The following is a 56598-nucleotide window of genomic DNA, read 5'->3' on the forward strand; positions in this document are numbered from 1 at the left end:
CGACACCACCAGTCCGGCAGCGCGGGCCGCGGCGATGGCTTCGGCGCACGCCTCGGCGGCCGAAGCACTGACGGCGGCCGAGATCCCCGACCAGTGGAACCACGCGGCATCACGGAAAATCGGTGCCCAGTCGATCATACCCGGGCGCAGCAGGTCGTACGACGACCCGGCCCGGTCGTAGACCACGTGCGACGAACGCATCGCCGCGGCCTCCTCCATGTAGTAGAGTCCGATCCGGTTGCCGCAGCGCAGCACATGTCCGGTCTCCACGCCGTAACTGCGCAGGTCGTCGAGGCACGCCTCGGCGATGCGGTTGTCGGGCAGGCAGGTGACGAATTCGCACCGCAGTCCGTAGTTGGCCAGGGCCACGGCAACGTTGGCTTCGCTGCCTCCGTAGCTGGCCTGGAAGAGTTTCGTCTGGTTGAAACGCAGTCTGGAGGGCGGTGTGAGCCGCAGCATGATCTCCCCGAAGGTGACGATCTTTTTCTTCGTATCCATGGTTTCTGGGTCGCTAAACAGAACAAAGATAGTAAAAAAAGGAACCGATCGTTCCGGTTCCGCTATTTTTCGAGGGCTTTTTCGGGCGCTTCCCCGTTTGTCGGAATGCTTGGCGGCGCGGAATGAAAATACCCCCGACACGTTGCCGTGTCAGGGGCTTTCTTTTGTTTCCGGGAGTCCCGTTCGGGGACCTCCGCGGCGTATATCCGGACCTATTTGCGGACAGTGACCGTCAGCGGCCGGGTGGCGGCAGCCTGGGCGGCCGTGATCTCCTCGACCCATTCGCCCATATTCTCCACGCCGCCCTGGCTCCAGCCCGAACCGGCATAGTAGGTAAGCGTCTCGCCGGACTTCACGCTCTTGACCGCTACGGCGTGTCCCAGCGTGTCGGCGATCATTTCGCCGCCCGGGAGGATCACCCCGAGGTAGATGTCTCCGTCGCGGACGGGATCCTTCGTATCCGAAGTCGCCTCGCACATGCCCATCCAGTCGTCACCGTTCATGACCCGTTTCACGTCGTGGCGCACGAAGCCTGCGGCGATGGGCAGTTCGGTGAAGTCACCCTCGTAGAGGTTGTCCATGCGGTTGAAGCGCTGGTTGGCATCGAGCGAGATGGTCTTCACGAGCGACACCTGCGTGCCGTTTACGTCGAACGGGGCGTAGGTCAACTCGACGGTCGTGCGGATCGGGCCGTTGTCGAGCGTGCGGGCCGTAGCGTAGTTGTGGTCCATGTACCAGAACTTGCCGTCGACGAAGGGCACCGAAGCGCCCGAACCGAGCGTCACGCCCACCTTGTAGCAGTCCATGCCGTCGCCGTAGTTGTGGTGGTAGTCACCCTTGGCATACCACTCGTCGATGACGAGTTTCTCGGTGCACTTCACCCAGACGTCGATACCCGGCGTGACGAGCTTCTCGGGCGAGGTCTCCAGGGCCGGGCCGTAGAGGCGGTAGGCTACCTTGTTGTTCTCCCAGGCGTAGTCGTCGTAGCGTTCGGGAACCTGGCGTCCGAATGCCTCGGCGGGGTAGGCCTCGCGCGTGCCGGTGACGATCTGGAAGTGTTTGGTTTCGTTGGCGTCGGCGTCGGTCTGGAAGATCAGCGCCTGGGGTTCGGCCTCGCCGCGGTAGAGGACCTGCGAGGGGACCTGCTCCTTGTCGTCGTTGAGCACGACGACGTTCTCGGGCGTCACGCCCTGGAGTGCCGAAACCTCGGACCAGGCGATTTCGACAGTCTCGTCGTCGCGGTCGAGCTGCGTGGGGTTGGCGACTTCGACTTTCAAAGCCGGAGTGCAGGAGGCTGCCAGAATGGCGGCAAATCCTAAGAGTGTGTTTTTCATCATACGGAAACTGAAGTTTTTTCGATGTTTGGTTTGGCAAATTTACGATTTTTCCGTATATTGGTCAACCAGAATGGCAAATATTCTATTTAATTTGGTGATTTTTCGTAGTATCTCTCGCGGAAAGTTACTAATTTTACATGGTGAAAAGGGACGATTTTCTGGCAGATCGTTCCGATTCCATGAATGTTGGCCTAAATTTAAAACGATACAATGAAAGCGTTCAACGACGAGAATTTCCTGTTGCAGACCGAGACTGCGCAGCGTCTTTACCACGAACATGCGGCCAAGCAGCCGATTATCGATTACCATTGCCATCTGATTCCGGAGTACGTGGCTTCGAACCACCGCTTCGAGAACCTTTCGAAGATCTGGCTTGAAGGCGACCACTACAAGTGGCGTGCGATGCGCACGAACGGCGTGGAGGAGCGTTACTGCACGGGCAAGGATACGACCGACTGGGAGAAGTTCGAGAAGTGGGCCGCGACGGTGCCCTATACGATGCGCAACCCGCTCTACCACTGGACGCACCTGGAACTGAAGACGGCCTTCGGGGTGACGAAGCTTCTCAATCCGTCGACGGCGCGTGAGATCTACGACCACTGTACGGCACTCTTGCAGCAGCCCGAGTATTATGCCCGGGGCCTGATGCAGCACTACAACGTCGAGGTGGTCTGCACGACGGACGACCCGGTCGATTCGCTCGAACACCACATCAAGGTGCGCGAGGACGGCTTTGCGGTGAAGATGCTCCCGACGTGGCGTCCCGACAAGGCGATGGCTGTCGAATCGGCCGCCGATTTTAGGGCCTACATCGAAAGACTCTCCGAGGTTTCGGGGGTCTCGATCTCGAAATTCGCCGACGTGATCGACGCCCTGCGCGTGCGGCACAGGTTCTTCGAGTCGGTGGGCTGCCGCCTCTCGGACCACGGCATCGAGGAGTTCTACGCCGAGGATTACACGCAGCCGGAGATCGACGCCATCTTTAATAAGGTGTACGGCGGGCATGAGCTCACGGCGGAGGAGATCCGCAAGTACAAGACCGCGATGATGGTCGAGTTTGCCGTCATGGACCACGAAACGGGCTGGACGCAGCAGTTCCACTACGGTGCCATCCGCAACAACAACTCGCGGATGTTCGCGCAGCTGGGCCCCGATACGGGCTTCGACTCGATCGGGGACTTCACGGTGGGCAAGGCGATGTCGAAATTCTTCGACCTGCTCGACCGCGAGGACAAGCTCACCCGCACGATCATCTACAACCTTAATCCGCGCGACAACGAGCTCGTCGCCACGATGCTCGGGAACTTCCAGGACGGCCGCTACGGCGCCGGGAAGATCCAGTTCGGTTCGGGGTGGTGGTTCCTCGATCAGAAGGACGGCATGGAGAAGCAGATGAACGCCCTCTCGACACTGGGTCTGCTGAGCCGCTTCGTGGGGATGCTGACCGACTCGCGCTCGTTCCTCTCGTACCCGCGCCACGAGTATTTCCGCCGTACGCTGTGCAACCTCGTGGGCAACGACATCGAGCAGGGGCTGCTGCCCGCCTCGGAGATCGACTTCATCGGTCGCGAAATCATCGAGGGGATCTGCTACCGCAATGCGAAAAATTTCTTCAAATTCTAACCAATCCATAGGATAACAACATGAAAATCGTAACTTTAGGAGAAATCATGCTGCGTCTTTCGACGCCGGGGAACACCCGTTTCGTACAATCCGATTCGTTCGACGTCGTGTACGGCGGCGGCGAGGCCAATGTGGCCGTCTCGTGCGCCAACTACGGCCACGATGCCTACTTCGTGACGAAACTCCCGAAGCATGAGATCGGACAGTCGGCCGTGAATGCCCTGCGCAAGTACGGCGTGAAGACCGACTTTATCGCCCGCGGCGGAGACCGTGTCGGTATCTACTACCTGGAGACCGGTGCTTCGATGCGTCCTTCGAAGGTGATCTATGACCGCGCCCATTCGGCTATTGCCGAGGCCGACCCGCAGGATTTTGATTTCGATGCCATTATGGAGGGTGCCGACTGGTTCCACTGGTCGGGCATCACGCCGGCGATTTCGGACAAGGCTGCCGAGCTGACGAAGCTGGCCTGCGAGGCAGCAAAGCGTCACGGCGTCACGGTGTCGGTGGACTTGAACTTCCGCAAGAAGCTCTGGACCAAGGAGAAGGCCCAGTCGATCATGAAGCCGCTGATGCAGTATGTCGACGTCTGCATCGGTAACGAGGAGGACGCCGAATTGTGCCTGGGCTTCAAGCCCGACGCCGATGTCGAGGGGGGTGAGACCAATGCCGAGGGATACAAGGGCATCTTCCGCCAGATGGCCGCAGAGTTCGGGTTCAAGTATGTGATCTCGACGCTGCGCGAGTCCTTCTCGGCGACGCACAACGGCTGGAAAGCCATGATCTACAACGGCAAGGAGTTCTACGAGTCGAAGCGTTACGACATCAACCCGATCATCGACCGCGTGGGAGGCGGCGACTCCTTCTCGGGCGGCATCATCCACGGTCTGCTGACGAAGCCGACGCAGGGCGAGGCCCTGGAATTCGCCGTGGCAGCTTCGGCCCTGAAGCACACAATCAACGGCGACTTCAACCTCGTTTCTGCCGAGGAGGTCGAGTCGTTGGCCGGCGGCAACGCCAGCGGCCGCGTACAGCGCTGATTGGACAGGTAATTAAAATGCAATAAGAAAATGGCACGTTTTTCAAAAATGCAAGTCATGGAGGCCATCGGCAAAACCGGTATGGTCCCCGTATTCTACCATTCGGACGCTGAAATCGCCAAGCAGGTCGTGAAGGCCTGCTATGATGGCGGTGTGCGGGCGTTCGAGTTTACGAACCGCGGCGACTTCGCCTCGGAGGTCTTCATCGAGGTGATCAAGTTCGCCGCGAAGGAGTGCCCGGAGCTGGTGCTGGGCGTGGGTACGATCGTCGATGCCCCGACGGCCGCGATGTACATCCAGTACGGCGCGAACTTCGTCGTGGGGCCCTATCTGAACCCCGAGGTGGCCAAGGTCTGCAACCGCCACCTGGTGCCCTATACGCCGGGCTGCGGTTCTGTGACGGAGATCGGCGAGGCCCAGGAGCTGGGTTGTGACCTGACGAAGGTCTTCCCGGCGGGCAACGTCGGCGGACCGTCGTTCGTCAAGAACGTCAAGGCTCCGCTGCCGTGGTCGAACATCATGGCCACGGGCGCCGTGGAACCCACCGAGGAGAACCTCACGGCGTGGTTCAAGGCCGGCGTCTACTGCGTGGGCATGGGCTCGCAGCTCTTCCCCAAAGAGGTGATTGCGGCGAAGGACTGGAAGGCCGTTACGGAAAAATGCCGCTTTGCACTGGATGTCATTGCCGGTGTGAAAAACAAGTAAGTAATCTCATCGACCTAAACCTTTTCACATGACAAATACCTCATCAACTTCAACCAAACTGATGACCAACTGGCGTTGGTGGATGTGCGTGCTGCTCTTCGTGGCCACGACGGTGAACTACCTGGACCGTCAGGTTCTGTCGCTGACCTGGAAGGACTTCATCGCTCCCGAATTCCACTGGACCGACGCCGATTACGGTACCATTACCGCCGTTTTCTCGCTCGTGTATGCCCTCTGTATGCTCTTCGCCGGACGTTTCATCGACTGGATGGGCACCAAGAAGGGTTACTTGTGGGCCATCGGCGTATGGTCGGCCGGCGCCTGCCTCCATGCGGCCTGCGGCTGGGCCACGATGCACATCGAGGGCTTCGAGTCGGTCAAGGCCATGACCTCCGTGGAGGCCGGAACGGCTGTGGCGTTCGCCATCGCTTCGACGAGTGTCTGGCTGTTCCTCGCCGCGCGCTGCATCCTTGCGCTGGGTGAGGCGGGCAACTTCCCCGCAGCCATCAAGGTGACCGCCGAGTACTTCCCGAAGAAGGACCGCGCCTTCGCTACGTCGATCTTCAACGCCGGAGCGTCGGTGGGAGCGCTGGTGGCTCCGGCGTCGATTCCGCTGCTGGCCCAGTATTTCAAGGACCAGGGCATCGGCGGCGGCTGGGAGATGGCCTTCCTGATCATTGGAGCGCTGGGCTTCCTCTGGATGGGATTCTGGGTCTTCATGTATGAGAAACCCGAGAAGTCGAAGCACGTGAACGAGGCCGAGCTGGCCTACATCCATCAGGATGACGCCGAGATGCCGGCCGCCGAGGTCAAGGCGCAGGAGGAGAAACCCGAAAAGGTCATTCCGTTCTGGCGCTGCTTCACCTACCGGCAGACCTGGTCGTTCATCACCGGCAAGTTCTTCACCGACGGCGTGTGGTGGTTCTACCTCTTCTGGGCTCCGGCCTACTTCTCGGACCAGTACGGCTACTCGTCCAGTTCGGGAATGGGTATTGCGCTGATCTTCACGCTCTATGCCATCGTGACGGTGCTGTCGATCTTCGGCGGTTACCTTCCGAAGCTCTTCGTCGACCGCAAGGGCATGAATCCCTATGCGGGCCGTATGCTGGCGATGCTGATCTTCGCGTTCCTGCCGCTGCCCGCGCTCTTCGCTCAGGGTGCCGGAACCTACTCGGTATGGTGGCCCGCGATCATCATCGGTCTGGCCGGCGCCGGACACCAGGCGTGGTCGGCGAACCTCTTCTCGACGATCGGCGACATGTTCCCCAAATCGGCCATCGCAACCATCACGGGCATCGGCGGCATGGCCGGCGGTGTGGGCTCGTTCCTGATCAACAAGGGAGCCGGAGCGCTCTTCACCCACTCGGAGCAGATGGGCGAGGCCTTCCGCTTCATGGGCTTCGACGGTAAGGAGGCCGGCTACATGATCATCTTCTGCATCTGCGCCGTGGCCTATCTGGTGGCGTGGTCGATCATGAAGGCGCTGGTTCCGAAGTACAAGCCTATCGTTATCGAATAATTTTTCCCGAGTCCGGACCGACGGCGGGAACCACATGCCGCCGTCGGCCCCTTCCGGGCTCAAATTCCTGAAAAACATGTTGAAAGAATTGAACAGGTCGACCGTCGCAACGGTTGACCGCCCCGTTCGTATCCTGCAGTTCGGCGAGGGCAACTTCCTGCGGGCCTTCGTGGACTGGCAGATCGACATCGCCAACGAGAAGGGCGTCATGAATTCGGGCGTGGCCATCTGCCAGCCCATTATCGATCCCGAACACAAGGTGCTGGGGATGATCGACCTGCTGCACAGGCAGGACAACCTCTACCACGTCTACCTGGAGGGCATCGAGAACCGTCAGCCGAAGAAGGACGTGCGGCTGGTGAAGAGCGTGATGGATTCGTTCAACCCCTATGTCGACTACGAGAAGTACGAGCAATACTTCCTCTCGCCGGATCTGAAGATCACGATCTCGAACACCACCGAGGCGGGGATCCGCTACGAGGAGGGCGACGATCTGGAGGCGCGTCCGCCGAAGTCCTACCCTGCGAAGATGACGGCGCTGCTGTACAAGCGCTTCAAGCACTTCCAGGGCGACCCGACGAAGGGCCTCTGCATCATCTGCTGCGAGCTGATCGAGAACAACGGCTCGACGCTGCACGAGTATGTGATCCGCCACGCGATGTACAACGGCCTGGGGGCCGACTTCATCGACTGGGTGGAGCGCAACTGCCACTTCTGCGACACGCTGGTCGACCGCATCGTGCCGGGCTTCCCGCGCGACACGATCGACGAGATCAAGGAGGAGTTGGGCTATGACGACAACCTCGTGGTAAAGGCCGAGTTGTACCACCTGTGGGCGATCGGCGGCGAGGGCTACAGGGAGGTGATGAAGGAGCTGCCGCTGGACAAGGCGGGCCTGCACGTGATCTTCATGCCGTCGATCAAGCAGTTCCGCGACAAGAAAGTCCGCATCCTGAACGGTTCGCACACGGGCATGGTGCCCATTGCCCTGCAGATGGGCTGCGAGACGGTGATGGACGCCTTCAACACCCCGGCCATCGAGCGTTTCATCAACGAGATGGTCGCCGAGGAGGTGATCCCGATGATTGAGGAGGACCAGGAGGAGCTGAAACAGTTCGCCGCGGGGATCCTCGAACGCTTCTACAACCCCTACATCAAGCACATGCTGCGTTCGATCTCGCTGAACTCGCTCTCGAAGTGGGAGGCGCGCAACTATCCGACCGTGAAGGACAACTGGTTCAAGGCCGGAAAGCTAGCCGCACGCGAGTGCTTTACCTTTGCGGCGCTGATGTCGCTGTACGGCCCGAAGAGCGGTTTCGAGCCCGACGACACGAAGGAGTTTGTCGACTACATCCGCACGAACTGGAATTCGGAGGACCTCGTGGGTACGGTCTCGAAGATCGTGCGCGAGAGCGGCATCTTCACGGTGGATTTCTCGGAGGTCCCGGGCTTCGTGGAGGCCGTTGCGGGCTATGTGGGTGACATCGAGGCGCTGGGCATGAAAGGGGCGCTGGACAAATTTTTGACGAAATAGCATTTTTCCCGAAAAGGTGGAGCGGACGGGCCGGAAGCCGGATGACGGAGGGCCCGGCTCCGCTTTTTTCAGACCAGAGGAGTTTATGAAACGATTCTTGAAAATCAATGCCGCGGATAATGTGGCCGTGGCGCTGGCCGATCTGGCTGCGGGCGAGCGTGTGGAGATCGACGGCGGGGTGGTGGCGTTGCGTGAGGCGGTGGCCCGGGGACACAAGTTCGCCTTGAGGGACCTCACCGAAGGAGAAAACGTCATCAAGTACGGCTATCCGATCGGGCATGTCACCTGCAACGTGGCGGCCGGGACGTGGATCCATTCGCACAACCTGAAAACCAACCTGCACGACGACCTCACCTACACCTATACGCCGCGGGCCTGTCCGCTCGACATTCCGAAGCGTGACGTCACGGTGCAGGGTTACCTGCGCCGCGACGGGCGGATGGGCATCCGCAACGAACTGTGGATCGTGCCGTCGGTGGGGTGCGTCAACGGACAGGCGCAGGCCATTGCCGAGCGGGTGCGCCGCGAGTGCGACTGCTCGCATCTGGACGACGTGCGCGTCTACACCCATAACTACGGCTGTTCGCAGCTGGGCGACGACCACGCCAACACGCGGCGGGCGCTGGCCGCACTGGTCCGGCATCCGAATGCGGGTGCGGTGCTGGTGCTGGGGCTCGGGTGCGAGAACAACCAGGTTGCGGCCCTCAAGGAGGAGATCGGCACATGGGACGACGAGCGCGTGAAGTTCCTGATCGCCCAGGAGGTCGAGGACGAAATCCAGACGGGTTTCGAGATCTGCCGCGGGCTGGTTGAGAAGACGCGCGAGGACCGTCGCCAGCCGCTGCCGCTCTCGTATCTGAAGGTGGGGCTGAAGTGCGGCGGTTCGGACGGCTTCTCGGGCATCACGGCCAACCCGCTGGTGGGTTTGTTCTCCGACTGGCTGGTGGCGCAGGGCGGTACGACCGTGCTGACGGAAGTCCCGGAGATGTTCGGCGCCGAGACAATCCTGATGGACCGCGCCACGGATCGCGGGATCTTCGACCGCACGGTGCACCTGATCAACGATTTCAAGGGCTATTTCCGCAAGTACGGTCAGCCGATCTACGAGAATCCCTCGCCGGGGAACAAGAAGGGCGGCATCACGACCCTCGAGGAGAAGTCGCTGGGCTGCGTGCAGAAGGGCGGATCGCAGCCCGTGGTCGATGTGCTGGGCTATGCGCAGCCGATCGTGAAGCCGGGTCTGAATCTCCTGCAGGCCCCGGGCAACGACCTGGTGGCCGCTTCGGCGCTGGCCCTGTCGGGGTGCCAGCTGGTGTTGTTCACCACGGGGCGCGGCACGCCCTTCGGGTCGTTCGTCCCGACGATGAAGATCGCCACCAACACGCCGCTGTCGCAGTTCAAGGCCAACTGGATCGACTTCAACGCCGGGACGCTCGTCGAGGACGAAGAGCCGCACGCCGTGCTGGAGCGGCTGATCGGGAAGATTCTCGCGACGGCCGACGGCGAACACCTCAAGCACGAGCGCACGGGCTTTAAGGAGATTGCCATCTTCAAGTCGGGCGTGACGTTGTAAGAGACCGGAATTCGGGACCGGCCGTTATCGGGCCCTTCCCGGTTGTTGCCTGCCGCCTGCGGTGTCGTTTGCAGGCCGCCCCCCCCAACCCCCTCCTCGGAGGGGGCTTGCGGTTTTGGACAGAAGGTGTGAAACAAGACAGATGCGTAATATGAAATTGCTGACTCTTTTTGTTTTTTGTTCTCTTTTCGCGGTCCGGGCCTTTGCCGGAGAGCCCGTCTATACGGTCGACTGCAACGGCGGGGGTGACTTCCGCACCGTGCAGGAGTGCTTCGACGCCCTGCCCTCGAAACCCGATGGCTGGCGCACCGTCCGCATCCTGCCCGGTACGTACCGCGAAAAGGTGACGTTGGATGTCTACAAGGATCGCGTGCGGATCGTCGGCGCGGGCGGGGCCGAACAGGTCCGCATCGTCTGGGATGACCACACGGGGAAGGTCGTCGACGGCCATGAGATGACGACCTACGACACCTGGACGATGTCGTTGCAGGCCGACGATGTGGTGCTGGAAGGCGTCACCGTCGAGAACGATGCCGGGCGTGTCGGGCAGGCCGTGGCGCTCGAAACCCGCGGCGACCGCATCTGGATCGACGGCTGCCGTTTGGTCGGCGATCAGGACACCTTCTTCACGAAGGGGTATGTCTCGCGCATCTACGTCACGGATTCCTGGATCGAGGGGACGACCGATTTCATCTTCGGGCCTTCGATCGTCCTCTTCGACCGCTGCCGGATCCACGCCAAGGCCGACAGTTTTCTGACCGCCGCGTCGACTACCGAGCGAAACCTGTACGGCTATGTTTTCCGGGATTGCCGGGTAACGGCCGATCCGGCAGTGACGCGGCTCTATCTGGGGCGTCCCTGGAAATCGACCGCCCGGACGGTCTGGATCCGCTGCGATCTGCCGGCGGCGATCCGCCCCGAAGGGTGGCGCGACTGGCACGATTCGGCCCGCAAGGGCGATGTCTATTACGCCGAGTATGGCTGTACGGGGCCGGGGGCCGACCGCTCGGGGCGTGTGGCCTGGTCGCGGGAGTTGACCTGCGACGAAGCTGCGGCCTATACGCCGGAGCAGATCTTCGCCCGGAAGACCGGCTCGGAGGCGTTCCGCAATGACTGGCTCCCTGTGGCGCCGTTTTCGGAGAAGGGCCGTGGTGCCAGGGTTCAGCAATGACTGTTGGCCGGAGATGCCGGAAAAAGGGCCGGTCCTTCCGAACTGCGGGGGACCGGTCGTTTGTGTCCGGGAGGCAGGCGTCTACGCCTTTTCGCGGATGGTCCGCAGGCCGCGGGTCATGACGTATTGCAGGACGCCCCGCAGGAGCATGTACAAGGTAAAGGCCAGCCAGAGGGCGTTGTTGCCGATCCACGGCCGCAGGGCGTAGAAGATGGCGAAATAGGCGGCCGTGGCTCCGAACATCGAGTTGCGCATGACGCGCGTCTCGGTGGCGCCGACCATGATGCCGTCCATGATGAAGGGCATGGCCGAGGCGATGGGGATCAGGATGATCCAGACGATATAGTGCCCGGCCAACTCGACGATCTGCGCGGCGTTCGGCGCCGAGTGGTCGACGAAGAGCCCTACCAGGTCGCGCCACCACACGAGGTAGATCCCTACGAACACTACCGATACGAGTGTGCCCCAGAGCAGGCAGCGGTGCAGGCAGGCGCCGAGCGACACCCGGTCGCGGGCCCCGATGAAGCGTCCGGTGAGGGCCTCGGCGGCGTAGGCGAAGCCGTCGTTCATGTAGGAGAAGAGCGTGAAGAGCTCCAGCAGCAGGGCGTTCACGGCGAGCAGCGTGTGGTCCTCCATGCGGGCCGAGGCGCCGGTGAAGAAGGTATAGACGGCCACGATGCAGAGCGTGCGCAGGATGATGTCGCGGTTGATCACGAAGAAGCGCCGCAGGGGCTGCAGGTCCAGGACCTCCGACCAGCGGATCGAGGTCAGCAGCGACCGGTACTTTACGACGAGCAGCAGCGTGGCCAGCCCCACGCCGCACCATTGTGCCACGACCGAGGCCCAGGCGATGCCGACGATCCCGAGGTCGAGCCCGAAGGCGAAGGCGAGGCTGCACGTGAGGTGGATCAGGTTGACCGTGACGGCCGTGATCATCGGGAAGAGGGCGTTCTGCATGCCGGTGAACCAGCCGTTGAAACCGAAGAGGAGGATGCCGGCCGGCACAGCCCAGATGCGGGTGTAGAAGTATTCGCGGGTCATCTCACCGCCGTTCATGGCCCAGAGAGCCAGTTCGCCCAGCGGGTACTGGAGCAGGAGCATCACACAGCCCATGACCCCCGCTACGGACAGGGCCCGGGCCAGCATGTTGGTGCATTCGCGGTAGTTCCCGGCGCCGAAGGCCTGGGCCGTGAGGCCGCTGGTCCCCATGCGCACGAAGGAGCAGTTCCAGTAGATGAAGTTGAAGATCGACACGCCGATGGCCAGGGCGCCGATCGTCGCGGCGGAGTCCTCGCCCCAGTGTCCGGCGATGGCTGTCGAGACGATGCCCATGAGCGGGACGGTGATGTTCGAGACGATGTTCGGGAGCGCCAGGCGCAGTATTTCGCGGTTCATTCGCTGCATAACGGGTGCAAAGATAAGGCAAAAGCGGCGAATTTTCGGTCCGCGGCGGCTTTTTCTCGATTTCGGGCACACAATGTGCTGGAATCCGGAAAAATGGATTACCTTTGCCGCGCAAATTCATCTTATAGAAGATACGAACATGAAAGATTCGAAAAACGACTCGACCCCGGTGCTTGAACGCTTCGCACGCGACAAGCGCAAACGCACCGTGATCGCTACGGCGGAGCGTGTCGAGCGTCGCCCGCGTTTGCAGCGTGACGCTGCCGATTCGGAGCAACCGTCCCATCCGTACCGTCCCGAACACCGGGCATCGTACAATCCGCACTTCACGGCCGACAACCGGCCGCGTTTCGACCGCTCCCGCCAGGAGGACGAGGAGCGCCCGCGCCGTGCGTTCGGCGACCGTGAAAATCGCTACGGCGAGGAGCGCCCGCAGCGCAATAACGGCGAGCGCGAATATCGATACGGCCGTTACGGCGATGAAGAGCGCCCGCAGCGAGCGTATGGCGATCGTCCGCGTCGTGACAGCGGCGAGCGTTCGCAGCGGAGCGCTTCAACCCACGGCCCGAAACCCGCCTGCGGTGAAAAACGAACCGGGAAATTCGATGACCGCAAGGGCCTGAAGGGCGGCAAGTTCGCCACAAAGGGCGCCGAGGGCCGCACCTTCGACAAACGTTCCCGCAAGGGTGCCGACAAGCCGGTCTCCTATCCGAAATACGATCCGGCGGTGCAGACCGGAGAGATGCGTCTGAACCGTTTTATCGCCCAGTCGGGTATCTGCTCGCGGCGCGAGGCCGACGACTTCATCACGGCGGGTGTGGTAACGGTCAACGGCAAGGTCGTGACCGAACTCGGCACGAAGGTCCTCCCGACCGACGAGGTGCGTTTCAATGGCGAGCCCGTTCACGGCGAGAAGAAGGTCTACCTGGTGCTGAACAAGCCCAAAGGGTATGTCACGTCGCTCGACGACCCGCACGCCGGGAAGACGGTGATGGAACTGGTCAAAGGGGCCTGTACGGAGCGTATTTACCCCGTAGGGCGACTGGACAAGAACAGCCTCGGGCTGCTGCTCTTCACCAACGACGGCGACCTGACCAAGCAGCTCACGCACCCCTCCTACCGGAAGAAGAAGATCTACCAGGTGACGCTCGACAAGCCGCTGACGCGGGCCGACATGGACCGCATTGCCGAGGGCATTACGCTCGAAGACGGCGAAATCTTTGCCGACGAGATCTCCTACGTCAAGGAGAACAAGCAGGAGGTCGGCATCGAGATCCACTCGGGCCGCAACCGCATCGTGCGCCGCATCTTCGAGTTCCTGGGCTACACCGTCACGAAACTCGACCGCGTTTACTACGCCGGACTGACGAAGAAGAACCTCAAGCGCGGGGCGTGGCGTTTCCTCACCCGCGAGGAGGTCGAGCGCCTCAAGTCCGGACTCTACGAGTAGGGTGGGGCGCCGGGACTGAACCGGGGAGGCTGGACAGGAAAGCTGAACAGGAAAGCTGGCAGGGAGGCTGGACAGGGGGCTTCCCTGGTGGCGGAATGACGCCTTCCCGTCGTCCGGAATAACGAAGGTAATGATGCCAAAAGTGGTTGGTGGTATAAAATGTAACCGACATAATATTTGGTAGTTATAAGGATAAAATAGAGATTAGTAGAAACGGGTTTCTACTAATCTCTATTTTTATGTCAAAAAAACGAAAAATACGCTGTCCTCATTGTGGCTTTTTAGAGACAATAAAATGGGGTACTCGTAGCGGTTGCAGCCGCTATTATTGTAAGAATTGTGGCAGCTATTTTACGGATCGTCGAGACTGGATTTCCGATAAAAACAAGTTTATATGGTTCGCGCGTTGGGTTCGCGGTAAACAGCGTATTTGTGACCTTGCGAGTGAGAGCGGATACAGCGAACGCACCCTAAAAAGATACTTCTATCGGCTCTTGCCCCAGTGCCCTTTATGGCAGATACAGCGACGCGAGAAGGTAAATCTTCTGATCGACGGCACCTACTTCTCAAATAAGATTTGTCTGGTTGTATATCGGGATCACAACATCAAGATGACCCTCCTCTATCGCATAACCAGGAGTGAAACGCTGCGGGATTTGAAAGCAGACCTAACGGCTATACGCGATGTCGGCATTCAAATTGAGAGTGTCACCTGTGATGGATCTCCCAATATCATAAAAGCGGTGCGGGAAGTGTGTCCGGAGGCGATCTTGCAGCGTTGTACGGTACATGTAGCGCGAGAGATAGAGACGTGGATTACACGCAAACCACAGACCGTAGCGGCACAGGAACTCCTCGAACTGGTGCACTTGTTAAATGGAGTACAAACACATGATGAGGCACAGTTATGGATACGGGCTTTTATTGACTGGTATCGGCGACACGAACCATTTATCAATGAAAAAACCGTAGATGAGCTGTCGGGAAGATGGTGGTTTACGCATAAGATGCTGCATCGAAGTGTCTCGCATATCAAGCGTGCCATACCCGATCTGTTTTCATACACGCGATACCCTAATGTACCTAAATCTTCAAATTCTATTGAGTCGTTCTTCGGTCACTTGAAGGATAATTTAAGAATCCATCGTGGACTCTCGGAACAACATTTTAAGGACTTTGTAAAGTGGTATCTTTTCCTGAACAGCAATGATGGAATTATTAAGAAACGCAAATGACCAGAATCGTACAATTCTGGTCATTTGATCCAATACGACACCAACCACTTTTGGCATCATTACCATAACGAAAAACCCGATACGGATTTCCGTATCGGGTTTTTCGTGTGTTCGGCAGACCGGCAGATCCGGGTCTGGCATTCGGCAGGGCTACTCGACCTTGAGGGCCCGTTCGATGGCCAGCAGCATGTAGCGGTAGTGGTTTTTCATGCGCTCCGAGGCACCGGTCCGGAGTGCCTGCCGGTAGCTTTGCTGCATCTTGAGCAGCAGCTCGTAGTGGTTGTAATCCGTCGATGGCTGGACCCGGAAGGCAATCGACCGCATGGGCCGCACCCCTTCGATCTCCTCCGGACTGCGCCCCGACAACGTGCGTTGCAGGTGCGATTCGCGGATAAGCCGGGCCTTGTCGAGCACCGGACCGAACTCCGGGGCGAATCCCGAAGCGGAGGCGGGTTCGGAAGCCGGATCGGGTGTCGCGGAGGCCGGGCCGGAGACCGGATCGGAAGCCGGATCGGCGAATGCCGCCACCCGTTTGCGGGTCTGCTCCAGCACTCCGGCCTTCCGGATGACGTCGATCAGCAGGCGCCGCTGCATGGCGAGGTTCGCCTCGGTGGATTCCCGTCCCGCGGTCACGTCCCGCAGGATATAGTCGTACAACTCCTGCATCGCTTCGCGCTGCGTGTAGGGATCCTCCGATTTCGAGGCGCTCAGGTCCAGTGTCGAGAGGCTCTTGAAGACCACCTCGCTGAGCATGTCCTGACAGTATTCGCCCAGTGACACCACCTCGATCACATCCTTGTTCAGCCGGTGGTTGTCGAGCCACGACATCTCCTCCAACTGTTCGAGCATGTAGCGCAGGGCCCGGCGCTGGCGTTCGCGCGGCACCGCGGCGTAGGTCGGAAGCATGTCGTTTTCGTACTTCTCGTTGAGGTAGATGCCCCCGAGGTTGGCCGAGACGCTTACGAACGAGTAGTAGAGCTGGTTCATCACGCTGGCCTGCACGAGCGAACGGAACGTATAGTCCTTGTCCTCCGTGCCGATCCACTCGTCGGCGTGCCGCATGACGTAGGCGTAGTTGGCAAACTCCCAGGCGGAGGCGCGGACCGGATCGTCGCCCAGGTTGTAGGGCATGGCCCGCGGATCGAGGGCCACGGCCACCGGAGTCGGCGTGTAAAGGTACATCGGGTCGCCGCGGTGGAGGGCGATCCGCCGGTCGAGTTCCGGGATCTCCGCCTCGGGGGTTGCGGCCCCTGCGACCGGGCGGTAGAGCCAGTCGACGACGTATTCATCATAAACGCCCGGGCGTTCCTGCATCAGCACTACGCCTCGCTCCTTGTCCCCGGGCTGCGCGACGAAGTTGTAGGGCAGGGCATCCATGATCGAGGCCGAGATGCCGTAACGTTGGGTGAACGACGGCGAGCGCAGCGAATCGGTCGGTATGGCCTGCGATCCGGCGTAGTTCACGGCCAGGCCCAGGCAGGCCCCCGTATGGCGGGCCACGTCGGCGGCCAGCGCCCGGGCGAAGAGCGCGGGCGAGAGTTTCACGCTTCGGGCTTCGGGTTCGGCGGCCCCCAGCTGCACGAAGAGATCGGTCCGGATCCGGGTTGCGACGTTGTGCGGGATGCAGATCGTAGCGCTCAGGATCTCTCCGCTGCGCGGGTCGACGCGCGTGCTGCTCGACAGGCTCTCGCCCATCGTGCAGGCGTACTTGATGCACGAGAATCGGATGTTGTTGGGATCGAACGACGGGTCATCCTTCGGATAGGGCCGCACCTGCACGACATCCCGGTACCCGATCTTCTCGAAGGCGGCATTCCAGCTCAGCACCCCCTTGCGGATGGCGTCGTACCATCCCGCAGGGAAGGTGTCGTCGACATAGAAGACGATCGGGCGGGCGGGGAGGGTGGGCTTCCCGGCGGCAAAGGCTTCGGGGTCGGCGGGCTGGAGGTTCCAGCGGCAGGCGTAGTAGACCTCCCGGGCCTGCTGTTCCCGGTCGCTGTATCGGGTGAAGGCGGCGGGAACCGTCCCGATGCGGGCGTCGCAGAGCCGCGGGCGCATCGTCTCGCGGGGCAGCAGCATCAGCGAACGCCGTGCCAGGGCCGTGAAGGGGGTGTCCTGCTGGACGAGATAGCCCCCGAAACGGGTCGTGAGCGTGAACGACAGACTGCTGAGCACCGAAACGTTGTCGGCAAAGGCCTCCACGCCGCTCAGCAGCGAACTCCCCGCGACGTATTTCACCGTTGTGGCGAGGAATCCCCCGAAACTGTTGATGCCGTAGGGGTCGTGGGGCCGCATGGCCGGGTCGCCGCTCACGAAGAACGACGTGGCTTCGAAGACCGACGAGCCGTCCGGGGCCTTGCACTTCACCGGGAACGAGGCGAGCAGCGGGGCGATGCTGCTCCGCCGCACGGCCCGCGCCATGAGCGAGTCGCCGTCGACGAGCAGGTCCGACCGCACGCGGCGCAGGCAGATGATCGAATCCTCGCGCGTGAAGGTCACGTGCAGCGGTACGCCGGGCTGCTGTCCGGCAAATCCCTCGCCGGGGTCGGAACTCTCCTCGATGGTCGTGCCCAGGAGCATTTCACGCCCGAGCAGCGAGTCGGGGAGCTCGATGTAGAGTTTGTTCCCTTCGAACATGTGCAGCGTCAGGAAGCCCCGGGCCGTGGTCACCCGTTTCTCCTTGAAGAGTTTTTCGTAGTCGGTGAGCGGTTTCGGCGCTTCGCTCTTCGCCTTTTCCGCACGTTTCCGGCCCCGGGCCTGCGCGCTTTGCGGGGCGAAGGCCAGGCTCCCGGCCAGAACCAGGCACAACAGTGCCGGAAGGATGCTTGTCAAACCTCTTTTCATGGCCATGGCACTCATTTCAGGGTCTTTTCGATGTTGTGCAGCAGCAGCGCGTAGTGCATCCGGGTCTGTTGCGAACCGCTGTTCACACGGCTCTTCAGCAGCCGCTGCACGCGCAGCAGGTTGGCGTAGTTCTCGGCTTCGAGCGACTGCTTGACCACGTAGAGGATCCGCGGCGGGTTGTAGCCCGAAACCGGCCCGGGATCGGCAGCCGCGTGGCGGTGCGCCGTGCACGGTGCGCCGTAGCAGAGGTTGTCGCCCAGGGCGTGGTATTCGCGCAGGCACGCCGGAACGGCGATCGTGTAGGGATCGAACCCGATCTCATCTCCGGTCTCCCCGGCAAAACGCTTCGCCGGAACGGCTCCCGTGCCGGCATATTTCAGCCCGGCGGCCTTGCAGATCGTCAGCAGGTATTCGCGCTGGATCATCATCTGCTCGTCGGTGAGGTTGCGGCCCTGGAGGGTGGGTTTCCAGACGTAGTCGTAGATATCCTTCATGCAGGCCTCGACGCTGTAGGGGTCGTCGGACAGCTGTGCGGAGTTTTCGACCTTCGCGGCGCTCATCACCACGGCCCGGATGATGGCCACCTGCATGTAGGTCTTGGGCGACCCCATCAGCTGGATGTTGCGCATCAACCCCTCGTTGTCCAGCCAGTCGAGGTCGTCGAGCTGTCCGAGCAGGAACTGAAGCGCCTCGCGTTGCCGCTCCTTCGGGACGCTGCGGTAGGCCTCCACCGGGTCGCCCACGTGCTTCTCGTTGAGGTAGATGCCGCCGACGTTGGCGAAGACGTGGCCGATATAGCGGATATACTGGCTGATGATGCCCTTGTAGATGTCGGTACGGTAGGAGTAGTCGCGGTCCTCACCCTCGACCCACTCGTTCAGGTGTGTGAGGATGTATTTCAGGTTGGCGATTCCGTACTTCGAGGCCTTCACGGCATCGTCGCCCAGGTCTTCGCTCTGCGACCGCGGGTCGAGGACCGCCCCCTGCTGTTTGCCGTAGCGAAGGACCGGGTCGGCCGCCGCCTCGGTGATCCACTGCGAGGTGATCTTGTAGACCTCCTCGGGCGACGAGGCGTCGTAGACCGGCGTGTAGAGCCACTTTACGGCATAGTAGTCGTAGGTCCCGAAGCGCGGCGGGGTCATCTTCACGCCCCGTTCCAGGTCGCCGGGCTGCGCCACGTAGTTGAAGCGCGCGTAGTCCATGATCGACGTCGTGGTGCCGTGCTGCTGCGTGAAGGTCGGCGAGCGCAGCGAGTCCACCGGAATAACGGCCGAGGCGCTCATGTTGTGCATGAAGCCCAGGCAGTGGCCGACCTCGTGTGTCACGACGTAGCGCAGCGCGTCGTCGAGCACCTCCCTGGGGAGCTTCACGCTCCGCACCGTCGTGTCGGCCTGCGCCGTCTGGATGAAGCGCCAGTTGTTCACCAGCTTGACAATGTCGTGGAAGACGTAGACCGAGGCGTTGACGATCTCACCGCTCCGCGGATCGACCCACGAGGGCCCCATGGCGTTCGAAATGCCGATCGGGGCGTAGCGGATACACGAATACTTGATGTTGTCGGGATCGAACTCCGGGTCGTCCTTCGGGTATTCGCGGGCTTCGACGGCCCCCTCGAATCCGATGCGTTCGAAGGGCTCGTTCCACTGCCGCACGGCCTCGAAGATCGGCTGCCGCCAGCTCTCCGGAAAGTCCGGGTCAATGTAGAAGACGATGGGCTTCTTGGGTTTGACCCGTTCGCCCCGGCGGTAGGCCTCCACGTCCGAGGGCTCCACCCGCCAGCGGTTCGCATAGCAGAGCAGGCGTGCCTGCTGTTCGCGCTCGCTGAAGAGGATCTTCCCGGTCGGGAAGACCGACATGCGGCTGTCGACGAAGCGCGGCTCGTAGGGCTCCTCGGGCAGCAGCACCAGCGAGCGCGTCATCACGGCCGTGAAGGGTACGTCACTGGCAATCACGCTGCTCCCGGCCTTGAGCGTGTAGGTGTAGCTCAGGTGGCTGCGAACCACGATGTTGTCGGCAAAGGCCCGGATCTCCCCGAGGAACGACCGGTCCGACTGGTAATTCGACGTGCGGGTCACCTGCCCGTAGCGGAGGTTTTCGCCGTAGGGGTCGAAGGGCGTGAGGGCCTTGTTGTCGCTCAGGAAGAGGTCCGTGGCGTTGAAGACCACGGCACAGCTGTCGGGGCTCCAGGCCGCGATGTCATACGACTTGAGGATCGCACCGATGCCGTTGGCCTCCAGCGAGCGGGCGATGTTCGGGCTCGCCGCGTCGGTCACATTGTCGCGCACCATCTTGCGGATCTGCACCTTGTCGCCCGTCTTCGTGAAACGAACCCACAGCGGTTCGGTGGGTTTCGATCCGATGACGGCGTCGCCGTTGTCCGAAATCTCGCTGACGGTCGATCCCAGGAGCATGTCCCGCCCGAGCAGCGCGAGCGGGAATTCGAAATAGAGTTTGCCCTTGACCTTGTGCAGACGGATCATGCCGTCGGCCACGTCGTGCTTCTCCTTGAAGAGCTTCTCATACTCGGTGGGTTTGGGTTTCGCGGCCGTCTGTTCGGTTTTGGCCTTTTTCTTTCTCTTCTTCGCGGCGGCCGAAGCCGGGGTGGCTCCTCCGAGCACCCCGGCCGTCAGACCGCAACACAACAACAATAAGACGGTTTTTCGCAACATATCGCGTGATTAAACGGTTAGAATCCGAAATAGCAGTAGGGATTTTTCGCTACGTAGAAATCCATGTCCACGACCTTGCCCAGTCCGGAGAACGTGGCGATTTCGGGCGTGCTGCCCGCCGTGACGGCCTCCTCCGAGATGTCCAGCAGCACGAGCTGCCCCGACTCGGTGCCGAGCAGCATCCGGTCCTTGTAGACCGTCTTGGCAAAAGCTGCGAACGTCGACGGGACATCGACCACTCCCGGACGCAGGGCCGTGATCTGTCCCGGAGCCGTGTAGACTGCCGTGGCGGTACCGGCCACCAGATCGTAAGCATAGAGCGTGTTGTTGTCGGTTCCGGCCGTGAAGAAGAGCACCTCGTTGCCGCCGATGCACACCTCGAAGAGGCTTTCTTCGCCGAAGCCTTCGACCTCGGGCAGCGCCCGGAACCAGTTCAGCGCGATGGCCACCGACGTCTCGCTGTTCATCTTGTAGTCGAACGACAGCAGGTAGTATTTTCCGCCTGTTTGGTTCTTGAGCAGCAGGATGTTGGTCGAAGTGGTCGCTACTCCGACCGTGGCGTAGGTCACCCGGGCGCCCATCGCCTCGACCGTGTAGTCGCCCAAATCGGCGACATCCGGGAACGTCAGACCCGATTCGGAGTCCGTATCGCCGGGCTGCACGGATGCCGATTCGGGGATCCGCACGGCGCGGAACGTTCCGAACTCGCTGGCGATGTTGCCCTTGACGTTGAAGCCGTAGACGCTCAGCAGCCGGTTGTTCTGCCGGTCGTAGAGCAGGGCGAAGGGGATGTGTCCGTAGGATTTGTTGGTGAAGTGGTCGAATCCGTTCATGAGCGTGATCTCCATGCCGCCGTCGAAGTAGACCGGCGTGGTGCCGTACTTGCCCGAATGCGCCACGGGATAGTCGTTGTAGAAGCTGAAGTCGCGCTGGTAGACCTTGCCGTCCTCCGAAAGCAGGATCGAACCGCCGTCACGCTGGAACCCGTCCACCGGCACGAATCCTTCGGGAGCCGCACCGCCGATGAACTCCGTATTGATGTCGATGACCTTCGTGATCGTGGCCTGGTCGATGCTGACGCTGCCGCTGCCCTGGAGCACCTCCCATTCGTAGGTCGGTGTCTGTCCGTCGTAGGACACGAGGCGGATCTTGCGCGGATCGGAGCCTAACGGTTCGCCGTTCACGTCGCCGTAGACGTCGCGCACGAGTTCCCCGGGGGTCGTGGCGTCGAGCAGGTTGACGTAGCTCAGCAGCGACTGCCCGCCGTCGTCCGAGAGGATGAACCACCCTTCGGCAAACGACGAGGTGATGACCAGCGTGAAGATCGTGCTGTAACGGATGCCGTGCCCGGTGTCGATCACCGTGAACGAGCCCGCGTGGCGCCCGACGCGCAGCGGGTCGATCTCCAGGATCCGCTCCTCGGAGACAACCTCTCCGTCGATGCTCCACTCGTAGGCCAGATCGCTCTCCGAAACCCGTTCGTGGAGGATCTCGTAGCCGGGTTCGATGACGATCTGCTCGTCGTAGGACCACGTCAGGCGCACGTTCTGCATCGTGTCCATGCGGTAGACGAGGATGTCGTCACCCGTCGTGGTGTAGTCGTAATTGCCCTTGTCCTCGTAGCAGGCCGTGGCCAGGAAGGCGCCTGCGAGGAGTGCTGTCAGAAGTTTGACGTATCTTTTCATGTGCTGCATTCGAATTAAGCGTTGATATTGATTCCGTCGAGCATCGAACTGCCGTCTTCTTCGCGGATTTCGTTGCCCTTGTCGCGCTGCTCGCGCAGGTAGTAGACGAACTCGCGGCACAGCGCCGAAATTTCGCTGTTGTCCATCTCCGAGAGGTCGCTCACGCCCGTTGCCTTGATGAACTCCTCGTACTTCTTGTTGGAGTAGGTCCCCAGGAAGGCGTCGGCGAAATCCTGATTCCACCAGTCGGGCTGGGAGATGATGTTCGATACGCGGATGATGCGCAGGCAGTTGGTCGTGGGGCCCGGGAGGAAGTCCCCGCCCTCGACGATGCGCACGGCGATGTCGACCTCCTTCTCGTCCATGACCGCCGTGCGGTGGACCGTAACGTAGGTCTCGCCGGTGAACATCCCGGCCTGGATCACCGGATTCGGGTCCAGATCGTAGGCTTCGGAGGGTGCCGTGGTCTTCTCGGGGTCGATCTCCAGCCGGAAGCCCATCGTCCGGTCGGTCGTGCGGGTTACGGTCTCCACGGCCAGTCGGATCGTGCGCGTATCCTCCCCCGGGGTGGTCTTGAACGAGAAGCGCACGATCTCGTCGGATTTCTCCGTGAAGTAGACGTAGTGGTCGTCGCCGTAGGTCGGGAGGCCCTGTTCGGAGCAGCCTCCGGCGCCGAGCAGCGCTGCGGTGAATGCAAATATGATCGTTTTTTTCATGGGTACGTATTAGTTTAGGTTCGTTTCGCTGTCGGGAATGTCGAAGACGTATTTGCCTTCCATCTGAATGGTTTGCGTGGTGCTGACCAGGGTCGGACTGTTCAGACGCTTCAGGAAAAAGAAGTACTGCCCTTCGCCGATGTTCTCCTTCCACATTTCGAGATCGAGTTTTTCCATGAATTCCGTGTAGTTCGAAGCTGAGACCGTCTTGCGGCCCGAGCAGCGCACCTTGTGTACGAGATTCAGGTCCGAGACTGCGGCGCTGATGTCGCCGTCACCCTGGCCGCTCGCTCCGCGGGCCTTGCATTCGGCCATGATCAGAATGACCTCCGACATGCGAAGGACCGGAATCAGAGCCCCCTGGGTATCCTCCTGGTCGTAGTCCGATCCCGTGGAGCTGGTGTACTTCACGTATTTGCACGACGCGTAGAGATCTTCCTGCTGCTCCTCGTCGGGCTGGTTGATCGTGTACATGTAGCGTGTGTCGTAGCTCGTCTCTCCCGAGAAGCGGCCTTTCGGCTGGCGCAGGGCGAGGATGAAGTTCGACGTCGAACCCAGGCTCGAAAGCATCACGTCGTTGTAGTTCTTCTTCAGATACTGGTCGTAGGCCGCAAAGATGATGTCGTCGTAGAGCTTCACCGCACCGGTAATGGCCTGGGCCTGGGTCTTGGTCGTGATCGGGAACCACTCCGAGCAGGTCTCATAGACCTCGGTGGCCGTCTCCAGCGCCTTCTCATAGTCGCAGGCGTACAGGTAGACCCGGGCCAGCAGCGCCTTGACGGCCCAGTAGTGGAGCCGGGTGCCGCGGTAGCCGAAGAACAGACCGCGCGAATCGTTCGAGATGAAACGCGTCGAGGCGCTTTTCAGGGCATCGAGGTTCCGGTCGTTGATCTCCAGCAGCGGAAGTGCAGCCTCCAGATCGGCGACGATCTTCTCCAGGACCTCTTCGGTGGTGTAGCGCGTCGGGACCCGGTCGGGATAGCTCGTCGAGTAGGGGATGGCCTTCGCGGTGCGGTCGACGACCGGCGCCGCGGCGAAGAGCCGCAACACCTCGAAGTGCATCAGCGCACGGGCCGCCAGCGCCTCGCCGTAGATCATCTCCCGCTCGCCGCTTTCGGAGTAGGGGAAGATTTCGGGATCGGCCTCGGAGACGTGCGCGATCAGCGCATTGCAGTTGGCGATGGTGTTGTAGGCCGTCTGCCAGATGTTTTCCAGGTAGTCGAGGACCTCCTTGTTCTCGTAGTCGAGCTTCTCGGTGTAGGTGTAGAGCTGCGAGGTGCTCATCGATCCGAAGTCGTAGTATTGGGCCAGGGCGCTCGTGAAACCCCAGGAGAGTTCGCGACCGTAGAGCGGCGCGGAGGACATCTGCTGGTAGATGCCGTTCAGGGCCGAACGGTATCCGGAGTAGTCGCTGAAGAGGTTCTCCTCGGTGGTCATGCCCTGCGGCATGATGTCGAGCCACTTGCTGCACGAGGCCGAGAGCAGCAGGGCCGAACCGGAAAGAAGTATGTTGATGATTGTTTTCATGCGGAAACGGATTTAGAAGGTGAGATTGAGCGTGAAGTTGATCGTGCGCGAGTAGGGGTAGTCCAGACCGCGCTCCTGGAGGACGGTGCTGTAGTAACCCAGGTCCTCGATGTTGGCCGTCAGGCGCAACATGCCCAGTCCCCAGCGCTTCACGAGCTTCGAGGGGAAGTCGTAGCTGATCGACAGCGAGTTGAACTGCAGGGTATTGTAGTCCTGGATGAAGCGCGACGTGGGACGTGTCACCAGCGTGCGATCCTTGATGTCCTTCAGCGGGGCGACATCGCCGGGGTTGATCCAGCGGTCGGTCGAGACGCGGCGGTCGACGTTGTAGCGTTCGAGGTTGGCGTTTTCGACCTGGTTGACCAGCGTGGAGTTGTAGCGCTGTCCGCCGAATTCGTAGAGGAACGTGGCGAAGAGCGAGATGTTCTTCCAGCGGGCGTTCAGTCCGAAGGAGCCCTGGGCCCACGGCTCCGTGTTGCCGATCTCGACCTGGTCGGCGGCATTCCACTCGTAGGTGATCGTGCCGTCGGGGCGCAGGTAGACCTCCTTGCCGTTGGCGGGGTTGATGCCCAGCGACTTCATGCCGTAGATCGCATAGATCGAGCCTCCCTCGACATACTGCGTGTAGGTCTGGGCGTACTTGCTCTGCGTGGAGTTGTCGTCGTAATCCTCATACTGCTTCTGCACCAGTTCGTTGTAGGCCCGCAGTGCGTCGTTGATCTTGACGATCTTGTTCTTGTTGTGGGCCATGTTCCCGAAAATGGTCATCTCCAGATTCTTCGTGCGGTAGAAGTTGTAACGCAGGTCGAGTTCGAAACCGCGGTTGCTCACCTCGCCGAGATTGTCCTTGTAGCTCGTGAATCCCGACGACGAGGGGATCGTCACGTCGGTGATCTGGTCGATGGTCTTCTTGTCGTAGTAGCTGGCCTTGAATAAGAGGCGGTCCTTGAAGAATCCGAGTTCGAGACCGATATCGGCGATGCGGGTCTTCTCCCAGCCGAGGTTGGGGTTACCCATGTAGTAGAGGATGTGCCCGGCGCCGGTCGAGTACCAGTCCGACGTCGAGGAGGTGGTGTAGGTCGAGCGGGCCGAGTAGGCGGCGTATCCGACCTTTCCGACCGTACCGATCGTGCCGCGGATCTTCAGGCGGCTCAGCCAGGGGTGTTCGCGCAGGAACTTGTAGTTGTGGATGTTGATACCGGCGCCCACGGCCCAGAAGGGAGCCACGCGGTTGTCGGACCCGAACTCCGACGAGCCGTCCATACGCACCGAAAGGTCCAACAGGTAGATGTCGTCATAGGTGTAGTTGCCCGAGAGGAACATACCCACCAGCCGGGTCTTGTTCTTCGATTCCGAGGGTTTCCCGTCGACCTGGGCGGCGTCGTTGGGCGAGTTGAGGGCGCCGGTCGAGAAACCGATGTACTTGATGTTGTTGACCGTGTAGCTGTTCTCCACGGCGTTTCCGCCGAGCGAGAAGTTCAGGAAGTGCTTGTTGAAGTTGCGGTTGTACATGAACAGCAGGTTCGCGTCGTAGGAGAAGGTGTCCGAACCGTTGACCGAGAGCGACCCGAGCTCCTGGGGCGTGGCGAAGGCGCTGTTCGACGACGAGAGCGGGTCGACGAAGACGCGCGACTCGTAGTTGCGCTGGCTGAGCGTGATCCACGCCTTGGCCGTGAAGTGCGGCGTGGCGTAGAAGTTGACGGCGAAATTGTCCTGCAGGGTGCGGTAGTTGCTGCGGTTGAAGTTGTTGAGGTATTCGCGCTCGTAGAGCGGGTTGAGCGTCGAGTAGCCGAAGCGCAGGTTCTGGAGGTACTTGCCCGTGGTTTCATCGATCGGGACGTTGTAGGGCAGCATGTGCGAGAACTGCGAGAAGCTGTAGGGCGAATCGCTCGAATTGTTCGCGTCGTACGAGGCGCGGTTCATGATCTGGAACTTCCCGATACGGTAGTCGAGGAAGAGCCCGGCGCCGTAGGTGTCGCGCTTCGAGTCGCGCATGACGCCCTTGTTTCCGGCGTACTTGAGCTCGATTCCCCAGCGCACGTCGTTCTCACCGCCGTCGATGTAGATGCTGTGCTGGTGGTTGAGGGCCGTGCGGAGGTTCTTCGAGAGCCAGTAGGTATCCACTCCGCGGTTCACCTCGTTGAGCTTCTGGTAATAGGTCTGGTTGGTGGTGTAGGTGTTCTCGGTGACGTCCGAGGCATCGAAGGCGTAGAGCCCGGCATCGAGCTCGGCCTGGAGTTTCTCGCGGGCGTTCATCAGGTTGTAGGCCGACAGGTCGGGGATCTCGACGCTTCCCGTGAGGTTGTACGAGACGCGGAGCTTCCCGGCCTCCGGGGCGCGCGATTCGATCACCACCACGCCGTTCGCGGCGCGCGAACCGTAGAGGACCGTTGCGGCGGCATCCTTGAGCAGCGTGATCGAGTGCACGCGCATGGGGTCCATGTCGTAGATCTTCTCGACGTCGACCTCGAAACCGTCGAGGATGAAGATCGGCAGGTTCGAGTTGTTCGTGAGGTTCTGGCGCGAGATGTCGGCCGAGTTGTTCAGTTCGGTGGTGATGCTGTTCTGGCCGCGGATGTAGAATTCGGGCAGCGAGTTGGGGTCCGAACCCATGGAGATGTTCTCGGCGATGCGGAACGAGGGGTCGAAGACCTGGATGGCATCGATCATGTGCTTGGGCGATACCTCGACGATCTGCTCGCGGCTGATGCGCGTGGTGTTACCCGTGAAGCTCTCCTTGCGCACCTGGGCGTAGCCCGTGACCACCACGTCGTCGATGCTCTCCACCTTGTCGAGCAGCTGGACGTCGAGTTCCGTCTGGTTGTTGTAGGCCACTTCGCGGCTCTCCATGCCGAGGAAGCTCACCGCGATGACGACATGCTGCCGTTTCGGGAAGCGCAGCGTGTAGCGTCCGTCGGCATCGGTCGTCGTCCCGACGGTCGTCCCCTTGACCAGCACCATGGCACCCGGAATCGGGGCCTTGGTTGCGCGGTTGGTGACGCGCCCGGTGAGCGTAACCCGTTGGGGGGGGGAATTCAAGGGCCGCTCGCCGAGCCGGATGACGATCGTATCCTCGCTGATCGAGAAGTCGAACCCCGAGCCTTTGAGCACCTCGCGGAGAATCTCCTCGACGGGTGCCTGCTGGCGGTTTATCGTGATTCCGCGGACGGCCTTGATCTCGTTGCTGTTGTAGAGCAGCAGATACCCCGTCTGTTGTTTGATTTGCTGGAGAACGTCGTCGAGCGATGCGTTCGTCATGGCGATGGACATCCGTTTTTTCGGATGGTCCGCCTCCTGGGCGCTTGCTGTCCGGAACGTGAAGAGCGAGACGGCCGTCAGCAGCAGTACGGCGACTCCCAGGCCTCTTCGGCGAAGAGGTGTCGGTAAGGCAAGTTTCTTCATACGCAAATTATTTTATAACTGGAACATTGGGTTCTTGTCGGTTCATCCCCACCCATCGAACGCTCCCGCCGGGGGTCGGGATTTTCTTTCCACCCCCCCCCTCTTGGCGCTGATGTCGCGGGTAACTCCGCTTACAGGGCGGGGCGGGCCTTCGGCCGCGGTTTCCGCACTACGCGGATCGTACCGTCGTCCTGCTGGCTGAAAACCACGTCGTTGGTCAGGTTCATCAGGTCGGCGATGGTGTTGAGGGTCTCGTGTCGCTTGACCATTCCGGTGTAGAGCACGCCGTCGAGCGAGGGCGACGAGGTGTCGATGCGCACGTCGTACCAGCGTTCGAGTTTGCGGCAGATCGACCGCAGCGACTCTTCGTAGAAGACCAGCAGCCCGCGGCGCCACATCGTGCAGGCTTCGACGTTGACCTCCCTCACGTCGAGGAATCCCGAGACCTTCTCCACACCGGCCTGTTGCCCGGGGGTGAGCACGACCTGCGATCCGTTGGCCTCCACGCGCAGCGATCCGGTGACCAGGGTGGTCTCCACCCGGGGTTCGTCGTCGTAGGCCATGACGTTGAACGAGGTGCCGAGGACGGTCATCTCCGTTCCGGCCGCCGTGACGACGAAGGGATGCCGGGCGTCGCGGGCCACCTCGAAGAAGACCTCGCCGCAGACCGTGACACGGCGTTCCCGGCCGAAATGCAGCGGATAGGTGATGCTCGATCCGGCGTTGATCCAGGCCCGGGTTCCGTCGCTGAGGGTCAGCGTGTACTCCCCGCCCTGGGGGACGCGGACCGTATTGAACAGTTCCGTCGGGTCGGTTTTGTCGGGTCCGGCGTTTTTCCTGGTTTCGGCGGCTTCGGGGGCGCGGTAGGCGATGCGGTCGCCGTCGATTTCGATGCGCATGTTCCGTTCGCGGAGTTCGGTACGGAGCGTGTCCGACAGTGCGACGACCTCGCCGGAGGAGAGTTCCAGCACGGCGCGGCGGGTGCCGGGTTCGACGGTCGTGGGCAGGTGGTTGCGGTTGGAGTCCAGGCGCTCCCGGGCCTCGTAGAGCAGGGCGCCGCTGACGAACACCCCGACGAGCAGCAGGACGGCGGCACATGCACGCAGCGTGCGGAAGAGGCGCTTGCGGCGCATGTAGCGGCGGTCCTCCTCGCAGATGGCCTGCCAGACGCGCTCCTTGTCGTAGCGGTACATCCGCGAGAGTTCGCTCCCGAGGTCCGAGTTGCCGTCGATCAGGTCGAGGATCTGGCGGTTCTCTTCAGACTCGCGGCTCCACGCTTCGAGTTCCTGCATCCCTTCGGGCGAGATCCGTCCGGAGATGTAGTCGTGCAGCAGTCGGTCGATAGGGGTGTTTTCCATGCGTTCGGGCCTTTGCTTATACAGACCCGGTTCGGGGGAAAACTCCTTACAGTTTTTCGGAAAAAAATGCGTCGAAAAATCGCATTCAGAAGATGAACAGGGCCATGAATTTCCGCAAAGCCTTGATCGAGCGGTACATGTGCGTCTTGATGGTTGCCAGCGAAACGCCCAGTTCGGAGGCGGCGTCGGCATAGGAGTAGTTGTTCAGGCAGATCAGCTTGACGACCTTGCGCGACTGTTCCGAGAGGCGTTCGATGGCCTGATAGAGCCGGTGGAGACGGTTTGCGCGTTCGACGTCGTCGCGGCTGAGGTCGAAATTCACCTCGTCGGCGATCACTTCCTTTCCGTTGAGTTCCTCCCAGCGGCGCAGGCGGTGGGTCGAGGCGTAGTCCAGGGCGGCGTTGCGCACGCAGCGGTAGAGGTACTTGGTCGGGGAGTCGATTTTCGAGAGGTCGACGCGGGCCAGCTTGACGAAGACGTCCTGCACGATATCCTCGGCTGCGGACTTCGAGTGCACGATCTCCTCGGCCAAGTAGGCGGCACTGCGGAAGTGTGCATTGAAGAGCTCTTCTAAGGTCGGGGAGATCATGGTACGTTGCTGTTTGTCTGCAAATGTAAAAATAAAAAATTAAAATAATACCTTCTTCCGGTGTTTTTTTGTGCATTTTGGCTCCGGACTGAAGCGACTTGTCTTCTATTTTGCTGTTTTACAGCGTGTTGATGTGTCCATTTTGATCGGGATACCGGCTGGTAAATTATAAGCGGCCCTTCGGAAAGGGCCGCTTAAGGAGATTTTTTTCGATTTTTAGACGCCGTTTTTGGCGGTTTCGAATTCTTTTGTGCGAATTTTGATTTTGAATTGTAACTTTTTGACGGCAAAAATCGCCTGTTTGTAACACACCCCCCCCCGAACCTCAATGGGTGGCCAGATACCAGGCCGTCTGCTGACAACCCGGAGCCTTGGAGTTCTGCGAGGGCTCGCTCACTGTGACCCCCGTGTAGAAGTGCACGGGGTTGAGCCGATGGTTGTAGGCCGAGTAGAACTGCTCCGTGCTGAGGCGGCACGAACTCGGAAATGCCCGCTCCAACTGTTCGTTGAAGGCGTCGATCAGCCCCTGGTCGCCGCAACTCATCTCGACGTAGTGCCCCAGATCGAAGAAGAGGTGGTTGTTGAATCCTTCGTAGGACTGGAGCGCATTCAGGTCGAAGTCGGCTTGCGTGCCCTGCTTCACGGCCCGCATCGCCGTGGCCAACCCCTCCAGCTCCGACATCACGGCCAGTGAGATGCACCCCGACTGTTCGTTGTCGGAGATCGTATCCCAGTCGTATTCGTAAAACTCCCAGAACTCCCGGCACGCCGCTTCGAGGGCCGTACGGGCCGTTTCGTCGGCGAACAGGTGCGGGATGATCCGGTCGTAGGGGAATCCGGCGGCCATGATCTCGCAGGGCGATGCCACGACGTAGTCCACCGCGTTGCACAGGTCGTAGAGCGTCTCGATGTTGGCCATGAAGCAGGCGTCGAAGATCAGGTAGTCGAAACGCACGCGCTGTCCGGTGATGACCTCGGCCAGTTCCTGAATCTCCAGTTCGTGCCCGGAGTCCCCGAACGAACGGGTCGGCAAAGCTCCCGGGGCCGGGATCCAAAGATCCTCCGGCTGCCGGTCGGGATCGGCCGAGTTCATGGAGAGGCTTCCGCTCGTGCGGGACACCCAGGCCTTGCCGTGGCAGCCGATGATGAGCCCGTACTGCCGGGCGGGCGCCTCCGCCACGGCATCGGAGAGCAGCGCGGCAACATCTGCCGGACTCTCCGCCGCGAAGGAGTCGTACTCCTTCACGGTCCGGGTTTCACACTGCCGGGATTGCGTGTCGTAGTAGATCTCCTGCAGGACCGCCGTCCGCGAATTGTCCGGCTGCCAGCAGACCAGCATCCGTCCGTTGCCCGGGACGGTGGCGTTGACGGCCCGGGCAATGCCGTCGAGGTTCTGCCGGTAGAAGTAGTCCAGGTCGCGTCCCGGCATGTAGAGCACCACGCAGCGGTCGGCCATTGCGGGCGGGTTGTACCCCGACTCCTTCTCCTGCTTGGAGCAGGCGGCCGGGAGCGCTGCCGCCAGGAGCAGCAGCCACAGCCCCGCAGTCCGGACTATTTGTAGGTACGCGGCTTTAAGTTGTTGAACTGCCATGTCCGGTCACGTTTGTAGGTATAGCCTTCGGGCTTGTTCCAGTAGACGCGCCCGAAATCGAAGTAGAATCCCTTGCGTTTCTTGCCGTCGACGACGTAGGGGACCAGCAGCGGCACGAATTCTACCGTCCGGCTGATGATGCGGGCCTTGCCGTAGGAGAGCTCCTCGGCGGCCAGTACGTCGAGCGCATGGTCGAACATCAGCACGTGGCGCGGGGTCTTCTCCGTGAATCCGTCGCCCGAGTCGATGATCGTGCGCAGGATGCCGTTCATGCGGTCGGCATAGGCCTTTTCGCGCACCTTGTCGCCCAGGGCCCCGTAGGCGAACGACATCAGGTTGAGCACCTTCGGACTGAAGGGATCGCGGGCCAGGGCGTCGGTTCCGAACGAGATGAGCGATTCGAGCGTTGCCACGTCCGGACGGTCGGGGTCGAGCCCTGCGGCGAGCAGCAGCATCTTGTCCAGGTCGGGGTTCGTGGCCAGGGGTTTGTACTCGTCGCGGTAGGCGAAGCCGTAATAGAGGTAGTGGTACTCCTCGTCGGTGAGCGTGTCGCCGGCGTTGTAGCGCATCATCAGCGCCGGGTAGTAGAACGGGGATTCGGCGTCGAGCGTCCGGTCGAGGATCATCTCTTCGTCGGGGACCCGGGCGGCGGCCAGCGCCGGGAGGAGCATCACAAGCAACAGCAGTCGTTTCATTGACGGTCGTTTTCCGATACAAACGCAAAATCAGCGCAAATCGTATCTTTCGATCAGACTTTTGAATCGTTCGCGCAGGCGCTGCGATCCGGCCACGAGCGGCAGCCGCACCGTGTCGCCGATGCGTCCCATGACCGAGAGGGCACACTTCACGCCCACGGGATTGCCCTCGGCGAAGAGCGCCTTCACGGCGTCGTCCAGCGCTTCGTACTCGCGGTCGGCGGCCTCGAAATCGCCCCGTTTGGCGTGGTTGATGCAACTCATGAAGCGCTCGGGGAAGGCGTTCGCCGCCACGGAGATCACGCCGTCGCCGCCGCGCCGCATCAGCTCGATGGTGATGCCGTCGTCGCCCGAGAGGACGAGGAAACCTTCGGGGCGGTTGTCCAGGATCTGCTGCATCTGCTCGATGTTGCCCGAAGCCTCCTTCACGCCGATGACGTTCTTCAGTTCGCGGGCGCAGCGCAGCGTGGTTTCGGCCGTCATGTTGACGCCCGTGCGGCCGGGGATGTTGTAGAGGATCACCGGCAGGGGCGAGTGTTCCGAGACGGTGCGGAAGTGCTGGAAGAGCCCCTCCTGCGAGGGCTTGTTATAGTAAGGTGTCACGCTCAGGATGGCGTCGGCGCCCCGCAGGTCGAATTCGCGCAGCTGGTCCAGGACCTCCGACGTGGAGTTTCCGCCGCAGCCCATCACCAGCGGCACGCGCCCGGCGATCTGGTTGGTGATGAACATGGCGATGACGGCCCGTTCGGGCATGTAGAGCGTGGGGGTCTCGGCCGTGGTGCCCAGGGCCACGATGTAGTCCACACCGCCCTCGATTACATAGTCGACCATCCGGGCCAGGGCTTCGTAATCGACTCTTCCGTCCGGAGTAAAGGGGGTGATCATGGCGGCGCCTACGCCGGCGAGTTTGTGTTGTAGCATGGTATTTTTCCGTATTAGATTCGTATTTTCTGGTTTGTTGGAAAGATCTCGGGAGCGGGGCTGCCGGGCCCTTCAGAAGAGCTCGCCCTGACGGGGCTCCGGCGTGTCGTTTCCGGGCTGCGGGGTTTCGGTCCGCGGGGCCGCTCCTTCATCTGCCGCCGCATCCGCCGGGATCCCTGCTTCCGCCGGCTCTGCCGCCTCTGCCGCCTTCGCCCAAGTGCTTGTTTCGACCGCTTTTGCCGCATCCTCCGGAGCGCCGCCGTCGATCATCCGTATGAACTCCTCCTCGGAGAGGATCCGGATGCCTAATTTTTCGGCCTTCTTGAGTTTTGCGGGGCCCATGTTCTCCCCGGCCACGATGTAGTCCACATTGCCCGAAACGGCCGCGAGGTTCTTCCCGCCGTGCGCCTCGATCAGGGCCTTCATCTCGTCGCGGCTGCGCGTGAAGCGCCCCGAAACCACGAAACTCTTCCCGGCGAGGCTCTCCGAAGCCAGTTCGCGGGCCGCGGCCTCGAACTGCAGTCCGGCAGCCCGCAGGCGGCGGATGATGTCGAGGTTGGTCCCGTCGGCGAAATACTCGATGATGGCGTCGGCGATGCGTTCGCCCACCTCGTCGGCCTCGACCAGCTCCTCGCGCGAGGCCGCCATCACGGCGTCGAGCGTGCGGAAGTGCTCGGCGAGGTATTTCGCCGTGGTCTCGCCCACGAAGCGGATGCCCAGTCCGAACAACACGCGCGCGAAGGGCACCTCCTTCGATCGTTCGATCGAACGGATGATGTTCTCGGCCGACTTCTCGCCCAGCCGCGGCAGTGGCGAGAGCTGTTCGGCCCGGAGGTCGTAGAGATCGGCGACGGTGCGCACCAGGGCGTTGTCGTAGAGCAGTTCGACGGTCTCCTCGCCCAACCCCTCGATGTCGAGGGCCTTGCGGCGGATGAAGTGGATGATGCGCCCGATGATCTGGGGCCGGCAGCCGCTCTGGTTCGGGCAGTAGTGTTTGGCCTCGCCCTCGTAGCGCACCAGCGCGGTGCCGCATTCGGGACAGTGCGTAATGTATTCGAACGGGCGGCTGTCGGCCGGACGCTGCGAGAGTTCGACGCCCGTAATCTTCGGGATGATCTCACCTCCCTTTTCGACATAAACCATGTCGCCGGGGCGGATGTCCAGCAGGGCCATCTGTTCGGCGTTGTGGAGCGTGGCGCGCCGCACGGTGGTCCCGGCCAGCAGCACCGGTTCGAGGTTGGCCACGGGGGTGATGGCCCCGGTGCGTCCGACCTGGAAAGAGATGCTGTCGATACGCGTGAGCGCCTGTTCGGCCTTGAATTTGTAGGCTACGGCCCATTTCGGGGCCTTGGCCGTGAATCCCAGCTGGCGCCGCACGGCGAAGTCGTTGACCTTGATCACCACGCCGTCGGTCGGGAAGGGGAGTTCGTGGCGCGCCGTATCCCAGTAGCGGATGAAGTCGTCGATCTGTGCGGCGTTGTGGCAGATGCGCATCCGGTCGGAGACCTTGAAGCCCCACGCGCGGGCCTTCTGCAGGCTCTCCCAGTGGTTCGTGAAGGGGAGATTGTCGCCCGCCAGCTGGTAGAGCGTGCAGTCCAGGCCGCGGCGCGCCACGACGGCCGAGGACTGCTGCTTGAGCGTTCCGGCCGCGGCGTTGCGCGGATTGGCGAAGAGCGCCTCGCCGTTGGCCTCGCGTTCGGCGTTGAGGCGGTCGAACGAGGCGTAGGGCATGAGGATCTCGCCCCTGATCTCGAAATAGTCGGGCCAGCCGTCGCCCTGCAGCCGCAGCGGCACGCTGCGCACGGTGCGCACGTTGGCCGTTACGTCGTCGCCCGCGAGGCCGTCGCCGCGCGTCACGGCCCGCAGCAGGCGCCCGTGCTCGTAGGTGAGCGAGATGGCCGTGCCGTCGAACTTGAGCTCACAGACGTAATCCGTTTCGCCGACTTCGCGTTCGATGCGGGCGATGAAGTCGTGGAGCTCCTCCAGGGAATAGGTGTTCCCGAGCGAGAGCATCGGATAGCGGTGCCGCACGGTTTCGAACTCTGCGGTCAGGTCGCTGCCCACGCGCACCGACGGCGAGTTGGGATCGGCGTATTCGGGGTGGGCGCGCTCCAGCTCCTGGAGTTCGCGCATCATCGTATCGAACTCGAAATCCGAAATTTCGGGTGCGTTTTCGACGTAGTATTTGTAGTTATGCAGTTCGAGCTGTCGGCGCAGCTCTTCGATGCGTTCGCGTATCATACCTTTGGAAATAGCGTGCGTAAAGTTACATATTTTGATGGGAACAGCGGGCAAAAACAAAAAAAATGCAAAAAAAAATTGCGGATGTGGTGCGATAATCAAATTTTGCGTATAATTGCAGAAAATTTCAAAGCACTACCATGGCTAAACAGAATATGGCGAAGAAACATATCGTAACGAGTTTTCACAACCTCACTCCGGAGATGCAGGAGGCCGTCAAGGAGAAATATCCGCTGGGGTTCACCGATTCGATGATTCGGGTGGACAAGCCCAACGGCGATTTTTTTTATGCCGTGCCGTATGACACGGACGAGGTAGCCTATATGATCAAGATCGACGTGAAGATCGACGATTCGGCGCAGGACGACGACAAGGATTACTACGACGACGACCTGAAGGGAGCCGACGATCTGCAGGGAGCCGACGACGATACCTCGGAGCTCTCCGAGTCGTCGGACGACGATGTGAATATCTGATCGCTTGCCGGATGGACCGTTCGGTTGCGGGAATGGTGTTTGCGCTCCTTGCCACGGCGTGCGGCCTGGCGGACGACCCGCAGGACGAGCGGAACAAATCCGTCTATCCCACCTTTTTTGACAAGACTTTCGAGGCCTACTGCATCGAGACGTTCGATCTGGACGGCGACGGGCGCATCTCGCGCTATGAAGCGCAGCGGGTGCGTGAGGTGTCGTGTCCGGGCCGCGGAATCGTCTCGCTGGCCGACCTGTGCGAATTTCCCAATCTGGAACGCCTCGACTGTTCGGGCAATGCGCTCTCGGAACTGGACCTGAGCCCCTGCACGCGCCTCATGCGGCTGGATTGCCACGGAAACGGCCTTGTGCGGCTCGATGTGGAGGGCCTGCGCGGCTTGACCGAGGCGGACTGCCGCGACAATGCCCTGCAGCAGCTCGACCTCACCTCGAACGGCTCGCTCGGAAAACTGGACCTCCGCCGCAACGACCTGCGGACGCTCGACGTCTCGGCCTGTGCGGCGACCCTGCAGGCCGACGTGCGCGAAAATCCCGGACTGGGAACAGTCTACTGCCGCGATACGCAGGGAATCTCCTTCGACGGCGGTACGGAGTTGCAATACCGATAAGCGGGCAGGCCGCGGGCCGCCTCCCGGACAGGCTGCGCCGAACGGAAAAAGACTTCCGTTGCGGCGCATTTTTTTTATAATTTGTTGAAAAGTCACCCGGCAGGGTGCCGCTTTTCCCGGATTATTTCGTACCTTTGGGAGCAAAAATGTCTTTTGTAACCCAAAAACAAAAACAGATCCGGATACAATGAAAAAAGTAGACGTCATCCTCGGCCTCCAGTGGGGCGATGAGGGCAAGGGTAAGGTCGTGGACGTGCTTACGCCCCGTTACGAGGTCGTGGCCCGTTTCCAGGGCGGTCCCAATGCCGGTCACACGCTGGAGTTCGGCGGGGAAAAATACGTGCTTCGTTCGATCCCCTCGGGTATTTTCCAGGGCGGGAAGACGAACATCATCGGAAACGGAGTCGTGCTGGATGCCGTGCTGTTCCGTGCCGAGGCCGAAGAGCTCGCACGCAGCGGGCATGATCTCACCCAGCAGCTCTGCATCTCGAAAAAGGCCCACCTGATCCTCCCCACGCACCGCATCCTCGACGCCGCCTACGAGGCCGCCAAGGGTAGTGCCAGGATCGGAACCACGGGAAAGGGCATCGGCCCCACCTATACCGACAAGGTCAGCCGAAACGGAATGCGTGTGGGCGACCTGTTGAGCCCCGACTTCGAGCAGATCTACGCCGCGGCCAAGGCCCGCCACGAGAAGATTCTCCGCAGCCTCGACTACGCATACGACATCACCGACCTCGAAGCCCAGTGGTTCGAAGCCGTGGAGTACCTCCGCCGCTTCCGGATCATCGACAGCGAGTATTTCGTCAACGACTGCCTGGCGCAGGACAAGTCGATCCTCGCCGAAGGGGCCCAGGGAACGCTGCTCGACGTCGATTTCGGGTCGTATCCTTTCGTCACGTCGTCGAATACCGTCTGCGCCGGGGTCTGCACCGGACTGGGTGTCGCCCCGAACCGCATCGGTGAGGTCTACGGCATCTTCAAGGCCTACTGCACGCGCGTGGGCAGCGGGCCGTTCCCCACGGAGCTCTTCGACGCCACGGGGGAGAAACTCTGTGACCTGGGACACGAATTCGGGGCCGTGACGGGCCGTCGCCGCCGTTGCGGGTGGCTCGACATGGTGGCCCTGAAATACTCCATCATGATCAACGGCGTGACGCAGCTCATCATGATGAAGTCCGACGTGATGAACGACTTCGACACGATCAAGGTTGCCACCTCTTATGAAATCGGCGGACGCCGCACCACGGAATTCCCCTACACGATCACCGACGACCTGAAACCCGTCTACACGGAGCTTGAGGGTTGGAAATGCGACCTGCGCCAGTGCCGCACCTACGAGGAGTTCCCCGAGGCGTTCAAGCGTTACGTGGATTTCATCGAGTGTGAAACCGGGGTTCCCGTGCGGATCATCTCCGTCGGTCCCGACCGCGGCGAGACCATCGTCCGCCCCCGGGCTTAAGAAGCCCGTTTTAGGGGCTGCTGGACCTTCGAGGGGTTTCCGAATCCTTTACCCGCGTCCAACGGTCGAAGCGCGGAACTGAATCCGAACCTTTCGGCTTCCCTTCGCCCATAGAACTCCTTTCTTAAAGGGGCCCGGTTAAGAACCGGGTTTTAGGGGCTGCGGAACCTTTGTGGGGTTTCTGACGGATGAATCCGCGTCCAACGATCGGGAGCGCGGAACGTTGAAGAGTTTCCGGTCGTCCTCTGTGCTCCCGCAGCGCTCCGGGAAAAACAAAAAACACGAAAAAAATTTCGACATAACTTAAAATATGCTGCAAAACCTTAAAATTCTGGTTCTGGCCAAGCAGGTGCCCGATACCCGCAATGTGGGTAAGGACGCGATGACCCCCGAAGGGACGGTCAATCGCGCGGCACTCCCGGCCATCTTCAATCCCGAGGACCTCAATGCCCTGGAAGCCGCCCTGCGGCTCAAGGACCGCGTGGCAGGCTCCACGGTGCACATCCTCACAATGGGTCCCCAGCGGGCCGCCGACATCATCCGCGACGCCATGTTCCGCGGTGCCGACGGCGGTTACCTCCTTTCGGGACGTGAATTCGCCGGCTCCGATACGCTGGCAACCTCCTATGCCCTTTCGTGCGCCCTGCGCAAGATCGGTCCCGACGTTATCTTTGCCGGGCGTCAGGCCATCGACGGCGATACGGCGCAGGTCGGACCCCAGGTGGCCGAGAAACTCGGACTTCCGCAGGTGACCTACGCCGAGGAGATCGTCGACGTCAAGGAGAATGCCCTGGTGATCAAGCGCCGTCTCGAGCATGGTGTCGAGACCGTCGAGTGCCCGATTCCTGCCGTTGTTACGGTCAACGGGTCGGCCGCCGAGTGCCGCCCGCGCAACGCCAAGCGCGTGATGAAGTACAAGGGAGCGCTGGCCGGTTCGGAGATCGCTGCGGCGCCCGAATCGCCCGCCGCACGGCGTGCCGCCGCGAAACCCTACCTGCAAATCGTGGAGTGGGCCGCCGCGGATGTCGATCCGGATCCCGCACAGTTGGGATTGCAGGGCTCGCCCACGAAGGTCAAGAAGATCGAGAACGTGGTCTTCGCCGCCAAGGAGGCCAAGCGCCTCACGGCTGCCGACGAGGATATCAATTCACTGATGGTTGAACTTATTGCGAGCCACACGCTCGGTTAATGCGCACGGAGATGAACAACGTATTTGTATATATCGAGATGGAGGGCGGCAAGGTCGCCGACGTGAGTCTCGAACTGTTGACCAAGGGCCGCGAACTGGCCTCGACGCTCGGCGTGAAAGTCGAAGCCGTGGCGTTGGGACACCACCTCGCCGGTCTGGAAAAGGAACTGGCCAAGTACGGCGCTGACACGGTGTGGGTGGCCGATGACGAGCTCTTCGAGCCGTTCCGCACGTTGCCCCACACGGCCGTGATGTGCGGCCTGATCGAACAGGAGAAGCCCCAGATCGCGCTGTTCGGCGCTACGCCCGTGGGCCGGGACTTCGCACCGCGCGTGTCGTCGGCGCTGCACAGCGGTCTGACGGCCGACTGTACGCAGCTCGAAATCGGGGACCACAAGGACGCCAAGACGGGCAAGGAGTACACGAACCTCCTGTATCAGATCCGCCCGGCCTTCGGCGGCAATATCATCGCCACGATTGTCAATCCGGACCACCGCCCGCAGATGGCTACGGTGCGTGAGGGCGTCATGCGCAAGGAGTACGCCGCACAGCCCGGCAAGGGGGAGGTGAAGAGGATCGACTGGAAGAAATTCGTCAAGGACACGGACCTCGTGGTGAAGATCGTGGACCGTCAGATCGAGGAGCGCAAGATCGACATCAAGGGAGCCTCGATCATCGTGGCGGGCGGCTACGGCATGGGTTCGAAGGAGAACTTCAAGCTGGTGCACGACCTGGCCGACGTGCTGGGTGCCGAGGTGGGGGCGAGCCGTGCGGCGGTCGACGCCGGGTTCACGGAGCATGCCCGCCAGGTGGGGCAGACCGGTGTGACGGTGCGCCCGAAACTCTACATCGCGTGCGGCATCTCGGGACAGATCCAGCACACGGCCGGTATGGACCAGTCGTCGATGGTCATCTCGATCAACACGGATCCCGATGCGCCGATCAACAAGATCGCCGACTACGCCATCACGGGCGACGTCAACGAGATTATTCCCAAGATGATTAAATACTACAAGCAAAACTCGAAGTAATGGCTAATTTCTTTTCAGATAACAAGGATTTGCAGTTCCACCTCGACCATCCGCTGATGCGGAAGATCGTGGAGCTGAAGGAGCGCGGTTTCGCCGAGAAGGATCTCTACGACTATGCGCCGCAGGATTACGACGATGCGATGGACAACTACCGCCGCGTGCTGGAGATTGCCGGCGAGGTTTGCGGCGAGGTGATCGCCCCGAATGCCGAAGGTGTCGACCACGAGGGGCCGCGCGTGGTGAACGACCACGTGGAGTACGCCTCGGGCACGGTGCGCAACATGCAGGCGGTGGTCGATGCCGGGCTGAGCGGCATGACCCTTCCGCGCAAGTATGACGGTCTGAACTTCCCGCTGATCTGCTTCGTGATGGCCAACGAGATGGTGGCACGTGCGGATGCGAGCTTCGAGAACATCTGGGGCCTGCAGGACTGCGCCGAGACGCTCAACGAGTTCGCCTCGGAGGAGCAGAAGGAGAAGTTCCTCAAGTGGGTGTCGGCCGGAGCGACGTGCGCCATGGACCTCACGGAGCCGGATGCCGGTTCGGACCTGGGATCGGTGATGCTGAAGGCCACCTGGTCGGAGGAGAAGCAGACCTGGCTGCTGAACGGCGTGAAGCGTTTCATCACGAACGGCGACGGCGAGGTTTCGCTCGTCCTGGCCCGTACGGAGGAGGGTACGACCGACGCCCGCGGATTGTCGATGCTCGTGTATGACAAGCGCGACGGCGGCGTGAAGGTGCGCCGTATCGAGAACAAGTTGGGTATCAAGGGCTCGCCGACATGCGAGCTGGTCTTCACGAATGCCCCGGCGCAGTTGGTCGGCGACCGCAAGATGGGTCTGATCAAGTACGTGATGTCGCTGATGAACGCTGCCCGTCTGGGTATCGGCGCGCAGTCGGTTGGACTTTGCGAGGCGGCCTACCGCGAGGCGTTGAAGTACGCCCACGAGCGGGCACAGTTCGGCAAGCCGATCATCCGCTTTGCGGCCGTTTCGGAGATGCTGTCGAACATGAAGGCCAAGTTGCAGGGTGCCCGTGCGCTGCTCTACGAGACGGCCCGCTTCGTGGAGGTCTACAAGCAGTACATGCACATCTCGCACGAGCGTTCGCTGGAATCCGAAGAGCGTCAGGAGATGAAGTTCTACAACCGCCTGGCCGACGGTTTCACGCCGCTGGTGAAGCTCTTCTCGTCGGAGTACGCCAACCAGCTGGCCTACGACGCCATCCAGATCCACGGCGGTTCGGGCTTCATGAAGGATTACCCCTGCGAGCGGTTGTACCGTGACGCCCGCATCATGAACATCTATGAGGGTACGTCGCAGCTGCAGGTCGTTGCGGCGATCAACGCCGTGACGAAGGGCACGTTCCTGGAGCAGATCGGGCGCTATGCCGCCGAGGAGTATACCGAGGCGATGCGTCCGATCGTTGAGAAGTTCAAGGCGCTGACGGTGAAGTTCTCGGAGATGGTGGCCCGGGTCGAGGCCGGGGAGAAGGAGGCTGCAGGCTTCAAGGACTTCCACGCCCGCCGTCTGGTCGAGACCGCCGGTCACATCATCATCGGCTACCTGCTGGCGCGTCAGGCCTGCAAGGACGAGGAGTACGCCGCTTCGGCGCGGATCTTCTCGAAGCTGGCCGAAGGGAAGGTCACCGAGGCTTATACCTATGTAACGAACTCCACGCCGGAGGATGTCGCCCTGTTCCGGGGCGTCGAGGAGGAGACTCTTTGACCGTCCGGAGTTGTCGTGTGAAAAAAGAGCCGCACCTTCCAAGGTGCGGCTCTTTTCGTGTTACGGGTTGGACGGAGCTATGCTTCGGCCGGGGCCGGAGCGGCGGGCTGCTCCCAGTGGAAGGGTGCGGACTCGGCCTCGGCGGGCAGGCCGCGCAGACTCACGACGGCCGTCACGTTCATGATGGCCAGGGTTATGACACTCAGCTTGGACCCGGTGCTTGTGGTAGTTTTCTTTGCATCCATAACGGTTTGATTTGAGTTTTGTCGCAGCGAGGGGTTGCAACTGCCGTGCAAAAAGGCGGATTCGGGTTCTTTGGCGGCTTTCGGTGTGCGAATGTCGCCGGAAATGCGTATCTTTGTTTGTCCGGACCAATTTTTCGAAACGATGAGACGACTTTCGGTTCTACTGTTCCTGTCGCTGGCGGTGGTGTCGTGCGGCCGCCGCCGGAGTGCTCCGGCCGCGGAAACGACGGCCGTGCAGCCTGCGGTCTTTCTTCCGGCCATTGCGCCCTCGCACCTGTCCCCCGAAGAGCAGCGCGAATGGCTCCGCTGGCACTACTGGGACCACTTCGATTTCACCGACACGCTGTTTTTGCGCCGTGCCGACCGGGTGCAGATGTTCGAATCCTATGCGCGCTACATCGCCCTGATCTCGGACCGTCCGGCGGATGGCGCCGCCATGGATACGCTCATGCGGCGGGCTTCGACGTCGCGGCCCATGCTCGACTACTTCACGACGCTGGCCGAACGGGTTCTCCACGATCCCAATTCGCCGCTTCGCAACGACGAATTCTACATTCCGGTGCTGGAGGCGCAGCTCCGGGCTCCGTGGTACGACGAGTATGAGCGCATCGCTCCGGAATACGACCTGCGGATGGCCAGTCAGAACCGCATCGGGCGCCCGGCCAACGATTTCCGCTATACGCTGGCGTCGGGCCGCAGCGGCACGCTCTACGGCCTGCAGGCGGAATACGTGCTGATCTTCATCAACAATCCGGGGTGTGCGATGTGCCGGGAGATCCGCGAGGCGATTACGGCGTCACCGATGCTTTCGGAGATGATCGAACGGGGGCGCCTGGAGGTGCTGGCGATCTATCCCGACGAGGACCTCACGGAGTGGAAAGCCTATCGGGATCAGATTCCGGCATCGTGGATCAACGCCTACGACAAGGGCTGCCGGATCAGCAGCGAGGGGCTTTACGACCTCCATGCCATTCCGGCGCTCTACCTGCTCGACCGTGACAAGCGGGTGCTGGTCAAGGACTCCACCGACGTGGCGCAGATCGAGGAGGTGATCGACCGCCGGGGCTGACCTGCGGAGATTGTCCGCTGCCGGGGCTCGGTATAAGCGCGGCTTATCGTGCAATCAGAAAAGACAATCGTTTTTTTATAGATAATTCGGATTGGATTGCTACCTTTGTAGCGGAATCAAAAGAATACACACACAACACACATTAAACACTACAGAATTATGGCAAAGAAATGGCGTTGTACCGTATGCGGGTACATTCACGAAGGTCCCGAGGCACCGGATCAGTGCCCGATGTGCAAGGTCGGCAAGGAGAAATTCGTCGAGGTCGTAGAGTCGGAAGGCGACCTGGAGTTCGTTACCGAGCACAAGATCGGCGACGGCAAGGGAGCCAGCAAGGAGCTCTGGGAGGGTCTGCAGAACCACTTCATGGGCGAATGCACCGAGGTGGGCATGTACCTGGCCATGAGCCGTCAGGCCGACCGTGAGGGCTATCCCGAGATCGCCGAGGCCTACAAGCGCTACGCCTGGGAGGAGGCCGAGCACGCCTCGAAGTTCGCCGAGCTGATCGGCGAGGTGGTTTGGGATACGAAGACCAACCTGGAGAAGCGTATGAACGCCGAGTGCGGGGCCTGCGAGGACAAGATGCGCCTGGCGCGCCTGGCCAAGCAGGAGAACCTCGACGCCGTACACGATACGGTTCACGAGATGGCCAAGGACGAGGCACGTCACGGCAAGGGCTTCGAAGGGCTCTACAAGCGTTACTTCGGCAAATAGTCCCGATAGACCATTTTCTGGGCAGGCTCCCTTCGTCGGGGGCCTGCTTTTTTTGCGGTATTTTGTTGGAGGGGGGGGGAATTTTTGGCTATCTTTGTTCTCCGGCTACACAATCTTTCAAAAATACAACGTGTCATGAAAAAATTCCTCCTGCCGCTTCTTGCTGCGGCGCTGGCCGGTACGACCCTCTCCTGCTCGAAGGACGACGGCGATCCCGCCGATCCCGCCGGAACGGCCATGCTCAACATGTTCAACGAACAGAACGGTAAAACGATCCTCAGCGATTCGGATATCTATATCGACGATGCGGGCAACTTCGTCAGCCCGGGCAGCTGCCAGCTCTTCATGCTGGGCAAAGGTTCGGGGCTGGGTGCGGTGCGCATCTCCGACCTGCAGAATCCCGCACCGCAGGTCGCCGTCGTCAAGAACTACGGCTACGTAGCCGTTCGTGGTGTCGCCGCGTACAAATTCCCGTCGCAGTGCGTAGCGCTGCCGCTCGATGCGGAGATCGATGCGAATCTCCTCCGCTTCTACGTCATGGACAACATCACCGATCCCGAGCGCGGCACCCTGGGGGCTGTCGTGAAGTTCGTGATCGAGCGGCCGCAGAGTTACTGGCTCCCCGAGTGGGATTCGGTTCCCTACCAGTTGGATTACACCTCGAAGAGCCTCGGGGACGAAGTCTCCGTAGTGATGCCCTCCGACAACTTCGAGGCCGAACTCAACGGCAACGGAGAGATCGTTTGCGAAAAACGGGGGCGAAACCTGGTCTTCAGAATGATCGACTGGCCGGCCTACGGCTCCGTCAAGACGAGGTACACGCTGCGTCTGCGCGTGGGCGAGAGCTATACCCAGGTGCAGGTGGAGGTATTGTCCTGAGCCGCGCCCGGCATCAAGGCCAAAAAGACGCCCGGAGAATCTCACTCTCCGGGCGTCTTCCGTTCCGCGGGGCCGCGCTCAGACCTTACGCAGAAGGTCGTGAAACTGCAGCAGGAAAGTACACTTATCGGTAATCCACTCGTATCCCGAACGGGCGATGCGGGCCACCTCGTAGACCGTCTCGGCCCGCAGGCGGATGCACTCCACCGCCTCGCGGATCACCAGCAGGTAGATCAGCATCGCCACCACGGCGAAGAGCCCCCCGAGGATCAGCGCCGCAACAATGAACGACCCGGTGAGCTGCGACAGCCACACCACCAGAGCCGCCAGCAACAACAGGATCGTGATGGCGACCGTCGTTCCGAAGAGCAGAAAGGCGACTACGAAGCGTCCGCCGCTGCTCGCTCGCTCCTTCATGGCCGGAACAGACGCCGGGGTTAATCCTCGCTGCAACGGCAACGGGCCTCCTCGATCTGCTCCTCGACCTCGCTGAGCTTGTTCTTCACGCGGTCGATCTCGCTGTCGAGCGTATCCTTGATCTTGCGGCGCAGTTCGGGACCCGACTGGGGCGTGAACAACATCGTAAGGGCCGACCCGATGATCAGTCCGCCCACGAGCGAAACAATGACAATTCCTGTGTTTTTCATGGTTGCTGAAGTTTTTGAATGCAACGGAAGGTGTTGCAAAGTCCGCGCCAAAGGCGTATCTTTGATTCCATGATTCTCAATCCCAGAAACTGCGTTGCCTTCACGGGCCATCGCACCTACCGCGATGAGGCCCGCGAGGCGTTGTCCCGCACGCTGGAGGAGCTTTATGCGCGGGGTTTCCGGACGTTTCTCAGCGGAATGGCCGCAGGGTTTGACCTGGCGGCCGCCGAAGCGGTCCTGGAGCTGCGGGAGCGGCATCCGGAGGTGCGGCTGGTGGCGGCGGTTCCCTTTCCGGAGCAGGCGGCACGTTTCCCGGCGTCCCGACGTCGGATTTACGAGGAGCTGCTGGCCCGGGCGGACGGGGTCGAGCTCATCGCCCCGGCTTATCACCAGGGGTGTTATGCCCGGCGGAACGACTTTCTGGTGGATCACGCCGCCGTAGTGGTGGCCTGGTACGACGGCTCGCCGGGCGGCACGCATTACACGCTGGAGCGGGCCCGCAGGCGCGGCCGTGAGATCATCGATCTCTGCAGCGGCAGCCGTTCGTCGGAATCCGCCGCGCCGACTCTCTTCTAAGTCCCCGGCGCCCGAAAAACAAAGAACCCGAAGCACGTTTGCTCCGGGTTCCCGTCAGGATGGGCGACGCCCTATTTCCAGTTGAGAATCTTGTGGAAGTCGAACTCCTCGGGGTTGGCGACATACTTTTTGGCTGCCTCGTAATCGTCGGGCGTGATGGCGTTGAGGATGTTCTCGACCACCGACTTGAACTTGTCCGAGGTAATATCCACCAACCGGGGCGGGATCTTGCCCGTCGTGGGGTCCTGCAGATCCTTCAGGTAGAGCGGCGAGACGTTGCCCTCGGAATCCACGTAGACCATGCAGCCCGTCTTGCCCTCCGAGAAGAGCTTGTGCACGCCGATACCCAGCTCCGAGCAGTAGGTCAGGTCGTAGGCGATCGGGGTCTGGCAACGGATCTCGTAGCCCAGCTCCACGGGACGGCTCTTCACCTTGATGCCCAGCTCCTTGAGTTTCTTCTCGATCATCTCGTTGAAGATGTGGGCCTTCGAAACCTTGCCCAGCTCGGGGTGACCGTGCTCGTCGTAGGTGAAGTGTACGCCGCTCTTGCGGATCTCCTCATCCGACAGGGCGTGGAAAACACCCTCCGAGATCACGGCAGCACCGTAGTCCATACCCATGATCTTGCGCTTGATGATCGACGAGATCACCAGGTTGACGATCTTCTCGACGGTGATTTCGGTTTTGTCGAACATCTCGGGGATGACGATCATGGGGTAGTGGCAGGCCTCGCCGATACCGAATGCCAAGTGTCCGGCCGAGCGGCCCATGGCAGCCAGCACGAACCAGTTGCCGCTGGTGCGGGCGTCGACATAGACGGCGCGGGCGATGACGGCACCCTTGTCCTTGGCGGACTCGTAGCCGAACGTCGGCGTGCCTTTCGGCAGCGGGAGGTCGTTGTCGATGGTCTTCGGGACGTGGATGTTGGCGATGGGGTATTTCTTGGCCTCCAGGAACTTGGCGATTCGGTTTGCCGTCGAGGCTGTATCGTCCCCGCCGACCGTCACGAGCAACTTGATGTTGTTGTCGGTGAAGAACTTGAGGTTGAAGTTGTTTTCGAAATCGGCGTCGGTGGGTTTGAACCGGCTCATCTGGAGGAACGAACCGCCCTGATTGAAGATTCCGTCGGCCATGGGGTAGTCGATGTCGACGGTGCGGGGCGCGGGGTTGAAGAGACCCGTATAGCCTTCGTGGAGTCCGATCACGCGGTAACCTTTGCGCAGGAACGTCTTGGCCACACTGCCTACGACGGTGTTCATACCGGGAGCGGGGCCTCCTCCCGTGAGAATTGCGATAGCTTCTTTCATGGTTTTCAAGGTTTTATTGTTTTGAAAAATCCTTAATAACTCTTTTAGACGCCCAAAAATACGATTATTTTTTCAATCGGGCAAGAAAAAAGGACGCCACGATGACGGACGTCCCGGAAACCGCGGAGCCGCGACAGGCGGTCCCGCATTCATGGAGGTAATTATAGTTTACTCAACTACAGTTACGTTGACGGCCTGTTCACCCTTGGCGCCGTTCTCGATTTCGAATTCGACCTTCTGGCCTTCGTTGAGCGATTTGAATCCTTCCTTCACGATACCCGAGAAATGCACGAAGATCTCCTTCCCGCTCTCCGTCGTAATGAATCCGTAGCCTTTTTTGCTATCGAACCATTTAACCTTGCCTGTCATAAAAAAAGATGTTAGAGTGTTGAAGTGTTAAAGACGAGGACAAAGTAACATAAAAAAGCGTGTGATTCAAAACTTTTTCCCGGCTTTTTTCGTCTTCCGGGAAAATTTCCTATCTTTGTAGAGATGACTTTCAACTATTTCGGAGTATGGCAGGCAGAAAGTGGAAATTGGCGTTGGCGGCGTTGCTGGGCTTCTCGGCAGCCTGCTCGTCGGTGAAGCAGGCCCCCAAAGATACCTCCGGGCAGAAGGATGCCGACACGACGCTCGTGAAGGAGCCGAAACAACCCGCCCGCATCGTGCTGATGTACGGCGTGCGTCCGCCCCGGGCCGACAGCATCCGCATCAAACGCCGGCAGGAGTTGGAGCGCCAGCGTCCCGATTCGCTGCCTCCGGTGGCGGAGCAGCCCGACGAGCGTCAGGACCCCAAGGTCGAATAAACGCAACCGAAGAGGGGAGGGAAAGATGCGGAAACGGCGGCTCGGCATTCGCAGGAGATGGGCGCTGGGGATCTTCGCGGAGCTCCACGACGCAAAGGTGCGCGAGCATCGTCTCGATACGCTCTTCTGGGAGTGTACGTTGCGTTGCAACCTTGCGTGCCACCATTGCGGGAGCGACTGCCGGGTCGATCCCGGGGTTGCGGACATGCCCCTGGCCGACTTTCTGAAGGTCCTTGACGAGGAGGTTACGCCGCATGTCGACCCCGCCGAGGTGCTGATCATCTTTTCGGGCGGCGAGGTGCTGGTGCGCGAGGATCTGGAGGAGGCGGGCCGCGAGGTGACGCGCCGGGGCTATCCCTGGGGGATGGTGACCAACGGCATGGCCTTGACCGAGGATCGTTTCCGCGGCCTGCTCGATGCGGGTCTGCGGTCGATTTCGGTAAGCCTCGACGGTTTCGAGCCGGAACACAACCATATCCGCGGGAATCCGCTCAGTTACGGACGGGCCTTGAATGCCATCCGGATGATCGTCCGGGAGCCGACGCTCTCCTACGACGTGGTGACCTGTGTAACCGGGCCGCTGATCCCGCAGTTGGAGCCGTTCCGCGAGATGCTCATCGCCGAAGGGGTGGAGCATTGGCGGCTCTTCTCGATCTTCCCGATGGGTCGGGCGAAGGAGGATCCGACGCTGCGGCTCACCGACGAACAGTTCCGCACGCTGCTGGAGTTTATCCGCCGCACGCGCCGCGAGGGGCGGATCGATGCCAGTTATGCCTGCGAAGGGTTCCTGGGCGGTTACGAGGCCGAGGTCCGGGATTATTTCTACGAGTGTGTCGCAGGGGTTTCGGTGGCTTCGGTGCGGGTCGACGGGTCCATTTCGGGCTGCACGTCGATCCGTGCGAATTTCAACCAGGGGAATATCTACCGGGACCGGTTCTGGGAGGTGTGGGAGAATCGTTTCGAACCTTATCGCAACCGTGAATGGGCCCGGCGGGGTGAATGTGCCGACTGCCGGATGTTCCGTTACTGCCAGGGCGGCGGGATGCACCTGCACGACGACGACGGTTCGCTGCTCTACTGCCACTACAAACGGCTGTAGTCCTCCCCCCGCATTTCCTGCACGCGCCAAACGGTCCTCAAACGCCCCCCCCCATTCACCACCACAAAAGACACACAAAAATCCCCCTGCCCAGGCAGAGGGATTCTCGAAAATTCGTCGGGGAGACTGGATTCGAACCAGCGACCTCCAACTCCCGAAGCTGGCGCGCTAACCGGACTGCGCTACACCCCGAACGGATGCCCTTATCTTTCGAAGAGCGCACAAAGGTAATTCTAAAATCCGAAATGACAAAATAAATTTCGGGAAAAATTTACGGGACATTGCTTTTCTTCGGATGGGTAACTCCGACCGTTGACTCATAACATCCTCGTTTTGAGCCTCCGACGCTTTTCGGGCGGGCCGGGTGGATCCGAATAAAAAAAGAGGGGATCTCGACAGATCTCCTCTCTTCGGATCATTTCGCATGTGGATGTGCGGTTCCGGGGTGCATCCGGTGTCCGTCTCGATTCCCGGGACGAGGATGAACGTCCGTTTCGGGGCGTTGCTCGTGAAGTTGTTGTTGGCCTCGGCCCGGCACTACTCCGAGGCCAGCATGTAGTCGATGCCTTCCTGTTCTGCGAAGATGCGGTCCAGCGGTTTCTGCATGGCTTCGGGACCTGCCGCAAACATGAACTTGACCTTCTCCACGGGGACGGTCAGGTAGATGGACGACGGGAATCCGCCGATGGCGTCGATCTTGTCGGAGATGAACATCAGCACGAACTCGAACGAAGTTTTGGGTATGTTCTTCAACCCCGGGAAGGCTTCTTCGTAGTCCAGGTAGGATTCGTCGCTCGGGTGTGGTTCGAAGAAGATGTCATATTCGTCCTTGTATTTCCTGTAGACCTCCTCGACATACAGCCGTTGGTTGTCGGGCTGGTTGCTCGTGCCGTTGATGATGAGGTTGGGCTTCGGTGAGGCGTCCATCAGATCGATGAATACCTGTCTGTCGTAGGGGATCATCCGATACATGATCTCCTGTTTTGCCTGTGGGAGACGCTTGAGCATGTCGATTACGTTGTCGGGTGTGAGGTGCATTTTCGGGAGCTGCTCCTGGACATAGGGGTCGGCGGTTTCGAACATGTTGTCGTAGTGCAGCGTGAGGTCGTAGTTGTCGAGCGTGGAGAGCGGATAGCTCCAATGCCAGTGCTGTTCGAATTCGGGTAGAGCCCGGGTGCCGAGCAGGTCGCTTCCGTCGCTGTTCCACGCGAGGCTGTTGATCTCGGCGACATATTTTTCCCAATTCTCGCGTCCGGTACCGTTGGCGGCGAAGGCCGAGTAAAATTCGTTGTAGGTTCCGGTTCCGTCGGAGAGCAGGTGGACCTTGAGCCGCGAAAGATCGATCCCCTGGGCTACGAACCAGTCGTAACTGAGCGGGCTCCGCAGGTCGTCGACATAGAGGTGGAACCGGGCGTCGGGGTTCTTTTGGTCGATGGTCCGGATGGTGTTCATCATCCACTCCTTCATTTTCTCCTGGGTCTTGTTGTCGCCGCCCATATAGGGGCATATCTCGGCGTAATCGGGATAGTGGCTTGTGTCGAAGGTCTGGGTGCGTTCGAAGAAGACGTAGGAAGGCATTTCGTTGTCGAGCATGTAGAGCCCGGCATAGAGGGTAGGCATGGTTCCGAAAGTGACATAAAAGGCGTATTCGTCACTTTCGGTGTAGCTTCCGGCGGGTCCATCATTGTCGGTTTCGCACGAAACGCAGAGGACCGAGGCAATTGCTACCGTCAGTCCGAGGATTTTCAGCAGATTTGTTTTCATGTTAGAAATCTTGTTTGTAAATCGGATTATGTGTTGACGGCATATAAATGCAAAAGGTCAACCGTTACTGCATGGGAGAGGTGTTTTTTTAGGGACCGAAGAGTTTCCGGGAGCGGGTTCTTTCCCTGTCGAAGAAATACAAAGAGCCTTCCAGGATTGTTCTGGAAAGCTCTTTTCAGTTGTCGGGGTAACAGGATTCGAACCTGTGACCCCCTGCTCCCAAATTAAAATCAAGTATTTAAAAATAAGTGTGTTATGTTGTTAATTTATATTTTTACAAGTTTTTTGCAAGTTTATTCACAACTTTTCTGCAAATTTATTCAGTACATTTTGCAGGTTGCAATGATATCGTCTTTGTATTTGTAGATGTCGTTCAAAGATTCGAGCAGGTGCTTGGTCCCCTTCTTATCAGCATCGAATGTTTCAATGTATTTGTTCGAACTGTTGAAGTGCAGACGGCAGATTGGTTTACGGTTGTTGTCGTCAAGCAGAATGCCGAAATATGATTGCGTGTCTCGTTGAACGACTCGGGTTATGTCATCGATCTCGGGGTATAGAATAGCTCGAACAATGTAGAAACCCTGCAGCTCTTCGTCGGTTGTTGTTATCTTGGTTTCGGGCTCTTCGATCGGAATCTCTTCCGTGCGCGGGCTCTGAACCGGAGATTCTGCCTTTGCTTCGGCCCGATTCTCTACGACCGCATCTGATCCAATTGCGGATTTCAGGCGCTCGTTCATATAGTCGTTCGCATACTGTGCGAATGCCTGCTTGACAATAGCGCGGAACTGTTCCAATGTTACATCGTTGAAGCGTCCCGGATAAACCGGTCGTGCGAAATACTTCACGAATTCATCGCTGGGGTTGTTCACCTCCTGGACGATGGCGTTCCGGATCTCGTTCGTATATTTCAGCTCGCTGGCCGTATTGAGAATCGTGTCGACATCGAAATAACTCTTGTGGAATTCGCGCAACTTTTCGACCTGTGATTCCCTGTATTTTTCCAGATTGAATTCGAAGAAGGGCTTCTCGTCCATCTTGTTCTTCTCTACCAGGTCGGTGTAGAACCGATAGACGATTCCATTTGTCAGGATGCCAAAACGGGCGTTCGATACATGGAAATAGCGGAACAGTTGGCCGTTGTGGGAGTTCAGATCCTCTTTCCAGTGCTTGCATTCAATCAGGATAATGGGCTGTCCGTCCTTGTGGATGGCGTAGTCTATCTTTTCGCCTTTCTTGATCCCGAGGTCGCAGGTGAATTCGGGAACGACCTCCGTGGGATCGAAGACATCGTATCCGAGGACCTGAATCATCGGCATGATGAATGCCGTTTTGGTAGCCTCTTCGGTCTGAATATTCTCTTTGAGCTTGACAACACGGTCGCTCAACTGCTTGATTTGATCTTTGAAGTCCATGATAGGTTATTTTTTGATAAATATAGCTGTCCCTGAAATAGTATAGTAATTCGTTCTGCGGTCGAATTTGATGTGTAGACCGATGATCCCGTTGGCTCCCATTGACTTCGCTCGTTCAACGATATCGGCCAAAACCTCGTCGTGCGATATGTATTCGTTCGCACCGGAAATTTTCTCGCCATTTACTGCATATACGGCCCGATTCATCGGATTTTTTTGGTCTCGACGAATGGCGTATTTGTCGATTGAAATGTCCGCCAGGCAATCGTACTCGAAGGGAACTGCGTCCGATGAATAGATTCTGAATCCTTCTGTCAGGTAGGGACGATAGTCGACTATGGAAACATAGTCAGGGATTGCAGCACAGGCGGCAAAAAGTGACGCAAGTGTGATTATCAGGATCTTTCTCATTCTACTATTGCTGTAATAATCAGTATCAATACAATTGCCATTGCAAACACGATGAACAGGGCACATCCAAAGGAAGATACTCGATCTTCGCTGCTGATATTGGATGTAGATCCGGAGATCTTCTTGCGATCGTAGATACCGGTTCCGGGAATGCTCGTGTTTATATACGTGCCCTTCTTGCCTGTGGTGACGCTGAATCCCTTGCCTCCGATCGAAGAGCTTACCCCGGATTTGCTTACGTTCAGGTTGACGCCTGGGGCGATCTTGATTCTCTTTCTGAAACTTACCATTACAACGTATTTTTTGAGATTCCGCCTTTGACCAGATAGAGTCGCAGGATGTCGTCCTTCTCGATCTCAAACGGGTCGAAGTCCTTGTTTTCCGAGACGCACAGCACATGCTGCGCATCGGATCCCTTGCGCAGGTATTTCACCATGCGGTTGCCTTTCTTTGTGATGACCAGATAGACGTTGCCGTAGTCGATGAATGACTCCATCCACTCCTTCAGGATGATGATCTGTCCGCTCTTGTAGAGAGGAAGCATCGAGTCTCCGTAGAGATTCACGGCGTCCGTGCAGTCGCGGAACTCCGGGATGTCGAGGTCGATGTATTTGGTTGTCACCTGATCGTCGAACAGCGTGATGCCTCCGGCCGTTGCGTCCACATCGACCCAGTAGCGGATCCGGTTGTGCGGAACTGTTGCGTCTGTCGATTCTTTCAGCATCTCGCCTTCGCCTGTTAGAAGCCAGACTCGGTTCAGGTCTTGATAAAAACCCAATATTTTATCAATGGCCTTTTTGCCGAGATCGCTGTCTCCTCGTCGTGCTTTGCCCAATAGTCCAACAGATAGACCGCAGGATACCGTGACTTGATTGTCATTCAAGTCTTTGGTAGTCATGTATTTGTCGAATCTGTCAATAATACGCATATAAAATATATTGAAAAAATATCTATATAATTTTGATTTTTGTAGAGTTTTATTCTATATTTGCATTGTCCAATCAATCGTACAACAAAAGTACGGCGAATTGGACAATTTGAAATGTAAAGATTTACAATTTTTTGGACAAAAGCAAAAAACGAAGATGGATTTTGACAAGAGAAATCCCGACAACTCCTTCTCCAAGGGGATCCGCGAGATCGCCGCACGCGACCGCCGCGAAGCTGCCGAGGTGCGCATGGAGATCCGTGAGGTTCTCGGCAATTTGAGCAGATCGGCCTATTACTACCGGCAGTGGGGGATCACGCCGCATTCGCCGATCGAGCGGAGCGGCATTGAGACGATCTTCCGACGCCACCAGGTAACACAACCATGGGGCCTATGAAACGCGATGCGGACAGCCTTTCGCCGGCCGAGGCCCGCGTAATGCGGGCGGTGATCGATACCCGCGGCGGGAACATTTCCCGCATTGCCGAAGCGCTGCACGTGACCTATCAGGCCGTGGCCAATACGCTGTCGGTGATGTACGACAAGCTGCAGGGGGATTTGGACGGAAATCGGACCATCCAGGCGCTGGTCGTCTGGTACTATCGATCGGACCTCGGGCGACGTATCGGGTCCGCCTGCCTGCTTGGGCTGTTCTGCGCGTATGTCTTCAGCGGCGGGGAGTTTGAACGAACGGTGCGACGAGCCCGTCGGGGGCGACGCGAAACGATTGAATACATTGTGGAATCGTAATTCAGAATCGGAGCGAAATGTACGTATACAAATGGATTGAAGGCGAGAAGGAAATGATCGACTTCTGCCTGAAACGCTTTAAGATGAAGCCTCACTTCTGCGAAACGATCGGTCACTGCGGGGCTGCGACCATTCACATGATTTACAAATACAGAGATAAGAATGACACAAGTAAGGGATGCGCGCAGATGTTCTTCCTGTTCATGGAGCATCCTGCTGGTAAAATTGGGTGCATAGACCTGGACAAAATAGAACGATGGACCTATGAACAAATCAGAGCTGATCGAACTTCTCTTGTCAAGTGACGAGGAGGAAGTGTTTGTCGAGATCGACGGATGGCAGCACGAGATAGAAATAGGGCACGTAGAAGAAGCATTCGACGGATTTGACGAAGTGTTTCCGGCGTCGATAAGTTTGAAAGCGAAAGATAACGGATAAAATCGAAAAGAATGAAAGTCAAATTGAATCGAGAGGTCCCGGTTCTCTACCTCAAAGGTAGCGAGGAACTCGGACGGGCGACAGGCGTCACCAGCGAGAAGACGCACGCCTTGTGGCGGCGATCTGGACTCAAATACCTCGTCATGGGCGACGGGACCTTCCTCTATGATCCGCGGGAGGTGACGAAGTTCCTGGACCGCTTCTATGCCCCGCAACAGTTGAAAGCGTCTTTGCAGCCATGAATAACATGAATAAATCGTATCACAGCCGTTGGAATCACGAGGAGAACCTCCGGATGCTCGAAATGGTTGCAAACGGAAAGACCTACGACGAGATTGCAATGGCTCTTGGACGGACGCGAAATGCTGTCGTCTTCAAACTGACTCGTCTCAGAAAGGACCCGGAGTTGATGAATCTGTACGCTGAATGTCGGGTGTCAGCCGAGAAGCGGACCCGTCTCGAAGAACAACGTCGCGGGCTCGATTGTATGCCGAATCCTTTCCGTTTCGTGCACCCTGAATGGTAATTGCTAATTGACTGAAATATGAAACGCGAAGAGGAGAAACGAATCATGGTCGTCGACATCGACGGGACGCTGTCCGAAGTAGGGTTGCGGCGTAGTCGGCTGCTCGAGCAGCTCCCGGTCGACTGGGAGGCCTTCTATCGGGACGATTTCGACGATCTTCCCAAACGAGACGTCTGTTCGTTCGTGCAGTTCAATGCCCGACGGATGGAGGTGTTCTTCTGCACGTCGCGGCGAGAGAGCGTGCGCGACAAGACGCAGAAGTGGCTCTTGCGGAATCTGGGGATGCAGCCTCGGGACTATACGCTCATCATGCGCGAGAACAGCGACGAGAGGCCCGAGCACATCCAGAAGCTCGACCAGTTCTTCCGGGAGACGACCGAGGAGGAGCGTCGTCGGGTGCTGTTCGTCGTCGAGGATGACAAGACCGTGGCCCGGATGTGGCATCAGAAAGGTTTCACCTGCTTTGTCGTAAAATAGCCATGGAAGGGTGGATCAAGATACACCGCGGCCTGCTCGATTGGGAGTGGTACTCCGACACGAACTGCGTGCGGATGGCGCTGCACCTGCTGCTGATGGCGAATTTCCAGACGAAGCGCTGGCGGGGCATCACCGTCGAGCGGGGGCAGCTCGTCACAAGTAGGTCGATTTTGGCCCGCGAAACGGGACTTTCCGAGCGTGAGGTGCGGACGGCTATCTCAAAACTTGAAAAATCGGATTTTCTGACCATCCGTGCGACCTGCTCCTATACGATCGTAACGATCTGTAATTACGAAAAATATCAGTCGTCCGAAACGGTTGATCGACCAGCCTGCGGACCAACGGACGACCAGGATGCGACCAACTGCCGACCAGGCGTCGACCAGCCAGCGACCACAACTGAAGAATGTAAGAAAGTAAGAAGAGAAGAATACACACACACGGTAAGTTCTGAAAAGGGGGTTGTAGGGGGAAAACCGGCCGAGGCCCCGGCGGAGCTGGTCGAGGCGGCCGATGCGTTGCATGTGTGGATCGGCGAGCGCTTCCCGAAGATCGCCGCGATGGCGGAGCCCTTCACGCGGCAGCAGCTGCTGTGGATGTTCCGCAAGTACGACGTCGAGGATGTCCGACGCATCGTGGCGGCGATGGACAACAAGGGGGCCTGGAAGAACCGCAGTGCCTTCTGCACGTTCACCTCCTACGCCGCCCGGGATCA

The 56598-nt window shown here is 59.9% G+C and carries 53 protein-coding genes and 1 tRNA gene (2 of these 54 only partly in view); 28 read left to right on the forward strand and 26 right to left on the reverse strand.

Going from position 1 to position 56598, the window contains the following annotated elements; genetic code table 11:
- On the reverse strand, positions 1-498 hold the 5' portion of the coding sequence (locus ABGT65_RS10755; RefSeq protein WP_346702070.1) for a sugar kinase. The gene continues 552 nt to the left of window position 1, outside the view; 498 of the gene's 1050 nt are visible here — the first part of the coding sequence; its start codon is at positions 496-498; the stop codon falls past the left edge of the window.
- Positions 499-710: 212 nt separating this feature from the next.
- Positions 711-1835: a DUF4861 family protein gene (locus tag ABGT65_RS10760; RefSeq protein ID WP_346702072.1), complete on the reverse strand. Its 1125-nt coding sequence runs from the start codon at positions 1833-1835 to the stop codon at positions 711-713.
- A 210-nt stretch (positions 1836-2045) separates the two neighbouring features.
- Here ABGT65_RS10760 and uxaC point away from each other — a divergent pair, with 210 nt between their 5' ends.
- The 7 genes from uxaC to ABGT65_RS10795 all read left to right on the forward strand — a co-directional run bounded on the left by uxaC (position 2046) and on the right by ABGT65_RS10795 (position 11000).
- A complete protein-coding gene (uxaC, locus tag ABGT65_RS10765; protein ID WP_346702074.1) occupies positions 2046-3458 on the forward strand; it encodes a glucuronate isomerase in 1413 nt (470 codons plus the stop codon).
- Between the two features lie 20 nt (positions 3459-3478).
- Positions 3479-4498, forward strand: a complete 1020-nt coding sequence (locus ABGT65_RS10770) for a sugar kinase (RefSeq protein WP_346702076.1) — start codon at positions 3479-3481, stop codon at positions 4496-4498.
- Between the two features lie 30 nt (positions 4499-4528).
- Positions 4529-5203, forward strand: a complete 675-nt coding sequence (locus tag ABGT65_RS10775; RefSeq protein ID WP_346702078.1) for a bifunctional 4-hydroxy-2-oxoglutarate aldolase/2-dehydro-3-deoxy-phosphogluconate aldolase — start codon at positions 4529-4531, stop codon at positions 5201-5203.
- A gap of 28 nt (positions 5204-5231) precedes the next feature.
- The gene (locus ABGT65_RS10780) at positions 5232-6722 is read left to right on the forward strand and encodes an MFS transporter (protein ID WP_346702079.1); all 1491 of its coding nucleotides are present in this window, start codon (positions 5232-5234) and stop codon (positions 6720-6722) included.
- Between the two features lie 76 nt (positions 6723-6798).
- Positions 6799-8256, forward strand: coding sequence for a tagaturonate reductase (locus ABGT65_RS10785; protein ID WP_346702081.1), 1458 nt, complete (start codon positions 6799-6801; stop codon positions 8254-8256).
- A gap of 85 nt (positions 8257-8341) precedes the next feature.
- A complete protein-coding gene (locus tag ABGT65_RS10790) occupies positions 8342-9829 on the forward strand; it encodes an altronate dehydratase family protein (RefSeq protein ID WP_346702083.1) in 1488 nt (495 codons plus the stop codon).
- 151 nt (positions 9830-9980) lie between these two features.
- Complete coding sequence (locus ABGT65_RS10795) at positions 9981-11000, forward strand: pectinesterase family protein (protein ID WP_346702084.1); 1020 nt, start codon at positions 9981-9983, stop codon at positions 10998-11000.
- Positions 11001-11081: 81 nt separating this feature from the next.
- On the opposite strand, the gene ABGT65_RS10800 is transcribed toward ABGT65_RS10795, so the two are convergent.
- On the reverse strand, positions 11082-12395 hold the full coding sequence (locus tag ABGT65_RS10800) for an MATE family efflux transporter (protein ID WP_346703087.1): 1314 nt from the start codon (positions 12393-12395) through the stop codon (positions 11082-11084).
- 148 nt (positions 12396-12543) lie between these two features.
- Here ABGT65_RS10800 and ABGT65_RS10805 point away from each other — a divergent pair, with 148 nt between their 5' ends.
- Together ABGT65_RS10805 and ABGT65_RS10810 are read left to right on the forward strand one after the other, a co-directional pair.
- The gene (locus tag ABGT65_RS10805; protein WP_346702086.1) at positions 12544-13854 is read left to right on the forward strand and encodes a pseudouridine synthase; all 1311 of its coding nucleotides are present in this window, start codon (positions 12544-12546) and stop codon (positions 13852-13854) included.
- A gap of 239 nt (positions 13855-14093) precedes the next feature.
- On the forward strand, positions 14094-15089 hold the full coding sequence (locus ABGT65_RS10810; protein WP_149873922.1) for a transposase: 996 nt from the start codon (positions 14094-14096) through the stop codon (positions 15087-15089).
- A gap of 150 nt (positions 15090-15239) precedes the next feature.
- Here the strand turns inward: ABGT65_RS10810 and ABGT65_RS10815 are convergent, their stop codons facing one another.
- The 12 genes from ABGT65_RS10815 to ligA all read right to left on the reverse strand — a co-directional run bounded on the left by ABGT65_RS10815 (position 15240) and on the right by ligA (position 35327).
- Positions 15240-17933, reverse strand: coding sequence for a zinc-dependent metalloprotease (locus ABGT65_RS10815; protein ID WP_346702088.1), 2694 nt, complete (start codon positions 17931-17933; stop codon positions 15240-15242).
- An 11-nt stretch (positions 17934-17944) separates the two neighbouring features.
- Complete coding sequence (locus ABGT65_RS10820; RefSeq protein WP_346702089.1) at positions 17945-20602, reverse strand: zinc-dependent metalloprotease; 2658 nt, start codon at positions 20600-20602, stop codon at positions 17945-17947.
- A 17-nt stretch (positions 20603-20619) separates the two neighbouring features.
- Entirely contained in the window at positions 20620-22287 is a 1668-nt protein-coding gene (locus ABGT65_RS10825) for a PKD-like family lipoprotein (RefSeq protein WP_346702091.1), read from the reverse strand.
- A 14-nt stretch (positions 22288-22301) separates the two neighbouring features.
- Positions 22302-23003 (reverse strand): DUF4843 domain-containing protein, encoded by a 702-nt coding sequence (locus tag ABGT65_RS10830; RefSeq protein ID WP_346702093.1) that lies wholly within the window; start codon positions 23001-23003, stop codon positions 22302-22304.
- A gap of 9 nt (positions 23004-23012) precedes the next feature.
- Positions 23013-24530: a RagB/SusD family nutrient uptake outer membrane protein gene (locus ABGT65_RS10835; RefSeq protein WP_346702095.1), complete on the reverse strand. Its 1518-nt coding sequence runs from the start codon at positions 24528-24530 to the stop codon at positions 23013-23015.
- Positions 24531-24542: 12 nt separating this feature from the next.
- Entirely contained in the window at positions 24543-27932 is a 3390-nt protein-coding gene (locus tag ABGT65_RS10840; RefSeq protein ID WP_346702096.1) for a SusC/RagA family TonB-linked outer membrane protein, read from the reverse strand.
- A gap of 131 nt (positions 27933-28063) precedes the next feature.
- Positions 28064-29290, reverse strand: coding sequence for a FecR domain-containing protein (locus ABGT65_RS10845; RefSeq protein ID WP_346702098.1), 1227 nt, complete (start codon positions 29288-29290; stop codon positions 28064-28066).
- 85 nt (positions 29291-29375) lie between these two features.
- The gene (locus tag ABGT65_RS10850) at positions 29376-29879 is read right to left on the reverse strand and encodes a sigma-70 family RNA polymerase sigma factor (protein ID WP_346702100.1); all 504 of its coding nucleotides are present in this window, start codon (positions 29877-29879) and stop codon (positions 29376-29378) included.
- 325 nt (positions 29880-30204) lie between these two features.
- Positions 30205-31470, reverse strand: coding sequence for a clostripain-related cysteine peptidase (locus ABGT65_RS10855; protein WP_346702102.1), 1266 nt, complete (start codon positions 31468-31470; stop codon positions 30205-30207).
- Positions 31431-32165, reverse strand: coding sequence for a DUF4919 domain-containing protein (locus ABGT65_RS10860; protein WP_346702104.1), 735 nt, complete (start codon positions 32163-32165; stop codon positions 31431-31433). The genes ABGT65_RS10855 and ABGT65_RS10860 overlap by 40 nt, the downstream gene beginning before the upstream one ends.
- 30 nt (positions 32166-32195) lie before the next feature.
- Complete coding sequence (gene dapA, locus ABGT65_RS10865; protein ID WP_346702105.1) at positions 32196-33086, reverse strand: 4-hydroxy-tetrahydrodipicolinate synthase; 891 nt, start codon at positions 33084-33086, stop codon at positions 32196-32198.
- A 72-nt stretch (positions 33087-33158) separates the two neighbouring features.
- Complete coding sequence (ligA, locus tag ABGT65_RS10870; RefSeq protein WP_346702106.1) at positions 33159-35327, reverse strand: NAD-dependent DNA ligase LigA; 2169 nt, start codon at positions 35325-35327, stop codon at positions 33159-33161.
- Between the two features lie 140 nt (positions 35328-35467).
- Between ligA and ABGT65_RS10875 the strand changes: the two genes are divergently transcribed.
- The 6 genes from ABGT65_RS10875 to ABGT65_RS10900 all read left to right on the forward strand — a co-directional run bounded on the left by ABGT65_RS10875 (position 35468) and on the right by ABGT65_RS10900 (position 41835).
- Positions 35468-35803 (forward strand): hypothetical protein, encoded by a 336-nt coding sequence (locus tag ABGT65_RS10875; protein ID WP_346702107.1) that lies wholly within the window; start codon positions 35468-35470, stop codon positions 35801-35803.
- An 11-nt stretch (positions 35804-35814) separates the two neighbouring features.
- Positions 35815-36426, forward strand: coding sequence for a leucine-rich repeat domain-containing protein (locus ABGT65_RS10880; protein WP_346702109.1), 612 nt, complete (start codon positions 35815-35817; stop codon positions 36424-36426).
- Between the two features lie 187 nt (positions 36427-36613).
- Positions 36614-37888 (forward strand): adenylosuccinate synthase, encoded by a 1275-nt coding sequence (locus ABGT65_RS10885; protein WP_346702111.1) that lies wholly within the window; start codon positions 36614-36616, stop codon positions 37886-37888.
- A gap of 310 nt (positions 37889-38198) precedes the next feature.
- Positions 38199-39077, forward strand: coding sequence for an electron transfer flavoprotein subunit beta/FixA family protein (locus tag ABGT65_RS10890; protein ID WP_346702113.1), 879 nt, complete (start codon positions 38199-38201; stop codon positions 39075-39077).
- Between the two features lie 11 nt (positions 39078-39088).
- On the forward strand, positions 39089-40108 hold the full coding sequence (locus ABGT65_RS10895) for an electron transfer flavoprotein subunit alpha/FixB family protein (protein ID WP_346702115.1): 1020 nt from the start codon (positions 39089-39091) through the stop codon (positions 40106-40108).
- Complete coding sequence (locus ABGT65_RS10900) at positions 40108-41835, forward strand: acyl-CoA dehydrogenase family protein (RefSeq protein WP_346702117.1); 1728 nt, start codon at positions 40108-40110, stop codon at positions 41833-41835. The genes ABGT65_RS10895 and ABGT65_RS10900 overlap by 1 nt, the downstream gene beginning before the upstream one ends.
- A 77-nt stretch (positions 41836-41912) precedes the next feature.
- On the opposite strand, the gene ABGT65_RS10905 is transcribed toward ABGT65_RS10900, so the two are convergent.
- Positions 41913-42080, reverse strand: a complete 168-nt coding sequence (locus tag ABGT65_RS10905; RefSeq protein ID WP_346703107.1) for a hypothetical protein — start codon at positions 42078-42080, stop codon at positions 41913-41915.
- A 142-nt stretch (positions 42081-42222) separates the two neighbouring features.
- On the opposite strand from ABGT65_RS10905, the gene ABGT65_RS10910 reads away from it, so the two are divergent.
- From ABGT65_RS10910 to ABGT65_RS10920, 3 genes are all read left to right on the forward strand, one after another.
- A complete protein-coding gene (locus ABGT65_RS10910) occupies positions 42223-43149 on the forward strand; it encodes a DUF5106 domain-containing protein (RefSeq protein WP_346702119.1) in 927 nt (308 codons plus the stop codon).
- A 159-nt stretch (positions 43150-43308) separates the two neighbouring features.
- A complete protein-coding gene (locus ABGT65_RS10915) occupies positions 43309-43863 on the forward strand; it encodes an NADH peroxidase (protein WP_346702121.1) in 555 nt (184 codons plus the stop codon).
- A gap of 135 nt (positions 43864-43998) precedes the next feature.
- Positions 43999-44742, forward strand: a complete 744-nt coding sequence (locus ABGT65_RS10920) for a DUF5036 family protein (RefSeq protein ID WP_346702123.1) — start codon at positions 43999-44001, stop codon at positions 44740-44742.
- A 78-nt stretch (positions 44743-44820) separates the two neighbouring features.
- On the opposite strand, the gene ABGT65_RS10925 is transcribed toward ABGT65_RS10920, so the two are convergent.
- Together ABGT65_RS10925 and ABGT65_RS10930 are read right to left on the reverse strand one after the other, a co-directional pair.
- The gene (locus ABGT65_RS10925; protein ID WP_346702124.1) at positions 44821-45159 is read right to left on the reverse strand and encodes a hypothetical protein; all 339 of its coding nucleotides are present in this window, start codon (positions 45157-45159) and stop codon (positions 44821-44823) included.
- A gap of 20 nt (positions 45160-45179) precedes the next feature.
- Entirely contained in the window at positions 45180-45389 is a 210-nt protein-coding gene (locus tag ABGT65_RS10930; protein ID WP_346702125.1) for a YtxH domain-containing protein, read from the reverse strand.
- Between the two features lie 69 nt (positions 45390-45458).
- Between ABGT65_RS10930 and ABGT65_RS10935 the strand changes: the two genes are divergently transcribed.
- Positions 45459-45965, forward strand: coding sequence for an SLOG family protein (locus ABGT65_RS10935; RefSeq protein WP_346702127.1), 507 nt, complete (start codon positions 45459-45461; stop codon positions 45963-45965).
- Between the two features lie 71 nt (positions 45966-46036).
- On the opposite strand, the gene ABGT65_RS10940 is transcribed toward ABGT65_RS10935, so the two are convergent.
- Positions 46037-47272, reverse strand: coding sequence for a 6-phosphofructokinase (locus tag ABGT65_RS10940; RefSeq protein ID WP_346702128.1), 1236 nt, complete (start codon positions 47270-47272; stop codon positions 46037-46039).
- A gap of 168 nt (positions 47273-47440) precedes the next feature.
- Positions 47441-47641 carry a cold-shock protein gene (locus tag ABGT65_RS10945; RefSeq protein WP_346702129.1) on the reverse strand — a complete coding sequence of 67 codons (201 nt, stop codon included), beginning with the start codon at positions 47639-47641 and terminating at the stop codon, positions 47441-47443.
- 146 nt (positions 47642-47787) lie between these two features.
- On the opposite strand from ABGT65_RS10945, the gene ABGT65_RS10950 reads away from it, so the two are divergent.
- Both ABGT65_RS10950 and ABGT65_RS10955 read left to right on the forward strand, forming a co-directional pair.
- A complete protein-coding gene (locus ABGT65_RS10950; protein ID WP_346702131.1) occupies positions 47788-48078 on the forward strand; it encodes a hypothetical protein in 291 nt (96 codons plus the stop codon).
- A gap of 25 nt (positions 48079-48103) precedes the next feature.
- Complete coding sequence (locus tag ABGT65_RS10955) at positions 48104-49177, forward strand: TIGR04133 family radical SAM/SPASM protein (RefSeq protein ID WP_346702132.1); 1074 nt, start codon at positions 48104-48106, stop codon at positions 49175-49177.
- Positions 49178-49294: 117 nt separating this feature from the next.
- Here the strand turns inward: ABGT65_RS10955 and ABGT65_RS10960 are convergent.
- The 6 genes from ABGT65_RS10960 to ABGT65_RS10985 all read right to left on the reverse strand — a co-directional run bounded on the left by ABGT65_RS10960 (position 49295) and on the right by ABGT65_RS10985 (position 53488).
- Positions 49295-49369, reverse strand: a tRNA-Pro gene (locus ABGT65_RS10960).
- A 345-nt stretch (positions 49370-49714) separates the two neighbouring features.
- Entirely contained in the window at positions 49715-50941 is a 1227-nt protein-coding gene (locus ABGT65_RS10965) for a sialyltransferase (protein WP_346702134.1), read from the reverse strand.
- A 320-nt stretch (positions 50942-51261) separates the two neighbouring features.
- Positions 51262-52353, reverse strand: a complete 1092-nt coding sequence (locus ABGT65_RS10970) for a type I restriction endonuclease (protein WP_346702136.1) — start codon at positions 52351-52353, stop codon at positions 51262-51264.
- A gap of 6 nt (positions 52354-52359) precedes the next feature.
- Positions 52360-52764: a hypothetical protein gene (locus tag ABGT65_RS10975; RefSeq protein WP_346702138.1), complete on the reverse strand. Its 405-nt coding sequence runs from the start codon at positions 52762-52764 to the stop codon at positions 52360-52362.
- On the reverse strand, positions 52761-53054 hold the full coding sequence (locus ABGT65_RS10980) for a DUF4236 domain-containing protein (RefSeq protein WP_346702140.1): 294 nt from the start codon (positions 53052-53054) through the stop codon (positions 52761-52763). Before ABGT65_RS10980 ends, ABGT65_RS10975 begins: the two co-directional genes overlap by 4 nt.
- Complete coding sequence (locus tag ABGT65_RS10985) at positions 53054-53488, reverse strand: S24 family peptidase (protein ID WP_346702142.1); 435 nt, start codon at positions 53486-53488, stop codon at positions 53054-53056. The genes ABGT65_RS10980 and ABGT65_RS10985 overlap by 1 nt, the downstream gene beginning before the upstream one ends.
- Positions 53489-53849: 361 nt before the next feature.
- Between ABGT65_RS10985 and ABGT65_RS10990 the strand changes: the two genes are divergently transcribed.
- The 7 genes from ABGT65_RS10990 to ABGT65_RS11020 all read left to right on the forward strand — a co-directional run.
- Positions 53850-54089 (forward strand): hypothetical protein, encoded by a 240-nt coding sequence (locus ABGT65_RS10990; protein WP_346702143.1) that lies wholly within the window; start codon positions 53850-53852, stop codon positions 54087-54089.
- Positions 54086-54442, forward strand: a complete 357-nt coding sequence (locus ABGT65_RS10995) for a helix-turn-helix domain-containing protein (RefSeq protein ID WP_346702145.1) — start codon at positions 54086-54088, stop codon at positions 54440-54442. The genes ABGT65_RS10990 and ABGT65_RS10995 overlap by 4 nt, the downstream gene beginning before the upstream one ends.
- Before the next feature lie 264 nt (positions 54443-54706).
- Positions 54707-54880, forward strand: coding sequence for a hypothetical protein (locus ABGT65_RS11000; protein WP_346702147.1), 174 nt, complete (start codon positions 54707-54709; stop codon positions 54878-54880).
- 11 nt (positions 54881-54891) lie between these two features.
- On the forward strand, positions 54892-55122 hold the full coding sequence (locus ABGT65_RS11005; RefSeq protein WP_087261624.1) for a hypothetical protein: 231 nt from the start codon (positions 54892-54894) through the stop codon (positions 55120-55122).
- A gap of 5 nt (positions 55123-55127) precedes the next feature.
- Complete coding sequence (locus tag ABGT65_RS11010; protein ID WP_346702149.1) at positions 55128-55406, forward strand: hypothetical protein; 279 nt, start codon at positions 55128-55130, stop codon at positions 55404-55406.
- Positions 55407-55424: 18 nt separating this feature from the next.
- A complete protein-coding gene (locus ABGT65_RS11015; RefSeq protein ID WP_346702150.1) occupies positions 55425-55883 on the forward strand; it encodes a hypothetical protein in 459 nt (152 codons plus the stop codon).
- Between the two features lie 2 nt (positions 55884-55885).
- A protein-coding gene (locus tag ABGT65_RS11020; protein ID WP_346702152.1) for a hypothetical protein crosses the window boundary here: on the forward strand, positions 55886-56598 show its 5' portion. The gene runs 178 nt beyond the window's last position; the window shows 713 of its 891 coding nt (coding positions 1-713); its start codon is at positions 55886-55888; its stop codon lies beyond the right edge, outside the window.

Source organism: uncultured Alistipes sp., from assembly GCF_963931675.1.
Classification (GTDB): domain Bacteria; phylum Bacteroidota; class Bacteroidia; order Bacteroidales; family Rikenellaceae; genus Alistipes.

Coding starts and splice junctions, on each gene's coding strand:
- ABGT65_RS10815 (WP_346702088.1), bottom strand. CDS start 17,933: ATGAAAAGAGGTTTGACAAGCATCCTTCCGGCACTGTTGTGCCTGGTT.
- ABGT65_RS10995 (WP_346702145.1), top strand. CDS start 54,086: ATGAAACGCGATGCGGACAGCCTTTCGCCGGCCGAGGCCCGCGTAATG.
- ABGT65_RS10820 (WP_346702089.1), bottom strand. CDS start 20,602: ATGTTGCGAAAAACCGTCTTATTGTTGTTGTGTTGCGGTCTGACGGCC.
- ABGT65_RS10790 (WP_346702083.1), top strand. CDS start 8,342: ATGAAACGATTCTTGAAAATCAATGCCGCGGATAATGTGGCCGTGGCG.
- dapA (WP_346702105.1), bottom strand. CDS start 33,086: ATGCTACAACACAAACTCGCCGGCGTAGGCGCCGCCATGATCACCCCC.
- ABGT65_RS10780 (WP_346702079.1), top strand. CDS start 5,232: ATGACAAATACCTCATCAACTTCAACCAAACTGATGACCAACTGGCGT.
- ABGT65_RS11005 (WP_087261624.1), top strand. CDS start 54,892: ATGAAAGTCAAATTGAATCGAGAGGTCCCGGTTCTCTACCTCAAAGGT.
- ABGT65_RS10880 (WP_346702109.1), top strand. CDS start 35,815: ATGGACCGTTCGGTTGCGGGAATGGTGTTTGCGCTCCTTGCCACGGCG.
- ABGT65_RS10945 (WP_346702129.1), bottom strand. CDS start 47,641: ATGACAGGCAAGGTTAAATGGTTCGATAGCAAAAAAGGCTACGGATTC.
- ABGT65_RS10955 (WP_346702132.1), top strand. CDS start 48,104: ATGCGGAAACGGCGGCTCGGCATTCGCAGGAGATGGGCGCTGGGGATC.
- ABGT65_RS10950 (WP_346702131.1), top strand. CDS start 47,788: ATGGCAGGCAGAAAGTGGAAATTGGCGTTGGCGGCGTTGCTGGGCTTC.
- ABGT65_RS10835 (WP_346702095.1), bottom strand. CDS start 24,530: ATGAAAACAATCATCAACATACTTCTTTCCGGTTCGGCCCTGCTGCTC.
- ABGT65_RS10840 (WP_346702096.1), bottom strand. CDS start 27,932: ATGAAGAAACTTGCCTTACCGACACCTCTTCGCCGAAGAGGCCTGGGA.
- uxaC (WP_346702074.1), top strand. CDS start 2,046: ATGAAAGCGTTCAACGACGAGAATTTCCTGTTGCAGACCGAGACTGCG.
- ABGT65_RS10785 (WP_346702081.1), top strand. CDS start 6,799: ATGTTGAAAGAATTGAACAGGTCGACCGTCGCAACGGTTGACCGCCCC.
- ABGT65_RS10770 (WP_346702076.1), top strand. CDS start 3,479: ATGAAAATCGTAACTTTAGGAGAAATCATGCTGCGTCTTTCGACGCCG.
- ABGT65_RS10970 (WP_346702136.1), bottom strand. CDS start 52,353: ATGGACTTCAAAGATCAAATCAAGCAGTTGAGCGACCGTGTTGTCAAG.
- ABGT65_RS10855 (WP_346702102.1), bottom strand. CDS start 31,470: ATGGCAGTTCAACAACTTAAAGCCGCGTACCTACAAATAGTCCGGACT.
- ABGT65_RS10940 (WP_346702128.1), bottom strand. CDS start 47,272: ATGAAAGAAGCTATCGCAATTCTCACGGGAGGAGGCCCCGCTCCCGGT.
- ABGT65_RS10990 (WP_346702143.1), top strand. CDS start 53,850: ATGGATTTTGACAAGAGAAATCCCGACAACTCCTTCTCCAAGGGGATC.
- ABGT65_RS10775 (WP_346702078.1), top strand. CDS start 4,529: ATGGCACGTTTTTCAAAAATGCAAGTCATGGAGGCCATCGGCAAAACC.
- ABGT65_RS10760 (WP_346702072.1), bottom strand. CDS start 1,835: ATGATGAAAAACACACTCTTAGGATTTGCCGCCATTCTGGCAGCCTCC.
- ABGT65_RS10890 (WP_346702113.1), top strand. CDS start 38,199: ATGCTGCAAAACCTTAAAATTCTGGTTCTGGCCAAGCAGGTGCCCGAT.
- ABGT65_RS10895 (WP_346702115.1), top strand. CDS start 39,089: ATGAACAACGTATTTGTATATATCGAGATGGAGGGCGGCAAGGTCGCC.
- ABGT65_RS10965 (WP_346702134.1), bottom strand. CDS start 50,941: ATGAAAACAAATCTGCTGAAAATCCTCGGACTGACGGTAGCAATTGCC.
- ABGT65_RS10850 (WP_346702100.1), bottom strand. CDS start 29,879: ATGATCTCCCCGACCTTAGAAGAGCTCTTCAATGCACACTTCCGCAGT.
- ABGT65_RS10930 (WP_346702125.1), bottom strand. CDS start 45,389: ATGAAAAACACAGGAATTGTCATTGTTTCGCTCGTGGGCGGACTGATC.
- ABGT65_RS10805 (WP_346702086.1), top strand. CDS start 12,544: ATGAAAGATTCGAAAAACGACTCGACCCCGGTGCTTGAACGCTTCGCA.
- ABGT65_RS10910 (WP_346702119.1), top strand. CDS start 42,223: ATGAGACGACTTTCGGTTCTACTGTTCCTGTCGCTGGCGGTGGTGTCG.
- ABGT65_RS10920 (WP_346702123.1), top strand. CDS start 43,999: ATGAAAAAATTCCTCCTGCCGCTTCTTGCTGCGGCGCTGGCCGGTACG.
- ABGT65_RS11000 (WP_346702147.1), top strand. CDS start 54,707: ATGAACAAATCAGAGCTGATCGAACTTCTCTTGTCAAGTGACGAGGAG.
- ABGT65_RS10845 (WP_346702098.1), bottom strand. CDS start 29,290: ATGGAAAACACCCCTATCGACCGACTGCTGCACGACTACATCTCCGGA.
- ABGT65_RS10905 (WP_346703107.1), bottom strand. CDS start 42,080: ATGGATGCAAAGAAAACTACCACAAGCACCGGGTCCAAGCTGAGTGTC.
- ligA (WP_346702106.1), bottom strand. CDS start 35,327: ATGATACGCGAACGCATCGAAGAGCTGCGCCGACAGCTCGAACTGCAT.
- ABGT65_RS10800 (WP_346703087.1), bottom strand. CDS start 12,395: ATGAACCGCGAAATACTGCGCCTGGCGCTCCCGAACATCGTCTCGAAC.
- ABGT65_RS10935 (WP_346702127.1), top strand. CDS start 45,459: ATGATTCTCAATCCCAGAAACTGCGTTGCCTTCACGGGCCATCGCACC.
- ABGT65_RS10915 (WP_346702121.1), top strand. CDS start 43,309: ATGGCAAAGAAATGGCGTTGTACCGTATGCGGGTACATTCACGAAGGT.
- ABGT65_RS10985 (WP_346702142.1), bottom strand. CDS start 53,488: ATGCTGAAAGAATCGACAGACGCAACAGTTCCGCACAACCGGATCCGC.
- ABGT65_RS10925 (WP_346702124.1), bottom strand. CDS start 45,159: ATGAAGGAGCGAGCGAGCAGCGGCGGACGCTTCGTAGTCGCCTTTCTG.
- ABGT65_RS10875 (WP_346702107.1), top strand. CDS start 35,468: ATGGCTAAACAGAATATGGCGAAGAAACATATCGTAACGAGTTTTCAC.
- ABGT65_RS10885 (WP_346702111.1), top strand. CDS start 36,614: ATGAAAAAAGTAGACGTCATCCTCGGCCTCCAGTGGGGCGATGAGGGC.
- ABGT65_RS10980 (WP_346702140.1), bottom strand. CDS start 53,054: ATGGTAAGTTTCAGAAAGAGAATCAAGATCGCCCCAGGCGTCAACCTG.
- ABGT65_RS10795 (WP_346702084.1), top strand. CDS start 9,981: ATGAAATTGCTGACTCTTTTTGTTTTTTGTTCTCTTTTCGCGGTCCGG.
- ABGT65_RS10975 (WP_346702138.1), bottom strand. CDS start 52,764: ATGAGAAAGATCCTGATAATCACACTTGCGTCACTTTTTGCCGCCTGT.
- ABGT65_RS10830 (WP_346702093.1), bottom strand. CDS start 23,003: ATGAAAAAAACGATCATATTTGCATTCACCGCAGCGCTGCTCGGCGCC.
- ABGT65_RS10810 (WP_149873922.1), top strand. CDS start 14,094: ATGTCAAAAAAACGAAAAATACGCTGTCCTCATTGTGGCTTTTTAGAG.
- ABGT65_RS10825 (WP_346702091.1), bottom strand. CDS start 22,287: ATGAAAAGATACGTCAAACTTCTGACAGCACTCCTCGCAGGCGCCTTC.
- ABGT65_RS10860 (WP_346702104.1), bottom strand. CDS start 32,165: ATGAAACGACTGCTGTTGCTTGTGATGCTCCTCCCGGCGCTGGCCGCC.
- ABGT65_RS10900 (WP_346702117.1), top strand. CDS start 40,108: ATGGCTAATTTCTTTTCAGATAACAAGGATTTGCAGTTCCACCTCGAC.
- ABGT65_RS11010 (WP_346702149.1), top strand. CDS start 55,128: ATGAATAAATCGTATCACAGCCGTTGGAATCACGAGGAGAACCTCCGG.
- ABGT65_RS11015 (WP_346702150.1), top strand. CDS start 55,425: ATGAAACGCGAAGAGGAGAAACGAATCATGGTCGTCGACATCGACGGG.